Source organism: Lederbergia ruris (assembly GCF_018332955.1).
GTDB lineage: Bacteria > Bacillota > Bacilli > Bacillales > Bacillaceae_C > Lederbergia > Lederbergia ruris.
Map to the genome: position 1 here is coordinate 1 of NZ_BORB01000036.1, position 46,493 is coordinate 46,493.

Here is a 46,493-nt window from a genome sequence, read left to right on the forward strand (position 1 = left end):
ATATATGTTGTGTGCTGTCATTATTTATAAAACACTGTCATAAGAGCAATGATCGGTTGCCTTTATGACAGTGGGCTTTTCAGAAAAAATTTTGCGTGGTAGGTGTAGCGCGGAATATGGGTTATTTTGATGAATTGATTATTTCAGATGAAGTGGGCTATTGGAAGCCGAATAGGGAAATATTTGAAACAGCTCTTAATCAACTAAATATCAATCATGCAGAGGCATTATTCATCGGGGATTCCTTGCTCGATGATTACAATGGTTCTGTCAACGCCGGGATCGACTTTTGTTTTTATAATCGCAAAGGGCTTTCACTTGACAAAGGAATTCGTCCAGCTTTTACGATCGAAAGTTTACAAGAGGTGAAGGAGATATTAGTAGAAGGATCATATAAGGGAGAGTGACTAGGATGAATTATGAACGAGGTGGCGTTGTTTTCATTGGTTGTATTATTCTTGGGGTAGGGTTAGGACTTTTATTTGATAAAACAGGAGCCGGTTCGATGATCGGTCTGGGTGTGGGCTTTATCGCTATGGGATTTTTTTGGAATAAAAAATAGAGGGGGCATAAGGGATGACTTATGAACCACCAAAGCAAACGATTGCGGTGTCGGCGTATGTGACGAATGAGAAGGGGGAGGTTTTACTCGTACGAACACACTGGCGGTCAGATACATGGGAAATGCCGGGCGGCAATGTTGAGGTGGGGGAGCCACTGGATGAGGCGGTTTGCCGAGAATTTTTGGAAGAGACCGGGGTGACGATTCGTCCGCTTGGCGTTACAGGACTTTATTTTAATCAAACGAAGGCCACGTTGGGTGTAGTTTTTAGAGGGGAGTATGTGAGTGGGGAAATCTGTCCGCAACCAGAAGAGATCCTGGAAGCGCGTTATATTTCGATTCACGAAGAGAATATTGGACAATATATTACACGCCCACAGCAAAGGTCTCGGACACTGGATGCGATGAAGGCGAAAGGCTTTGTACCGTATGAGACATGGGAAATGAAGCCGAACTATCAGTTGAAGACAAGGCTTCATGAAAAAGGAGAAAAAATACAATGACCAATGATTTCTATTGCGATGAAGTTTTAAGTGGGAAAACACAAGTAGAGAAAGTCTATGAAACAGAAAATGTCTTAGCCTATTATCATACAAGACCCTTTTATCAAGTCCATATTGTGGCCATTCCTAAAAAGCATATCCCATCTTTTATAACAATAGATGATGATGATGTATTGTTAGAGTTATTAGGTGTTGTAAAAAAAGTTGCAAGAAAAATGGAAACGGAGTATGGGGCTTGTCGCGTAATCACCAATCTTGGCGCTTATCAAGAGTCTAAGCATTTGCATTGGCATATTGTTTTTGGAGATCGGGTGAAATAACTATAAGGGGGAGGAGAATGGCGGGGTATGATGCATTCGCAGAGACTTATCATCACTTAATTCGTAAGCGCTTGCCTATTAATGAGCTGAGTTTTCAATTTATATTGAAGCAAATCGGGGAAATCACCGGATTGAAAATTTGTGATGTAGGATGTGGGCAAGGAGAGTTGAGCCGCCGCTTAATGGAAAAAGGTGGACTTATCACTGGTGTAGATATTAGTCAAAAATTATTGGAAATCGCTCGGTCTTCTCCTCATGCTGATGCCATTCACTGGATTCAGGATGATGCGCGGGAATTAAATAGTATTTCTGAAAATGAATATGATTTTGTTGTTTCAAATTTGATGCTTATGGATTTGCCTGACTTTCAAAAAGTGTTCCGATCGGCTCATCGCATTTTAAAAATGAAAGGAAAGATGATTTGGGTGATTACACACCCATGTTTTCAGGCTCCCTATAGTGAAACGCTTGAAAATGGAACAAGGATTATAAAAAAATATTCGGAACAATGGTGGAAATCAGATGGGAAAGGAACGATACGTGGGACATTAGGTGCGTACCATCGACCTTTGGAAAACTATATCAATTCCTTTATTTCCACAGGATTTCACTTACTTTCCATCAAGGAATTAACGATTCCAAAAGAGGTTCCACTTGAAGGACAACAAAGAACGCATCATGAAATTCCTCCTTTAATCGGTGTAGTAGGTGAGAAGTTTAGGCATCATGACTGACTATAATATAAGGGTTTAGGGAATTCCGATGAAACATTTATTTTTATTTTGGAATAGAGCAGGCATAAACCTATTTTTTGTGATTACGCTTGAGATTACACAAATGATCGACAATCCCTTTATTAAAAAACGTATCAAGAATTTCATATGTACGAGACACCTGAAAAATCGCAAAAATGTAGACTTAAAGCGGGGTTTGGATCTATGAAAACTCGAAGGAACAGCAAAAACGTAGATCCAAAGTGTGTTTGGATGTACGAAAATGCGAAGGAACAGCAAAAACGTAGATCCAAATTGGGTTTGGATGTACGAAAATGCGAAGGAGTAAGAAAAACGTAGATCCAAAGTGTGCTTGGGTGTACGAAAATGCGAAGGAGTAAGAAAAACGTAGATCCAAATTGGGTTTGGATGTACGAAAACGCGAAGGAATAGGAAAAACGTAGATCCAAGAAGCGTTTGGATGTACGAAAACACAAAGGAATAGCAAAAATGTAGATCCAAGGGATATTTGGATCGTGTAGTTTGTATTTCTTTGGCAAATCCCGGTAAATGTTCATACTCATTGTCCCTATCCGTAAAGTTTTGTTACAATATACATATAGAATCCGGATAAAGACAGGAGTGTCAGTTTGCCGAAATTACGAAATATTCTTTTATTACTAATCATTGGATTTGGATTTTGGCATTTTTATGGAGAAACTTTAAAAGCATCTGGTGTGCCAGGTGTTTTTGGAAAAATACAAGCAGATTTTAATTCGATTAAAGAAAATCCGAAAATAAACGAAACGATTGAGTCACTTCACTACAAGGTTCAAGACTTATTCAAAACCTCCTCTCAAGAAGAACCACAAGAATCAAAATCAGAGCCTGCAGAAAAGCCGAAATTAAAAACTCCAGCTGATCAAACGTTTTCTATTCATAATATTGAAATCGGTCATGCGCGATCAGAAGTGGAAAAGAAACTCGGCGCCCCTCAGCGCTCAACTCGAAATGAATATGGTGTAGATTGGGTGGCTTATCATGAGCAGTATCAGAACTTTTTGATGGTTGCTTATGATGAAAATGATCGAGTAGCCGGGTTATATACAAACCAAGATTTAATTTCCTCCTCTATAGGAGTTCGCTATGGAACAGCTAGGGAGACTGTTCTTGCTAGTCAGTATGAGCCATTGGAGTATATTCGAAAAGGCTGGGTTTCCTATCAACTCAATTCAAATGATGAATATGATCTCTTCTTGATTGGTGATCAGTATGTCACGATCTTTTATGATCAACAAGAAAAAAATACTGTAACGGCAATTTTGATTATTAATGAAGAACTTGAACAAAAAAAAGAACAAATTTATGGAGAGCCTAGTGATGAGTTGAAAGAGGGATTTGAATATCAGTTGTTTGACTTAACGAATGCTGCAAGAGTCAAAAACGGTCTTCCTATCCTTGACTGGGATGAAGACGTGAGGAAAACAGCACGTGGGCACAGCGCAGATATGGCCGAAAATGGTTATTTTAATCATACGAATCTTGACGGGAAATCACCATTTGACCGCATGGAAGAAGATGCTATTTTCTATCAAATGGCTGGTGAAAATATTGCGATGGGACAATTTAGTAGTATTTTCGCCCATGAAGGATTAATGAATTCACCTGGTCACCGAAAAAATATCCTGCAAAAGGATTTTGAAGCATTGGGAGTTGGCGTTGATTTTAATCAAGAGAGACAACCTTATTTTACTGAGAACTTTTTAACTCCATAGAATGGATAAGACCGCTTTGACTACATTTGTCTTGCGGTCTTATTTAAGTGGTTATAAGTATATGGATTGTTCACTGGTATGATTGTTGTTATAATTTTTCCAAAAGAATTAATCTTGGGTGAGTTTATGAAAAAAAGATATGAGAACTTAAATAATGTGACAAACACGAAGTCGTTTCGAGAAATGATGAAGTGGACGAAAGAACGACGTAGCAAGGTAAAGGATTTATCCGTCAATATTGAGCAATGTCCAAATAAACAAATTGAAAAGATCAAGGAAAACAGAAGTAGTACGTCTTATACATGGGTTGGGCATTCTACGTTTCTCATCCAGTTAAATGGACTGAATATTTTAACTGACCCTGTCTGGGCGAAACGGATGGGTTTCCAAAAAAGATTGACAGAGCCGGGAATCCCGCTTGCAGATATGCCTGAAATAGATATAGTCGTTATCTCCCATGGACACTATGATCACTTGGATTTTCCCACGTTGAAAAAATTGAAAGGGGATCCACATTATATAGTGCCAGAAGGGTTGAAATCAATATTTTTACGAAAAGGATACCGCCAAGTAACAGAGATGAGCTGGTGGGAAAGTGTAGATCATAAAGGACTTACGATCCACTTTGTCCCAGCACAACATTGGACACGGAGAACACTCACAGATACGAATACTTCCCATTGGGGTGGATTTATTTTTCAAAGTGATGAGGAAACGATGTATTTTGTAGGGGATACTGGGTATTTCCCCGGCTTTAAAGAGATTGGTGAACGCTTTAAGATTGATACGGTGTTTATGCCAATTGGCGCTTATGAGCCTGAGTGGTTTATGAAAGATTCCCATATTAATCCGGAAGATAGTGTGAAAGCGTTTCTTGAGCTACAAGCTAAAACGTTTGTGCCGATGCATTATGGCGCTTATCGCTTAGCGGATGACACAGGTCCTGAGGCATTGGAGCGCTTATATCGTGAATGGGAAAAGCGGCAGCTCCCCGAGGAACAATTACGGGTCTTAATGTTAGGTGAAACAGTTATGTAAACGAGACCCAATTCTTAATAGTCTTATAGATTAACGTTATCAGCTTACTGAGAATTGCTTGTAGCAATTGCTACATGATGATACCCAGAAATCATTCCTGACAGTAAGCCAAGTTTCACTTGCTGAGCAATAAAAGAAGGGAGAATAAGAGTGGCTGAAATTTATTTGTATCATGTAGTGACCGAAAAGCCTATGAAGCTTGGACAAATCATAATTTTTGATAATAACCATTTTAATGGCGTTTATAATCGAGTAATGGCTTGCAAAAATATATTAGATGGAGATAAGCCTATTGATAGTGATTCGAAATTTATACTTTCAAATTTGGAATACTGGACTGTTAGGACCTATAGAGAATTAGCGTTGGAAAAGGTTAGACAGGAAAAATATCCAAACTATCCTTCCAGAATGTCATGTTTATACACCTCAAAAACTTTATCAGGTGCAGAAATGTGGGCTAATTCATTTATCAATAGTGGTAGGAAAGTTTATCAAATCGTTAAGTTACAAACAGACGGTAAAGTGTTTGATGGTGATGCGTATAATGTATTTGATGGAACTGATAATGCCGAAGAAAATGAAAGAAATGCAGATTACTACTGGAGTAATAAACCTAATAAACTTGGTAAAAAGCAATTGGTTGAAACGTTGATAGATGGCAAGATTGAGGTTGTAGAAATAGTAAAGGAATTTCCCTTATCCTGAGCATTCATGGAAGATTTAGAACATCTTTTCCCTAATCAACTGGCAGGTTAATTTAGTCACCTTCTAGAATAATAAAGAGTAAGTCCAAAGAAGGGTGGAGAGACAATGGAAATGCCAACACATATTGTTGCCGCAGGTGGGATCGTGGAAGATGATCAAGGGAATATTCTCCTTGTTAAAACACATCACGGTGGCTGGGTGTATCCAGGGGGACAAGTGGAAGTCGGAGAAAATGTGATTAACGCAGTGACGAGAGAGATCAAGGAAGAAAGTGGAATTGATACGATTGTGTCGCATTTAATTGGTGTACATTCTAATACTGGAATGCATAAATGGTATGACGGTGTTACAGATGTCCCGACAAAGGTGATGTTTGATTTTGTCTGCAAGCCCGTAGGGGGAGAACTAGCCACTTCGGAGGAAACAACGGATAATCGCTGGGTTGCGAAGGAACAAGTTTTGGATATGATCGAAGCCCCAGCCATTCGTACCCGTTTCCAAGCCTATTTGGATTTTGATGGATCAGTTCAGTATATGGACTATGTTACGAAACCAGCATTTGAATTGAAAATGAAAAGGGATATTTAGGGGCAAGGATGATATCGAGGTGAGAATATGCAGAGCGACCCCAAAAAATTAGAGCGAATCATCACGGGCTATACGTGGCAACAGGTTACCATTGGTCATTCGGAAGCCAGTACATTTTTATTGAAAAAGGAGAGTCACTCACTTTACTTGAAAACACAGGCAATCAATGCTATTGAACCATTACAAATTGAGCAAGAGAAGATGGAATGGCTTCAAGGAAAATTAGCCGTGCCAGAGGTACTCTATTATGGCGAAGATGATAAAAAGGAATATTTATTAATGACGGAAATTAAAGGCATTGATGCATCTGACTCTTCACATAATACCAATCTTCCGCATGTAATTAAACTATTGGCAAAAGGATTAAGGGAGATACATAGTATTTCCGTAGAACACTGTCCTTTTCAACGTACTTTAGCCGTAACAATACAAGAAGCAAGGGAAAGAGTAAATAAAAACCTTGTCGATCTAGAAGATTTGGATGAAGAACGGAAAGGGAAGAATGCAGAGGAGCTTTTTCAAGAACTGCTTGAAAAACGACCTAAGGATGAGGACCTTGTTTTTACCCATGGGGATTATTGCCTGCCAAATATTATCCTTCACCACAATGAAGTCAGTGGTTTTATTGATCTGGGAAGAGCGGGAGTCGCTGATCGTTATCAGGATATCGCTTTAGCTGTTCGAAGTATTGCCTATAATTTTGGTGACCAACTTATCTCGCTCTTTTTGAAGGAATATGGAATAGAGGAAGTAGATGAAGAAAAAATAGATTTTTATCAACTTTTGGATGAGTTCTTTTAGACAAGTGATGGAGGAAAAACCTTTATCAATCCTTTAATACGGAATGGGGGAGAACAGTTGAATTTTACGAATGAGCCCTCATTTGTTATCTTTTCTACAGCGCATATTGTAGCTGTTATAATCGGTTTTGTCATCATTTATATTCTATTTTTAATGCGAAATAAGTGGGGTGGTATTGAGCCGATAGAGAAATTTTATGCTTTATCACTATTGATCATGGAGTTACTTTACCAAACGTGGATGTGGAAAACGGAGCGTTGGGATGTTAGTTATTCGTTGCCGTTAGAATTATGCAGCATTAGTCTGATCCTCACGATTGTACTCTTATGGACAGGAAGTAGGCATTTATATGATTTTGTTTTTTATGCTGGGATTGGTGGAGCCTTACAGGCGATCATGACACCAGATTTAGAGCTTAGTTTTCCTCATTTTCGTTATTTTCATTTCTTTTATACCCATTTTGGTATTATTCTAACAGCTTGCTATTTTACTTGGTATAAAGGCTATCGTCCAACCTTTATAGGTATTGTTAAAACAATGATACTCTTAAACTTGATTCTACCTATTGTGTTTTTAGTCAATTGGTTATTTCGAGGAAACTACATGTTTCTAAGGGCTAAGCCTACCGGGGGGAGCTTATTGGATTATTTAGGACCCTATCCATGGTATCTTTTATCACTGGAGTTCGTTGCTTTTTTGATCTTTCTATTGCTTTGGTCGATTTTTCGTAATAGTGAAATGGAAAAAGGAGGGACTAAGTAATAGGATAATCAGGTCTAAGGAGTGGTAAAATGATACGTTTCTTGAAGTGTTTCACTGTGTATCTTGTTATCATTGGCTTAAGTGCTTGTGGCCGTATTCCTCCAATTGAGGAAATGACAACATTGGAATTTTCAAAGGGAGGATACAATGATGATTCACACTATGTCTATATTGATGCTAGTGACGAAGACAAATCGATTAAATATGGTTTAAGTAAGCTTGGACATGGATCATTAGATATCAAAGAGGTGACTGTTAACGAACTCGATGAAGGACAAAAACTAAAATTCATTCCATTAAGTGACGAAAAATGGGATGAATTACTGGGAGAATTAGTCCAATTGAAAATGGAGAAATGGAAAGATGATTATGATGACCTTAGTGTCTTAGATGGAATCCAGTGGGGGATTACGATTGATTATCCCGATAATCAAAGCGTAAGAATAAGTGGGAGCAATGATTACCCGAAAAATTGGGATGATTTCATAAACCTCTTAGAGAAATATATAGGTGAAAAGTTGTAGCGTGCATGAAATTTCTAGAGGGAGATGATCAATAGGTGTTCACCATCAAAGACCACTCAACTGGTGTTGGGGAAATATTGGGAAGGATAAAAATGGAAGGGAAGAATGATAAAACGAAAATATGGTGATCGTGCTGGATGGAAGCAAGTTCTAGATAAGGAGTTTTGCCAATTGTTTCTTGATTCGCATGAATTCATACGGAATATCACATTGTTGCGGATTCATAAAGTAAAAGGATCATCCGTTGTTCAGTAGTGAAGATAAACAGGTTTGTATTGTGGATGATGGCTATTGTTGGCTTAGTATTTTCCAAAGGATCAACATTATTCCTTGACGACTATGTTCGATGACAAAGGTGAAGTGATATATCGATATTTGTAAGGAAAATGGAATAGAAAATATTTCTGGATATCGTGGTGGAATTTGTAGCTTTTGGTATTTTTTAAATCCTTTGGGTAATTTTTCGAAAGAGAAATGTAAAGTAGAGTAGTGGATACATGATGAAAAGTGAAGTTGAGGAAAATGGCAAGGTAAATTGGTTATTAAATTTTTATTTTACAAATGTCTTGGAAGAAACAAAAGAAAAAATGAATGGAGAAAAGCAAATGATTAGGGCTTGTGTGATTGGATTAGAAGGTGGGGGAACGAATACTCGTGCCATGGTGGCGGACTTGCAAGGACATGTTCTAGCCTATCAAGAATCAGGCAGTGCACATCCTTATCGGGATCCTACAGCAAAGGAAAATATTCAAATGGCCATCTTAGGAGCATTGTCTACCGCTGAAAGGTCGCTAGAGGATGTCTGTTATGTAGCGGCTGGCCTTCCATGTTATCAACAAAAAGAAGACCTTCCTTTAGCAAAATCTCTTCTTTATATTGATGGGATGTCTTGTCCACATCGGATTATGAATGATTCCGAAGTAGGCCATATTGGTGCTTTTTTATTTGATCCAGGAATTATGGTGGTTTCAGGTACGGGGTCTATTGTGATGGGCTATACAGAAAAAGGGGAAGTGTTATTTAATTCTACTTTTGGACATTATGCCCCAACGGCTGCACGATATTTATCTTATCAAGCTGTTCATTCTATTTTGGCGGACCAAGTACAATTTGAGGACAAGGCATTGATACAAGAAGTACTGCGGTTTTGGCAAGTAGAAGGTATAGATGAATTACGAGAGCTTCATTTACATCATTTTTATATGGACAAAGTTGAGAGAGATCGTCAATTTGGATTAATGGCTCCCATCGTAACGAGGGCTGCTGCTCATAATCGACCATTGGCAAAGCGTGTTTGCGATGAAGCTATCCTTACTTTAGAGACAGGTATCCGATTAATTGGCCAATATTTTAAGGAAGAGAGGGTCAAAGTTTCATTTGTCGGTAGTGTGGTACGAAGTCCTTATTTTCTTGGCCAGTTAACAGATATACTGCAAAAAGGCTCTAATAAGCAATATCAAGTGGTAGAGCCAATATTATCACCTGTAGCAGGTGCTGTCTTAATGGCACTTAAAGAATTTGGAATCCCTATAACAGAAGAAATATTAACGGAAATAGCCAAACACGAAAGGTCGAAAATTGGGCCATAATAAAATTATTAATATAAATGGAACAGTAGAGCTATTAAAGATTTATTACTGAAAGGTTAATAGGAAAGGGGAAGAGTTTATGGAAACCTCTTCACGTCCAGTCCCTGAAATGGCTGCTCAACTTGTCATCGAAAAACACTTTCCGAATTGCCAGGCTGCACTATTGGCAGGAAGTGTAGTGCGTGGGGAAGCAACTTCTACGTCAGATTTAGATATTGTGGTTTTTGATAAGGAGCTCAGATCCTCCTATCGCGAGTCATTTATTGATTTTGGCTGGTATATTGAATGTTTTGTTCATAACTTTACGTCTTATAAAGAATTTTTTGAGAGCGATTGCAAACGAGCGAAACCTAGTATGCCTAAAATGGTGTCAGAAGGGATTATCGTTAGGGATGCCAATATTTTAATAACGATTAAACAAGAAGCAAATGAATTATTAAAGAAGGGGCCAGAAAAATGGTCAAGCGAAACGATCGAAATGAAGCGCTATTTTTTAACCGATGTATTGGATGATCTTAAAGGCTGTGTCAAACGAGAAGAAGCTATTTTTCTCGTCAACACACTTGCTGATTTAACGATAGAATTTATTCTACGAATGAATCGTCAATGGATTGACTCATCGAAATGGACGATTCGAGCATTGAAAAATTTTGATGAAGAGCTTGCAAAAGATTTAATAGCGGCCCTTGAAACTTTTTATCAAAAGAATGAGAAGGATAGTATCATTCAATTTGTCGAAACGATCTTACAGCCATATGGCGGCTTACTCTTTGCCGGATTTTCGATGGGAAAGGATAAAAATGGAGGGGAAGAATGCTAAAACGAAAATATGGTGACCGTGCTGGGTGGAAACGTGTTCTTAATCGAGAGTTTCGTCAAATATTTTTAGATTCAGACGAATTCACAGGGAGCATCACACTGTTACAGATTCGCAAGGTGACAGAACCATCTTTTGTCCAGTATGGTGATACACGAGTTTGTATTGTGGATGATGGGTATTGTTGGCTTCAGCATTTTCCGAAAGATCAGCATTATTCCTTAACCACCATGTTCAATGCTAAAGGTGAAATTGTCCAGTGGTATATTGATATTTGTAAAGAAATTGGCATAGAAAACGATCGGCCTTGGATGGATGATTTATTTCTGGACATTGTCGTTTTGCCATCAGGAGAAATTTTTCTGAAAGACGAGGATGAACTTGAGGAAGCGTTAGAAAACGGTATCCTTGATAAGGATTTATATCAGTTGGCATGGAAAGAAGCAGACCACATGGAAGATCTCATCCGAAGCGAACAATTTCCCTTATTAAAATTATCAAAGGAACATATGAAAATGCTGTACAATGATCGGACCCTGGGGGGAGGAAGTTCAAAATGAGTAAATGGATTCAAGCTGTTTTTCTAGATCGGGATGGAACGATCGGGGGACATGATCAGGTTGTGTTTCCTGGTGAATTTGAATTATATCCAAATGCAGTGAAAGCTATAGAACGTTTAAAAGAAGATGGGATCCCGATTTACTCTTTCACAAACCAACCTGGAATTGCGGCAGGGAAGAGTACGGAAAGAGCGTTTCATAAAGAGCTTAAAGGTTTTGGTTTTGATGCCGTCTACCTTTGCCCACATCGTCCTGATGCAAGTTGTCTTTGCAGAAAACCTGCATCAGGACTGCTTGAAAAAGCAGCAGATGAACATCAATTAGATTTAGAAAAGTGTGTCGTCATCGGAGATCGCTGGACAGACTTAATGGCTGCGCATGAAGTGGGGTGCTTGAAGGTTTTAGTGAAAACTGGTGCAGGTTATGATGCCTATGATCGCTATTGCCGAAAGCAATATTTTGGGAAATGGGCAGAAGTAACACCTGATTATATTGCTCAGGACGTCTTAGATGCTGTTAATTGGTTGAATACTCTTAATTAAAACACTTATTTGAAAGGGGAAATCATGATTTCTGAAACAATGAAATTTACGAATCGGTGTAAGAGGATTTTTCGACATGCCGAATTAGCAGTTTTAGAATCATCTGGGATTGTGGAACCGATTCATTTGCTTGTAGGTGCTTTCCATGAAGGGACGGGAGTATGTGCCGAATTGCTGATAAACTATTATAAAACGTATGAGAGTTTACTAGAGCGAGCCTATCAATCAAATGTAGATGATGAAAAACAAGCAGTCCAATGTTGGCCTTTTCATGCAAAAGTTTCCTTATCCGTAAAAAGGGTTTTGGAGAGGTCCTTTCAATTAATGATGCGGTATAAACAGATTTATATAAATGAAGGCCTAGTGTTAAAATCCCTATTTGATTTAAAAGATCCTAATATCTGTTCCTTGATTAGCAGACAGGATGTTTTAAGTATACTCGATATTGTTTATTCTCCTAGAGATCTAATCGTTTCCTTAAAGGAATATTCTTATCCCGATGTGACTGTAGGCGAGAGGATCATTAGAAGAGCAACACAAGCTGATTTTATAGCTTTAAGAGATTTTGTTGAAAATGAATTTGGGAATGGCTGGATCGAATCGATTGTAAATGGCTTTTGTGAAACGAACATTCCTATTTTCCTTGCTATAGAAAAGGATCGGATTATAGGGTTTGCATGTTATGATGTTGTGCGAAAGAAGAAAGGTTTATTCGGTCCAATGGGGACGGCGATTCATCACCGTGGTCAAGGAATTGGTTATCAATTGCTGCATCAAAGTCTGAGAGCAATGCAAGAACACGGTTATGCCTATGCGATTATAGACGAAGCAGGACCAATCGAATTTTACGAGAGAGCTTGTAATGCAAGGATTATTCCAATAACCTAGAGTCTCTGGCCTAAGAACGGGGAAGCATGACATAGCGAACTTGGCGTTCATCCATAAAGGAACGATCCACTTTTAATCAGAAGGAATGATTTTTTTATTGGGGTATTTTTGGTTATTGTTTTTTAAAATACTTTTCTAAGTAAGAAGATAAATACGATTAAACCCTCGTCCATTTCCTACCTACAGAGATTTAGAAATGGACGATTCAACTAATGGAATAAATATGAATTTAAGGGGTTTTTCGATCTTCGATATCTAATTTGCTCCCATCTTTAAATGTAACCTCTAATTCGAATTTGCTATAATCTGCATCTAGGTCAAAACGATCGAGAATTTCTTGAATGGCTGCTTCTTTGTCCATATTGGCGTTTAGCTCAAGATCTTTTAATTGTGTATGCAAAGCGGTAAAAGCTTCCATCCCTTTATAAATAACATTTTTAACTGTGTCTTTCATTTCTGCTTTATAATCCCCGTCATTGCTTTTCTGTTTATATTCGTAATCGATTTCCTCGTTGGGACCATAGTTTACTTCGAGTTCAAATTCAGTAAAGTTAAGATCTTGCATCATTTCTGCTGCATCTTGATCATTCTGAACTTGCCCCTCATGAGACTTATTTCCGCTGTCTTCCACCTGGATTGTATCTGGTGTTTGTTCCCTATCTTGATTGTCGCTTGGTACAACTTGTTCTTTTGGATGATTATCAACAGAGGGATCATCTGAGCAAGCTGCTAGTCCTAATAATAAGCCAGTTCCTATAATAGATACGAACCATTTTTTCATTTTCTTAAACCTCCAATATATGGCCTTCTAATTTATAAGTTTTACCGACATTAGAGAAATTAAACATTCTAACGGTCTATAGGATATAAAAGTCTAAAAAGGGATTGTGTTGTATCATTTTATTTGCTATAATAAGTTCTTGTGTAAGCAGTAGTGATTGACAAAATTGTGTTCATATGATATATTCTTAAGTGAATTGAATACTCGTTAATGGAAGAAGGAGCTGCCCGCTTCTCGCCTGATCGACGCCATAGGCTGTTGGCAGGTTTTAGATCTGAAATTATCATTCATTAAATATTTTGAATGAAAAGCGGGTGCCTTGTGCCCGCTTTTTTTTAATGCTCATTTTTAAGGCGACAGCTTGATGATGAGTAGAGCGCCTGCGCTTATCTTTTTCCAAACAGATGTATTCCGAAAATATCTTGGAGGTGGCTAACTATTAGCAAAGATATGTTGGTAAATGAAGGCATTCGTGCCCGTGAACTTCGTCTAATTGATCATCAGGGTAATCAGCTTGGAGTCAAATCCCGTAATGAAGCATTGGAAATGGCTACTCGTGCAAATCTTGATCTTGTTCTTGTTGCCCCTAATGCGAAACCGCCAGTAGCCAGAATTATGGACCATGGGAAATATCGTTTTGAGCAACAAAAGAAAGAAAAAGAAGCACGGAAAAACCAAAAAGTGATCAATGTGAAGGAAGTTCGATTAAGTCCGACCATTGAAGATCATGATTTCAATACGAAGCTTCGAAACGGACGTAAGTTCCTAGAAAAAGGGGACAAAGTGAAAGCTTCGATCCGCTTTAGAGGACGTGCCATTACACATAAGGAAATCGGTCAACGCGTACTGAATAAATTTGCTGATGAGTGCAGTGATTTAGCAACTGTTGAATCGAAACCGAAAATGGATGGCCGTAGTATGTTCTTGGTGTTAGCACCAAAAGCCGAAAAGTAAAGTTTTGAGGAGGAAAACCCTATGCCAAAAATGAAAACTCACCGTGGCGCAGCAAAGCGTTTTAAGAAAACAGGTAGCGGTAAACTGAAACGTTCACATGCTTATACAAGCCACATGTTCGCTCATAAATCACAAAAACAAAAACGTAAACTACGTAAATCTGCCATTGTCTCAAAAGGTGATTTTAAAAGAATTCGTCACCTACTTGACAATCTGAAATAAACCGGAACCAATAGGAGGGAATCAATATGCCACGTGTTAAAGGCGGTACAGTTACTCGCAGACGTCGCAAGAAAGTTTTAAAATTAGCTAAAGGTTATTATGGTTCAAAACATAGATTATTTAAAGTAGCCAATCAACAAGTAATGAAATCTTATATGTACGCTTACCGTGATCGTCGTAATAAAAAGCGTGATTTCCGTAAGCTTTGGATCACTCGTATTAATGCAGCTGCTCGTATGAACGGTCTTTCTTATAGCCGTTTAATGCATGGCTTGAAATTGGCTGGCATTGAAGTGAACCGCAAAATGCTTGCTGATCTAGCTGTATCTGACGAAAATGCATTCGCAGAATTAGCCAATAAAGCGAAAGCAGCTCTATAATTAGAAAAGCGAAAGGCGGTTGTCTAGGAGCGACAAGCAAATGTTCTGGAACGGAAGAAGGGCGCTTTTCCCTTCGGCCGTTTCAGGTTATTTGACCTCGAGCTCCTACCGCCTGTAGCTAGACAATATATTACTTTTTTAAAGCCATTCTCTATCATCGTGGAGAATGGCTTTTGCTATAGAAGGTGGAGGAATATGCTTAAATCATTTGTAGTAATGTACATCATTATCATAAATTTATGGGGAATCTATATTATGAAGATGGATAAGAGAAGGGCGCAAAAGAGAGAATGGCGTGTAAGTGAAAAAAACTTATGGCTAATCGCTATTATAGGTGGAGCAGCAGGAACAACGCTTGGTATGTGGTCCTACCGTCATAAAACCAAGCACTTTGCTTTTAAATACGGATTCCCATTATTAGCTATTCTTGACGTTACACTTTTTTATTTGATGCTTGACCGCCTGTCATAACAAATTTCTCTACCCCATAGACTATAGTAAGAAGGCGGGTGATCAAATTGAACGAACAATTATTGATCATGCTTACATTTGTCCAGGGAACAGGTACATTGGCTCCGGTTATCTTCATCTTTTTTCATGTGATTCGTCAATTTATTTTTATTCCTGTAATAATGGTTTGTATGGCTGGTGGGATATTATTTGGTAGCGTATTAGGCACGCTATTTTCTATGATAGGATTACTTATTTTATCGGCTTTATTTTATTTTTGCATTCGAAAAATGCCCAGTACCCATGAAAAACTATTGAAGATTAAAAATAAATGGTTTGGTCGCTATGCCAAAATGACGGTTGGACAAATAGCGATCCTACGACTGATTCCTTTTTTTCATTATCATTTATTAAATCTCTGTTTGTTAGAGAGAAGGCCTGATTTCAAGGGATTTATGAAGGGAGCTTTTGCAACAAATCTTCCATTGGCCTTTTTTTACACTGTATTTGGAGAATTTATCACCCACTTTACTCCTACCATTAGTGTTATAATCTTATTGGCTCTTTTATTACTGGTTTACATTTTGCGAGAAAAAATGTCAACCGTTGCCTGGAATGAATTCTTCTCACAAGAAAATAAAACGAAGAATGCGTGTTAAAACCGGTATGGCAAGGACAAAAAGACATGAAGGGCCTACGGAAAAATCACAAATAGATTTTTCCGTAGGCCCTTCATGAGTTACACAAGTGAAAATGTAAGTTTAGTTGGTAGGATGTTCATTCTTATTTTTCTCCATTAGCTCTTTAATTGGACTTTTCCAATCAATGGTACTGTCTGGATAACGGAGTTCAATTTCATTTTCGATAAAGCGAAAGTCTTCATAAGATAAGCCTTTTAGAAGGTCGGGGTTTCGCGGCCAGACGAAAATAGAAACAACTTCAAAGGAACGATCCGTTGTACCGAGATATTTTTCACCTTCAAACATAACACCATTAAAAGTAATCAGGAAATTTTTTCTGATGTTATTAGGTACGTCATAGAAATAGTACTTTTTTTGTTCATGAGCGGTTTCAAGTTTACGTTTCGGATCTAATATGAATTTAATGATTTTATAAATCAAGTAAATAATAAAGGCGAAAATAGCGATTCTTAACAGAATAAGCATGACGCAACCTCCAATGGTTAATCTAATATGGCTATACGAACGAGAGTTTAAAAAGTTTCACTTTATTTGTTATAATTTTTTTAGGAGGGATTTTATTATGACAATGAAAGAATGGTTTGAAATGCAACGGAAATTAGATCAATACATTGAAGAGGAACATGGCTTGCAAAGTCGGCCTTTATTTGATGACAAGATCTTAGCACTATTAGTGGAAATTGGCGAATTAGCGAATGAAACAAGATGTTTTAAATTTTGGAGTAAAAAGCCAGCTTCAGACAGTAAAGTGATTTTGGAGGAATATGTAGACGGCATCCATTTTATTCTCTCCCTAGGTTTAGAACTAGGCTTTGCAGAAAACTCTTTTTCCGTTGTTTCTCATGAAGCGAATGAAGATTTAGTGACAAGCTTCTTAAAGGTTTATCACCAAGTTGGTGAGTTAAGGCAATCACGGTCACTCCAAGATTACGAAGAATTATTGCGTCAATATTTTATCTTAGGACAATCTCTTGGATTTACGATTGATGATACCCAACAGGCTTATAAAGAGAAGAATGAAGTGAATTATAAACGCCAAGAGGAAGGGTATTAGTAGCATTCCGTCCTTCCTTTTTATTATAATGGAAATAGTTTCAAATTTGTGAAGGAGGGGTCAGGTTGACAAAGTTAGATGAGACATTGACAATGTTAAAAGATTTAACAGATGCTAAAGGAATCCCGGGAAATGAAAAAGAGCCAAGAGAAGTGATGAAACAATACATAACCCCTTTTGCGGATGAAGTGGAGTCCGATGGCTTAGGCAGTTTAATCGCTAAAAAAACGGGGGCGGAAAACGGGCCAAAAATTATGATATCCGGTCATTTAGATGAAGTTGGATTTATGATTACACAAATCGATGACAAAGGCTTTTTGCGTTTTCAAACTGTAGGCGGTTGGTGGTCACAAGTGATGCTTGCACAACGGGTAACAATCGTCACTTCGAAGGGGGACATTACAGGGGTCATTGGTTCTAAACCACCTCATATTTTATCAGCAGAAGCACGTAAGAAACCAATTGATATTAAAGATATGTTTATTGATATTGGTGCTTCTAACCGAGAGGAAGCACTGGAATGGGGCGTCCGACCAGGTGATATGGCGGTGCCATACTTTGAATTTACTGTGATGAATAATGAGAAAATGCTGCTTGCGAAGGCATGGGACAATCGAATTGGTTGTGCGATTGCGATTGATGTTTTAAGGAATCTCCAGGGAGAAGATCACCAAAACATTGTCTATGGTGTTGGGACTGTTCAAGAAGAAGTAGGGCTTCGCGGTGCTAAAACAGCGGCGAATAAAATTCAACCAGATATCGCGATTGCAGTGGATGTCGGCATTGCTGGGGACACACCGGGTATTACGGAAAAAGAAGCGCAATCGAAGATGGGAGAAGGGCCGCAAATTATCCTATATGATGCTTCAATGGTTTCACATAAAGGCCTGCGTGAACTGATTACAGACGTGGCAGATGAATTAAATATCCCCTATCAATTTGATGCGATCCCGGGTGGGGGAACAGATGCTGGTTCGATCCATTTAGCTGCCGAAGGAGCACCTTCGATTGCCATGACCATCGCAACTCGCTATATTCACTCCCATGCAGGTATTCTTCACCGTGATGATTTTGAAAATGCTGTAAAACTTATTACGGAAGTCATCAAGCGCTTGGATCGAGAAACGGTTGATAAAATTACTTATGAATAGGAATGAGGCCCGCAATTTGCGGGTCTTTTGCCTTCATGAAACAAATAGATAAAAAGTTAAGAATTTGTTTTAATGGTAAAACCGCTTTCTTCGGACCATTCGGCATAAAAAATTTCCTGTATATCTCTATAGCCTTCTTTATTTAGTTGGCTTAATAACCATTCTCTGTCTTTATCGATGAATTTAAGGTTTTTTTCTTTTATTCTTCCTTCATCAATAAGTTGGTGAGATAAGGAAGATTTAGCCGGGTGAAGATGTAACATTTCTGCTGTCACAGGAGAATAGGCCTCATTTTTCATTATACTTAATTGACCATTTGGCTCTAGAATAGCAAATTTTAATTCTTTGATCGAAAATATCCCCTGTTGACGGAGCATGGTTCTAAGCTGTTCTGATTCTAATTTATTTCTTTTAAGTTCTTTAATATTTAGCTCTCCATCATTAATAATAATGGCGGGCTCTCCCTTGATGATTGGCTTGATTTTATCAAATTTACGTACGATTGCTTCGATGAAATAAATTAAAATCGCCCATAATATAATCGTGTAAAGGACTTCCCAGACGCTAACTTTTTCATCATAAACGGATTCCTCTAAGAAACCACCAATTACTAGAAGATAAACGAAATCGAATGGAGTGAATTGAGATAGTTCCTTTTTTCCTAAAAGACGAATGATTAACAACAAGATCATTAATCCGGAAATAACTTTAACGGTAATACTTGTATCCATATTAACTCCTCCACATTCAAAACCTGTATAAAATGGCTTACCCGTTTTAGTTGGCTTTCAATCAGGAGTTGTTCTATTTTAGTTAAACGCTTGTTCAATGTTGATCACTTCGATTTTAGAACAATCCATAAAAAAACCTGAATCCATAAACCAGATTCAGGTCAATATTAAGTTCTTAACTTCGGCTTTTTAATGGATGTTTATTTTAATCCTTGCTCCAATGTTTCGAGCATCATACTTTGCTCCCTGGCATCTGCATTTTCCCAAATCACTTCAAATAAGACCCCTAGTCCAGGTAACATTTTTTCCTCTCCACGTTGAATCGCATCGACAATGGTTTCTTTTAATTGGGCTTGGTCATTGCCTGAAACATTATGAATAACTGCTTTACGTAAATTTAAATCCATGATCATGGCTCCTTTATAGTAGATGTGATGTTTAGTTTTTCTCAAATAAGTTGTATATATGTATAATGAAGGAAGAAACTTTGGAAAGGCTTGAAAGATATGGAATATATAAAGTCGACAAAAAATGAAAAAGTCAAATTATGGAAAAAACTACTTTCGAAGAAATTTCGCGATCAAACAGGAACCTACTTAATTGAAGGGGAGCATTTAATACTAGAAGCATTGAAAACAAATGAGGTCGTCGAAATAATGATCCAAGAGGATAAGACGATTTCAAATGCTTGGTCATTAAATCACGAAAAAATATCGGTGTTCACTATTTCCGAAGAAATTAGCCAGCATATCTCTGATACAAAAAGCCCTCAAGGAATCTTTGCCGTATGTAAAAAAAGAAATACGAAAGTTGATTTTACTAAACATGCTCGCTTCCTTTTAATGGATGGTGTGCAAGATCCTGGTAATATTGGTACCATCATTCGGACAGCGGATGCAGCGGGTGTGGATGTTGTGATTTTAGGAGAGGGATCTGGGGATGTTTACAATCCGAAAGTGATCCGATCAGCACAAGGTAGCCATTTTCACCTTACGATTGAATCCGGAAATTTATCGAATTGGGTAAACCAAATAAAACAAAATGAAGTTCCTCTTTATGGTACGGCACTAGAAAAAGCAGTGGATTTCCAATCCATCACGCCAGCGAAATCCTTCGCCCTTGTGGTTGGAAATGAAGGGTCAGGTGTTTCGAGAGAAATTCTTGAAAAAACAGACCAAAATTTATATATTCCCATCTATGGGCAAAGTGAATCTCTCAATGTTTCCATTGCTACCGGCATCTTGCTGTATCATTTGAGAAAATCGATTTGAATTCATGAGCCGAAACGGCTATAATGTGAATATCTAAATAATCGAAAGACGTCGACGGAGAAGAGTAGTTTGGGGGAAGCATTTAGGAAGAAAATGCCTTGACTGAAAGCATTTTTTGCCAAAACCAAATGAAGTTCACCTCCCGAGTTGGTATCAGGACCGTTTTATTGTGTTTAAAAAGTTAAAATTCCTTTTTGAACATCGTTACGTAAAGATACACCGGCACTTGCCGTTATGAGAATGAAGTGAACATGCTTGGCGTGTTTATAAGGGTGGTACCGCGACGACAAACCTCGTCCCTTTTTTAGGGATGAGGTTTTTATTTTAGAAAAAAACATAAGGAGGAATCTGCAAAGTGAGAGAAAGGTTGCAGGAACTTAAATCAGAAGCATTAGAAAAGATTAGAAGTTCATCCAATTTAAAAGAACTAAACGATCTCCGTGTTTCTTATCTAGGAAAAAAAGGTCCTATTACAGAGGTTTTACGAGGAATGGGAAAATTATCCGCTGAGGAACGACCAAAGATTGGGGCTTTAGCGAACACAATTAGAGAAAACATATCAGAAGTGATTACGGAAAAACGGAATGACTTAGAGAAGGCTGCTGTTCAAAAACAGTTAGAATCCGAAACGATCGATGTCACTTTACCGGGTAGACCAGTCAAAACAGGTAGCCGCCATCCATTAACGAAAATCATTGAGGAAATTGAAGATTTGTTTATTGGCATGGGGTATCAAGTGGCAGAGGGTCCAGAAGTGGAAAAAGATTATTATAATTTCGAGGCGCTCAATTTGCCAAAAGGTCATCCAGCAAGAGATATGCAAGATACTTTCTATATCACAGAAGAATTGTTAATGCGGACACAGACATCACCAGTTCAAGCACGCACAATGGAAAAACATGAAGGAAAAGGGCCAATCAAAATTATTTGTCCTGGTAAAGTATATCGTCGTGATCATGACGATGCGACTCATTCCCATCAGTTTACCCAAATCGAAGGACTTGTTGTTGATGAGAATATCACAATGGCAGATTTGAAGGGAACGCTAGATGTCTTTGCGAAGAAAATGTTTGGAGCAGATCGCGAAATCCGTCTACGTCCAAGCTTCTTTCCCTTTACAGAACCATCCGTAGAAATGGATATCTCCTGTAAAATTTGTGCTGGATCCGGATGTCGAATTTGTAAACAAACTGGCTGGATCGAAATATTAGGGGCAGGGATGGTTCATCCGAATGTTCTGCAGATGTCTGGATTTGATCCGGAGAAATATACTGGTTTTGCCTTTGGTATGGGTCCTGAACGGATTGCCATGCTGAAATATGGAATTGATGATATTCGGCATTTCTATACAAATGATATTCGGTTCTTACAACAATTTTCGGTGCAAGAATAGGGATAGGAGGATAAAAAATGCTTGTTTCTTATAAATGGCTGCAAGAATATGTCAATCTTGCAGGAGTATCCGCAACTGAATTAGCAGAAAAAATTACGAGAAGTGGAATTGAAGTCGATGGCGTTGAACAAAAAAGTGCAGGCGTGAAAAATGTTGTCGTGGGCCATGTACTTGAATGTGAAAAACATCCAGAAGCTGATAAATTAAATAAATGTTTAGTGGATGTAGGGGAAGAGGAGCCTGTGCAAATTATCTGTGGCGCACCTAATGTCGCGAAAGATCAGAAGGTAGCTGTTGCGAAGGTTGGTGCAGTTCTTCCAGGAAATTTTAAAATTAAGAAAGCGAAATTACGTGGCGAAGTTTCAAATGGAATGATCTGTTCCCTTCAGGAACTAGGAATAGAAGGGAAACTCGTTTCTAAGGAATTTGCAGAGGGAATCTTTGTCTTTCCTAATGACGTAGAAGTTGGAGCGGATGCCTTAGCATTATTGAACTTAGATGATGAAGTATTAGAGCTTGATCTTACTCCGAACCGTGCCGATGCGCTTAGCATGCTTGGCGTAGCCTATGAAACAGCGGCCATCCTTGATCAAAAAATCAAATTACCGGAAACGGAACTTGAGGCCGGCTCGGAAAAGGCCGAAGACTATATTGCGGTTAAGGTTGAGGAGAGCGAGGAAAATCCTTTATATACAGCCAAAGTGATACGCAATGTGAAAATAGGTCCATCCCCGTTATGGATGCAAACGCGTCTTATGTCTGCCGGAATCCGCCCCCATAATAATGTGGTGGATATTACCAATTATATTTTATTGGAATACGGTCAGCCGCTTCACGCTTTTGATTATGATAAATTGGGTTCGAAAGAAGTCGTTGTGAGGCTTGCCCATGAAGGGGAGAAACTGGTGACGCTTGATGGTGTGGAACGAACACTGACGAGTGAGCAGATGGTGATCACGAATGGTTCTGAACCTATTGCCCTAGCTGGCGTTATGGGTGGGGAGGAATCTGAAGTAACGAGTGAAACCACGACTGTTTTACTTGAATCGGCTTATTTTGCCGGCCCATCTGTTCGCGCGACTTCTAAACACCACGGCCTAAGAAGTGAAGCTAGTGCTAGATATGAAAAAGGAGTGGATCCTACCCGTGTTCGTCCTGCAGCAGAACGAGCAGCTAAGCTAATGGCAGAGCTTGCAGGGGGAGAGGTGTTAGAAGGACGGGTAGAGGATGATCATTTAACGATTGAACCTGTCACTCTCTCCATTACATTGGACAAAATAAACCGCGTATTAGGAACGAAGATTACTGAGTCTGAAGTGCTTTCAATTTTTAGAAGGTTACAATTTGAGGCATCTGTCGAAGGGGGGACTTTTACAGTGACTGCGCCTCCTCGTCGTGGAGATATTACGATTGAAGAAGATTTGATTGAGGAAGTTGCACGTTTATATGGCTATGACCTCTTACCGAAGACGTTGCCGAAGGGGGCCGCTACTTCTGGTGGGTTAACGAAAGATCAGGAAAAACGCCGATCAGCAAGGGATTATCTTGAAGGAGCGGGACTTTATCAAACGCTCACCTATTCTTTGACTTCCGAAGAAAAGTCACCCCAATTTGCGCTCGAAACACGGGAACCCGTGAAACTAGCGATGCCTATGAGTGAGGAGCATAGCTGTTTGCGAATGAGTATTATTCCGCAACTCTTAGAATCTGTCGCGTACAATATCGCCAGGCAACAAGAAACAGTTGGTTTTTATGAAATAGGTTCTGTTTTTCTTAATAACGGGCAAAATCAGCAACCTGATGAACAGGAACATATTGCAGGTGCCTTAACAGGTTTGTGGGTAGAGAATGCCTGGCAAGGTGAAAAGAAACCAGTTGATTTCTATGTAGCCAAAGGGATTTTAGAAGGACTGTTTGAAAGAATGGGTGTAGCGGACAAAGTAGAATGGCGTGCAGCGAAAATAGATGGTATGCATCCAGGGAGAACCGCAGAAATTGTCCTTACCGGTGAAGTGATTGGCTTTGTTGGTGAACTTCATCCAACAATGGAAAAAGAATGGGATCTAAAAAATACGTATGTATTTGAAATAAAGGCTGAACCGATCTTCCACTATAATCTACCTGAATTAAAATATGTGCCAATTCCTAAATTCCCATCGATTTCAAGAGATATTGCCCTTGTTGTCGATACGACAGTGACGGCTGGCACTCTGGAAAATATTATCCAAGAAGCTGGTGGAAAACTTCTAAAATCGATTAAGGTATTTGATCTATATGAAGGGGAACATATGAAAAAAGGGAAAAAATCAATTGCTTTCTCGTTAATTTATGCAGATCCTGAAAGAACATTAACGGATGAAGAAGTAGTGAAAGCACATGAAAAAGTATTAACAGCAGTAAAAGATAAAGCGGGAGCAGAACTCAGGGGATAGGATCTAGCAGGCAACACAAAAAGGTAGAAACGACTCGGGCGATCTGAGTTGTTTCTACCTTTTTATATTTATACTCTTGCGATTTTTCTCGCTTTATTCGTGTTGGCAAAATGCATTTTCGTAAACTTATGAAGAGCATCTAAACCATGAGATTTAATCAGACGAGCGGCATCTTGGTCTACTTTAGGGCCAGCTCCCTTTGTTAACTTAAATCCGGCTTTTTGACTTAGTTGATCCATCGCTTTTAAGAAAGCATAACGAGCTAAGATGGAGGCAGCCGCAACGGAAAGATGTATACTTTCCGCTTTTGTACTAAAATAAACATTCTCTCGGCACACTTCTTTAACTCCTTGTAGATGCCGGTAATAGACAGGTGCCTCTGCAAATTGGTCGATAAGAATCGCATCCGGTTTTTCAGGTTCTATTTTCTTGAGTAGATGATTCAAAGCTTGATTATGTAATCTAGCCGTGATTTTCCCTTGTGTCATCCCAGAAGACTGCAGTTGATTATATTTTTCATTTGGTAATGTTAAGAGACTATATGGTAAAAATGTTAAGAGATCCTTCGCAATCTTGACAATTTCTGTATCTGTTAGATTTTTTGAATCTTGTACACCTAATTCTTTGACAAGAGGAAGCTGTTCTTTTTTTACATAAGCTGCCACAACGGTCATTGGGCCAAAGTAATCCCCTTTTCCGACTTCGTCTGATCCAATCACGGATAAAGACGAAATATTAGCAGGCAAAGGGGTGCCGGACGATTTCTTTTTGGAGGGAACAGTTTTCTTTGTTGGAAGTACCTCTCCCCATTGTTTTGCTTCAGCTTCATTCCCTGCCCCTTGGAACATGACTTTTCCAGACCGATAGGCTGTAATCGTGCAGCCTTGTTTTTTAGCCGAAAATACACTTCCCGGTGGATTGTTTGCTTTTAAATATTGTTCATAATGGCTCTTCATTTTTTCGATTTCAGCTTGATTTACCTGAATAACTGTATTTGCCAACCAATCACTTCCCTTTCTAAAAAATACCCTTAAAGTGCGTGTTCAAAAAGGAGGATAAAAAGGACCCGTCGGCGACTACGCTGACGTCCTGTCAGCTACGCCGACACTAGCACTTCCTGTGCGTCGAAAGTTCGAGGCGGCGCAGTTTCGAGCACAAGGAAAGCTTCCCTGAATCAGCATCGCACGCCGGAAAAGTGGTTTTCTTTTCCAAGGAGCGGAGAAGCAAGCCAACGAAGAAATTCGCAGTGTCATTTTTACCGAGGCCTGCAGGACGCAGGTCACAAAGGCGTTGTGACAGGATGTCGCGAATTTAGCCTTTGATCCTTACTTTTTGAACATCCTCTTAAAGAATCCTTAAGATAAGTTTAACATAAATATAATTAAAACAAGGAACTGCAAAAATTTCACTAAATAAAAAGTAAAAGCAGAATAAGATCATCAACTTTTTCTTATTCCCATCTGTTTTCATTCATGATATGATATGTTGTAGGATTTTATCGAAAAGAGGGGAAAAGAAATGTCTGGTCAAGAGAAGGTAAGAGTTTCTGTTGTGATTTATGGAAAACAGTATACAATCACAGGAACTGAATCCCCTGATCATATGAAGGACGTTGCAGGAATTGTCGATGAAAAAATGCGCGAAATCAACTCGATTAATCCAAATTTGAATACTGAAACATTAGCAGTGTTAACAGCAGTTAATTCAATTCATGAATATATGAAATTACAAGAAGAGTATGAACGAATTCTGCAAGAACTTAATCGTATAAAGGAATGACCAATTATGTTAGATTTGGCTTTAATAGTGTTATTAATAGCGGGCTTTCTCATAGGAGTAAAGAGAGGTTTCATTTTACAATTGATTCATATGATCGGGTTCGTTGTTTCTTTTGTTGTAGCTTATTTGTATTATGATACAGTTGCTCCAAAATTAAGACTTTGGATCCCGTATCCTGATTTAGGTTCGGAAAATGGTTTTAAAATGTTTTTAGATGGTTCCAATTTTGATGAGGCTTTTTATCGGGCAATTGCCTTTGTGATCATTTTTATTGCGACTAGAATTGTGTTAGGAATCATTGGGTCTGCCTTAGACATTGTCGCTAGTTTACCCGTAATTAAATGGCTGAATATTAGCGCTGGTGGAGTTTTGGGGGCAATGGAAATCTATTTATTTATGTTTATTCTCTTGTACATTGCTGCATTAGTTCCAATGGCCTCTATTCAAACAGCTCTGGAAGGTTCCGCCTTATCTGAAATGATTTTAAAGCATACACCTTATTTTTCGGCCGAAATCAAAAAATGGTGGATTGACTTTGTTCAGAGTTAGGATAGCTAAGGTGTAGGGGATGTGCTAGATTGATACTTTAAGAAGTTGTGTCTACAGCGGTTCATCTATCATGCGCTTCTATTAAGTGATAAGCAAAACTTCTCTTTTTGAAAGGGAAGTTTTTCTTTTTACAATTGGTTTTGATAGAATATGTTAAGGAAGAATGTTGAGTGGTTGGTGATAAATATGAGTATAAACAAAAAAGATGTCATTCGTCTGCTTGAACAGATTGCTATATATATGGAATTAAAGGGAGAAAATCCATTTAAAATTTCAGCTTTTCGTAAGGCTGCCTTTGCTTTAGAAGCAGATGATCGCAGTCTGTCCGAAATTTCCCACTTTGCTGAGTTACCCGGGATTGGAAAAGGAACGGAAGCTGTGATTGAAGAATATATATCCCAGGGACATTCTAGCGTTTTATCTTCTTTGCAAGAAGAAGTTCCAAAGGGGTTAATCCCTCTATTACAGCTACCTGGACTTGGTGGAAAGAAAATTTCCCGATTGTATCAAGAATTAGGAGTTGTGGACATTGAAACTTTAAAAGCAGCCTGTGAAAGTAATCAGGTAGCCGGCTTAAAAGGTTTCGGAAAAAAATCTCAAGAGAAGATTTTAGAAGCGATTGCAGGGGCGGGAAGTCAACCAGACCGTCTTCCAATTGCCTACATGTTACCTATTGCAGAAAGTATTGAGCAATACCTACGGAAAATCAAGGAAGTGAGCGAGTTTTCTCGTGCTGGAAGCTTAAGACGAATGAAGGAAACTATGAAAGATTTAGACTATGTTATTGCGACTGAACATGGTCAAACTGTGAAAAATGCTTTATTAACAATGCCCGGTGTGCAAGATGCTACGGCTAGTGGCGATACAAAGATTACATTGATTCTATCAGGACAATTCCAAGTTTCAGTTGATTTTCGCCTTGTACAACCAGAAGAGTTTGCCTCGGCTTTGCATCATTTTACAGGTTCAAAGGAACATAATATCCGGATGCGGCAGCGTGCAAAAGAACAAAATGAAAAAATTAGTGAATATGGAGTAGAGAAGACGGAGACGGGGCAGATGCAGACTTTTTCGTCGGAAGCTGAACTGTATCATCATTTTCAATTGCCTTTGATTCCACCTGAAATAAGAGAGGATGGCAAGGAAATAGATGATTATCATGCGGATCTTTCGTTTATTGAAATCGACGATATAAAAGGTGATCTACACATGCATACAACTTGGTCAGATGGTGCCTACTCGATCGAAGAAATGGTTGAGGCATGTCGAAGAAAAGGGTACCAATATATGGCGATCACAGACCACTCCGAATTTCTTAAAGTGGCGAATGGGCTTTCACCTGATCGATTAAGGAGTCAAATAGAGGAAATTCGGAAAATAAATGAGAAGTACCACGATATTACGATTTTAGCTGGGGTTGAAATGGATATACTGCCAGATGGAAGTCTCAATTATGCGGATGATTTATTAGCGGAGTTAGACCTTGTCATTGCTTCCATCCATTCAAGCTTTTCCCAGCCACAAGCTAAAATCATGGAGCGCCTCAAAAATGCGCTGGAAAATCCATATGTTGATATTATTGCTCATCCAACAGGGCGCTTGATTGGCAGACGGGATGGATATGATGTCGATATGCCGCTATTAATTGAGCTTGCCAGACAAACGGGTACAGCTTTAGAATTAAATGCGAATCCTGCACGCCTTGACCTTTCTGCGACTAATATTCGAATGGCGCACAAGGCAGGGGTCAAAATAGCGATTAATACAGACGCCCATAATAAAGAAAACCTTGAATACATGAAAGTGGGGATATCATCCGCTAGGAAAGGTTGGCTTCCAGCTTCTTCTGTTCTTAATGCGTTGCCACTAGAGGAATTACTGCAATTTTTAAGAAGAAATAAGTAGAGTGAAAACTAGGGGGGAGTCCAACTCCATGAATGATAAGATATTAAAGACATTAGAGTTTGATAAAATTTTAACACAATTAGAAGGCCATACATCCTCTGTGTTGGGGAGAGAAAAGGTTCGAGATTTACGCCCAATAAGCTCCTTTGATGAAGTTGTTCAAAGGCAAGCAGAAACAGATGAGGCATCGCATGCTCTTCGTTTAAAAGGTCATGCTCCATTGGATGGGATTTTTAATATCAGACCACATGTGAAAAGATCGGTGATCGGCGGTGTGCTCAATCCATTAGAATTGATGCACATTGCTAGTACGGTTCACGCTTCACGATCTATAAAACGTTTTATTGAAGAATTGCTTGAAAATGAAGTTGACATTCCTATCTTAGCAGGGAAATCGGAACAAATCATTCCTTTAAGTGAACTGGAAAAAATGATTAAAAATGCGGTTGATGAAACGGGGGAAATCCTTGATTCGGCAAGTCAAACATTGCGGAGTTTACGCCAACAGGTAAGAAGAACTGAAGGAAGTATACGGGGGAAATTGGAAGGTTTTACCCGAGGGCAGAATGCGCAAAAAATGTTATCTGACGCGATTATTACAATCAGAAATGATCGTTATGTCATTCCGGTTAAGCAGGAATATCGCACGCATTATGGGGGGATTGTGCACGATCAATCTGCTTCAGGGCAAACCTTATTTATTGAGCCACAAGCTGTCGTAGACCTTAATAATTCGCTAAAGGAATTGCAGTTAAAGGAAAGGCAAGAAATTGAGAAGATCCTTGCTCAGTTATCAGGGAATGTCGCGGAAGTGGCGGAAGAATTGCAGCAAATTGTTCAAGTATTGGGTGATTTAGATTTTATTTTCGCAAAAGCACGCTTTGGTAAAGAAATAAAAGCAACAAAACCAGTGATGAACGAAAAAGGGATCATTCGGTTATTTCAAGCTCGCCATCCTTTATTAAAAATGGAAGAGGCTGTTGCGAATGATATCGAATTTGGTGGCGAGTATACGACAATGGTGATTACCGGGCCTAATACGGGTGGGAAAACGATCACACTTAAAACAGTGGGGTTACTAACACTTATGGCGCAAGCGGGTTTATCTATCCCTGCCGCAGAAGGTTCAGAAGTCGCCGTATTTGCAGAGGTATTTGCCGATATAGGGGATGAACAATCGATTGAGCAAAGCTTAAGTACATTTTCATCCCATATGGTCAATATTGTTGATATTTTAAAAAAGGTTGATCATGATTGTCTTGTTTTATTTGATGAATTAGGGGCTGGAACAGACCCACAAGAAGGAGCCGCCCTCGCCATTTCTATTCTTGACGAGGTCTACCAACGTGGTGCTCACGTGATTGCTACCACGCATTATCCGGAGCTAAAAGCATATGGATTTAATCGACCAGGTGCGATCAATGCCAGTGTGGAGTTTGATGTTGAAACATTGCGGCCGACTTACAGATTATTAATCGGTGTTCCCGGACGAAGTAATGCTTTTGAAATATCTAAGCGATTGGGTCTGTCTGAATGGACGATTGAAAATGCGAAAAAATTGATTGATGCAGAAAGTAATGAAGTGGAAAGTATGATCGCTTCATTAGAGAAAAGTCGTCACGATGCGGAAGAAGAATATAAAGAAGCACATGAATATTTAAAGGCCGCAGAAAAGCTTCACCAAGATATGCAAAAGCAAATGATCGAGTTTTATGAAAGAAAACAAGAGATGTATGAGCGCGCTGAAAATAAAGCGACTGATGTAATTGAGAAGGCGAAAAGGGAAGCAGAAGAGGTCATGAAAGACTTACGACAACTGCGCTTTCAGAGTGGGGCCCAAGTAAAGGAACATGAATTGATTGAAGCAAGACATCGATTAGAGAATGCTATACCCTCACTAGATAAACAAGCAGGAAAGGGAAAAAAGGAAAAGAAAAACTTCGAATTCCAGCCTGGGGACGAAGTAAAAGTAACGAGTTTTGGCCAAAAAGGGCATCTGATTGAAAAAGTAGCGGAAAAAGAATGGAATGTGCAAATTGGCATTATGAAGATGAAAGTAAAAGAGAGTGATTTGGAGTTTATTCAATCAGAGCAAAAGAAAGAAACGAAGCCAATGGCGACAATAAAAGGCCGAGACCATCATGTTGGTCTAGAATTGGATTTGCGCGGGGAAAGATTGGAAGATGCCTTGCTCAAAGTGGAGAAATATATCGATGACGCCTTATTGGCTGGTTATCCGCGTGTATCCATCATCCATGGAAAAGGAACAGGCGTGTTACGGAAAGGAATTACGGATTATTTGAAACAACTTCGTTCTGTGAAACGTATAAGATTAGGGGAAGCAGGAGAAGGCGGGAGTGGCGTGACAGTAGTCGAATTTAAATAAGGCCAACAAATGTTGGTCAAGACGGGGGCCCACAGGATGTGGGACAGAACAGCGTTGCGCCAGGACGGCGCGCCTTTAGCCGTTCACCCTTATGGACTAAGTTTGTACGTCGCGAAACGGGCGCTTGCGCTTTACTTAGGAGGGAGATGAATAATGGCGACTTCATTTTGGGAGAACTCAGTTGTGCAGACAGCAGGGTATTATACAGTCTCTGTGCTTTGTATGGTTTTATTCTTGTTTATATTTGAAATCGTAACGAAGTATAAAAATTGGGAAGAAATTAAAAATGGAAATATTTCCGTTGCCATGGCAACCGGAGGAAAAATTTTTGGGATCGCGAATGTTTTTAGGCATTCGATTCTTCATCATGATTCATTATTTATTATGATTGGTTGGGGAGTGTTTGGCTTCTTTCTGTTGTTAACAGGCTATTTCATTTTTGAATTTTTAACACCAAAATTTAACATTGATACAGAGATTGAAAATGACAATCGTGCGGTCGGGTTTATTTCGATGGTAATTTCGATCGGGCTTTCATACATCATTGGTGCAAACATTCAATAAGGGTGGGGTAATGTAGGTGGAGAAACTGGCTAAAGTGCTGTTAGTAGTAGGCGCGATCTTCTTCATACTTGGTGTAATTTATCTAGTTCGTATATAAAGACAGTGTCGCAAAGGGCTGCTGGTTCTTTGCGACACTGTTTTCATTTTAAGCAGTTGCTTTTTTAGATTGATATTTTGCTAAACTGAATACTGTTATAATCAAAAGAAGAATCGTGATAATGATGGTATAGGCACTTTCCGTTACCCCGGCTATAATAAAACCAATCAATGCGATGACGGCATTAACAGAGGCATAGTAAATCTGGGTTTTGACATGATCGATATGGTCTGCTCCCGCCCCTGTTGAGGAAAGAATGGTTGTATCTGAAATCGGGGAACAATGATCACCGAATATTCCACCTGATAAAACAGCGCCAATACAAACCATCATCGGAGCGTCGAGGCCAACAGCCATCGGGATCGCAATCGGTAACATAATGGCAAACGTTCCCCAAGAACTACCAGAAGCAAGTGACATTCCCACCCCAACTAAAAATAAAAGAGCTGGAATAATAAAGCCAGGTATTTTACCTTGCAATAGTTCAACTACGTATTCCGCCGTCCCCATCTCACTAATGACTTTACCAAGAGCCCAAGCTAAAACTAATGTGACAGTTACATAAACCATCTTTTGCATTCCACTTGTATAAATATCAACAACTTCACCAAACTTTTTCACTTTAAAACCGATCATAAGTAAAGCTAATGTAACAGCGGCAAATAAGTAGGCTGTACTTAAGGCAATTCTAAAATCTTCACCTGGAACAGGTTCAAACGGGAAGCCTTTCGAAATGAGTAGACCGAATAAAGTTGTAAACAAGACTAAAAGCGGTAACCACACCATAATGGCTCGACTATTTTGTTGGTTTACTAGTTTCTCTTTTTCAGGTTTTCTAAGTGGTGTTGAAGTGGGCCAATAAAGTTGTCCAGTTGTTTGGATTCGATGCTCAGCTTTCGCCATTGGACCGAAGTCAAGCTTCGTGAACGCAATTAAAGGTATCATTAAAACCGTAAGAATCGCATAAAATTGAAATGGAATGACTTGAAGAAAGGCATCAAATTCCGAAATAGATAGTTCCATATTGTCGAATTCCTTCTTCATTAAACCCATAATATAAACACCCCAGCCAATAAACGGAATTAACACGGCAACTGGTGATGATGTCGAGTCAAGGATCCAGGCTAACTTCTCCCTTGAAACTTTTAATTTATCAAAAATCTTTTCAAAAACGGGCCCAACAATTAAAGGTGTACCTAAATCTGAAAAGAAAATAATAATTCCGCCCAACCATGCGGAAACCTGAGCTTTAGCACGGGTATTGATTAGTTTTGTCGACTTTTCAGCTAATGCCGCACCGCCACCTGATTTCTCCATTAGCGCAACAAAACCGCCAATGAAAAAGAGAAGAACTAAAACTGCAGCATTGTAACTATCGGTTAATTGAGGAAATAAAAAATCTCCAATTGTCGTCATGGTAGCTTCCAGTGGGCGTCCACCTACGATGAAGAGCACTCCGATATATACACCAGAAAATAAAGAAATAATCACATTCCTTGTAATAATGGCTAGGATAATAGCTAATATTGGTGGTACTAATGATAAAAACCCCATATGTTCCATTCGTTTTCCCCCTGAAAATATTGCAAATATGTATATTTATTTATCAGTAATTATATTTATTCATGATCTGGTTGTCAACATCGATTTTAAATTCTAACTATTTGAATATTTATTTACTATTTTTTAATAGTGTTAGTAAATATAAAACATTATCATTTGTACGTTTGAATGCAATATAATATACTGAAGAAGGAATTGTAACATTCTTAACTGTTTTACCCAGAGAACCTTTGTAAGGGGATTCGCTTTAAACGATGAATGAATGGAAGAATATTTAAAGGTCTAGGACACCGTTTGCTTGAAGTTTCACTGAAAATTAGGAGGGGTTGTATGGAAAGTAGGCCTTGGTTGAAAATGTATCCTAAATCTATCCCGACAAAACTGGATTATGAACCAAGAACAGTGCAATCTTATTTAATCGATACAGCCAGAAATTTCCCCGAGAAAGTAGCGATTCATTTTATGGGAAAGGAAATGACCTTTCAGGAGTTATATGAAAGTGTTCTTAAAATGGCCAATTATTTACAAGGATTAGGTGTAAAGAAAGGCGATCGAATTGCAATTATGTTACCGAACTGTCCGCAATACGTGATTAGCTATTATGCAAGTCTATTTACAGGTGCCGTTGTTGTCCAAACGAATCCGCTCTACACAGAGCGAGAACTTGAATACCAAATGAAAGACTCCCAAGCAAAGATCATCATTGCCCTTGACATTTTATATCCGCGCATCTCCAAGGTGATCAAACAAACAAAACTTGAACACATCGTTGTAACCGCTATCAAAGACTATCTACCATTCCCAAAGAATCTTATTTATCCTTTTATCCAGAAAAAAGATACAGGGATTGTCATTCAATTGAATCATGAAGGAAATACGCATCTTTTCAAAAAAGTGATAGAAGGTGGATCACTATCGCCGATTGAACTGGATTTTGATTATGAAAACGATTTAGCCCTTCTCCAATATACTGGTGGAACAACAGGGTATCCAAAGGGGGTTATGCTTACACATAAAAATTTAATCGCGAATGCGACGGCTTGTCAGGCTTGGATTTATAAAGCAAAACCAGCAGAAGAAACGATTCTCGGTGTTCTGCCCTTTTTTCATGTGTATGGGATGACAACCGTTTTAATTCTATCGATTATGCAAGCCTATAAAATGGTTTTGCTGCCGAAATTTGATGCAAAAACAACGCTTAAAACCATTCATAAGGAGAGGCCGACCATTTTTCCGGGAGCACCCACCATTTATATCGGGTTATTAAATCATCCAGATCGCAATAAATATGATCTTTCCTCGATAGAAGCTTGTATAAGTGGCTCTGCGCCGCTTCCAGTTGAAGTTCAACAAAATTTTGAAAAAATTACCGGTGGAAAGCTTGTAGAGGGATATGGCTTAACAGAATCTTCGCCTGTTACTCATGCCAATTTCATATGGGGGCAGGAATATGTGAAGGGGAGTATCGGAGTTCCTTGGCCAGATACTGACGCCATGATTGTCTCGGCAGAAACAGGAAAAGAAGTTCCACATGGGCAAATTGGCGAAATTGTCGTCAAAGGACCGCAAGTCATGAAAGGTTATTGGAACCGTCCGGAAGATACAGCTGAAACTTTGAAAGATGGTTGGCTATTTACTGGAGACATGGGATATATGAATAAGGATGGATATTTTTTCGTCGTCGATCGAAAAAAAGATATGATCATTGCGAGTGGATATAATATTTATCCTAGAGAAATTGAGGAGGTTTTATATGAACATCCAGCAATTCAGGAATTAGTTGTAGCTGGTATACCTGATCCTTATAGAGGGGAGACAGTGAAAGCATATGTGGTTCTAAAGGAAGGCGCAGTTGTAACTGAGAAAGAATTAGATGAATATGCAAGAAAGTTTATCGCTGCTTATAAAGTACCGAAAGAATATGAATTCCGTAAAGAATTACCTAAAACGGCAGTTGGAAAAATATTGCGTAGGACATTAATAGAGGAAGAGAAGAAAAAGAGACAACATTAAAATTTATTTTAGGTAAAAGCCAAATGAAGTGAGGAACCATTTGGCTTTTAACTGTATCGAGAAAGAACATCACTCACTGCATCATAAAAGCGTACGAAAGCGCATAAATCCGTTTCCTTTGCTCTTATGAATTATGATTTGACAGATTGTATTCTAGTTATTATGATAGAGGTGTGAATGAATAATCATTCATTTATTATGTAGAAAAGGTGAAGTCGTTGAAAAGGAACAAACCGAAGTACAAACAAATCGTCGATGCGGCTGTAACAGTCATAGCAGAAAATGGCTATCATCAATCGCAAGTTTCTAAGATTGCGAAACAAGCTGGTGTCGCGGATGGGACTATTTATCTTTATTTTGAAAATAAGGAGGATATATTGATTTCTGTTTTTCGTGAAAAAATGGGACTATTCATTGAAAAGATGAGAGCAGCTATTCAAACGAAAGAAACTGCTTCTGAAAAATTATTTGTCCTGATCGAAAATCATTTCAATATATTATCGAATGATCGTCATCTCGCCATCGTCACTCAATTGGAATTAAGACAGTCCAATAAAGAATTAAGAAAGAGAATAAATGAGGTATTGAAAGACTATTTACACTTAATTGATCATATTATTTGCCATGGGCAAGAAAAGAATGAGTTTTCTGCTCACCTAAACGTAAGACTAGTGCGGCAAATGATTTTTGGAACAATGGATGAAACCGTGATGACTTGGGTGATGAATGATCAAAAGTATGATTTGGTTTCGCTTGCACCCCAAGTCCATGAATTATTATTACAGGGTTGTAAGCAGCGCTAAGCAAGTGAAGGAAGGATCACAATATGAAAAATATTAGGGGAAAGTAATTTCAAAGTTTATGAATCTCACTTCTTGCACGATGGTAAACGTGGTTACTTGAAAGCGATGGGTTGTTTTAGTGAGATAACCTCCTCACTATCACTCTCGTTTTCTGTTAATTTTTAAAGCGGATTCATACTGCCAATACGATAAAAAAGGGAGGCTAAAACAAACATGAATGTCTTTGTCTTATTAAAAAGAACTTTTGATACGGAAGAAAAGATTACGATTTCGAATGGTCAAATTATGGAAGATGATGCTGAATTCATTATTAACCCTTATGACGAATATGCCATCGAAGAAGCTATTCGTGTACGGGATGAGCATGGCGGAGAAGTACATGTCATGACAGTCGGAGATGAAGAAGCTGAAAAGCAATTAAGAACAGCCCTCGCAATGGGAGCGGATCGAGCTACCTTGATTAATATTGAGGATGATTTAGATGAGACTGACGCGTTTTCAATCAGTAAAATCATTGGCGAATTTTTAAAAGACAAAGAGGTAGATCTGATATTAGCTGGGAATGTAGCGATTGATGGCGGTTCGGGACAGATTGGCCCTCGTGTAGCTGATATTTTAAATATCCCATATGTCACTACTATTACGAAGTTAGTCATAGAAGGAGAAAAGGTGACGGTTACAAAAGATGTAGAAGGGGATTCAGAAATGATTGAGACAAAGTTGCCCTTGCTTGTAACGGCTCAACAAGGTTTAAATGATCCGCGTTACCCTTCACTACCAGGAATTATGAAAGCGAAAAAGAAACCATTGGATGAGCTTGAATTAGACGATTTAGACCTGGAAGAAGAAGATGTGGAAGTGAAAACAGAAACGATTGAAAGATTTCTACCTCCTAAAAAGGAGGCAGGGCGAATTTTACAAGGGGAGTTGCAAGACCAAGTTAAGGAACTTGGGGCATTATTGAATAAAGTACTCTAAAATCAAAAAAGGCTAGGAGGGAGTAAAGTTGGGAAAAAAAGTTTTCGTATTAGCTGAATTGCGAGAAGGGGTATTACGAAATGTGTCCTTTGAGGCGATTGCCGCAGGAAAACAGTTAGCAGACGGGGGAGAAATTATTGCGTTGCTGATGGGAGAATCTGTGCAATCCTATACGCAAGAACTTATTGCTTACGGTGCTGACCGAGTCATTACAATAGAAAGTGATCAATTAAAACACTATACCTCTGACGGATATTCCCAATGTTTGCTTACAGCGATAGAAAAAGAGCAACCAGATGTCTTGATTATGGGGCATACGGCATTAGGGAAGGATTTATCCCCTAAAATTGCAAACCGATTGAATGTCGGTCTCATTTCAGATATTACAGCCATTGAGAATATTGATAACCAATGGACCTTCATACGACCTATTTATTCCGGAAAAGCTTTTGAAAGGAAAAAGATGGTGGGGGATTTTATCTTTGTCACGATTCGCCCAAATAACATCGAGGCAATCGAGAAGGATGATACCCGTACAGGTGCTGTGGCGGCTATCGATGTAGAGGTGAAAGATCTTGCTATGACAATTAAAGAAGTGATTAGAAAAGCGAGTGAAGGCGTTGACCTGGCAGAAGCCAAAGTCGTTGTGGCTGGAGGTCGTGGTGTGAAAAGTGCGGATGGCTTCAAACCATTACAAGAACTGGCTGATGTTCTTGGGGGAGCCGTAGGCGCTTCTCGAGGAGCTTGTGATGCCGATTATTGTGATTATTCCTTGCAAATTGGTCAGACAGGGAAGGTTGTCACCCCTGATTTATATATAGCATGTGGAATCTCGGGTGCAATTCAGCATTTAGCTGGGATGTCCAACTCAAAGGTCATCGTGGCCATCAATAAAGACCCTGAAGCGAATATATTCCAAGTGGCGGATTATGGGATTGTCGGGGATCTATTTGAGGTTGTTCCTCTTCTCACGGAAGAATTTCGCAAAATAAAGGCGAACAATGTAAGTTAGACCAAATCCCAATTAAGCACTCCGAATATGAAAAGTATGAAGCAAAAAATTCGCAAGTACATCTTTCTAATGATATACTGACTTTAAGTTTTGAATGTATATAAGGAGGGTGTATAAATGGCTATTTCGCATGTAACAGATCAAAACTTTGCCTCCGAAATTAGCGAAGGCGTGGTATTGGTTGATTTTTGGGCACCATGGTGTGGCCCATGTAAAATGATTGCTCCTGTATTGGAAGAATTGGATGCAGAACTTGATGGAAAAGCAAAGATTGTGAAACTAAACGTAGATGACAATCAAGAAACTGCTGGTAAATACGGTGTCATGAGCATTCCAACTTTGCTTGTTTTTAAAGATGGAGAAGAAGTTGATAAAACAGTAGGCTTCCAACCGAAAGAAGCATTGGAAGAATTTTTAAATAAACATATCTAATGTGACAAAAATCCGGGCCTAGCGTCCGGATTTTTTAATCGGAAAAGAGAGGAGGGATAGGGTATGAATGATCATATTAAAAATAAATTAGAAATTCTCCCAGACCAACCTGGTTGTTATTTAATGAAAGATCGGCAAGGGACCATAATCTATGTCGGAAAGGCAAAAGTTTTAAAAAATCGAGTGCGATCTTATTTCACTGGTTCGCATGATACAAAAACGCAGCGTCTTGTGAATGAGATTGAGGATTTTGAGTATATCATGACATCTTCTAATATCGAAGCTTTAATTTTAGAAATGAATTTGATTAAAAAACATGATCCTAAATATAACATCATGTTGAAGGATGATAAGAGCTATCCTTACATTAAAATAACAAATGAACGGCACCCCCGCCTTATTATTACGCGTAAAGTAAAAAAAGATAAAGGCAAATATTTTGGCCCCTACCCGAATGCACAAGCTGCAAATGAAACCAAAAAGTTGCTTGATCGTCTTTATCCTCTTCGAAAATGTCAAAGCTTGCCTGATCGTGTGTGTTTATATTATCATCTTGGGCAATGCTTGGCGCCCTGTGTGAATGAAATCCCACAGGAAACGTATAAAAATATAACAAGTGAGATTACAAAATTTTTAAATGGCGGTTATAAAGAAATAAAAGCCGATTTACAACAGAAAATGCAAGTGGCGGCGGAAAAATTAGAATTTGAGCGCGCAAAAGAGTATCGTGATCAAATTTCTAGTATCGAGACCACAATCGAGAAACAAACGATGATGTCGGCTGATTTTATCAATCGCGATGTATTTGGGTATGCGATTGATAAAGGGTGGATGTGTATTCAAGTGTTCTTTGTGAGACAAGGGAAACTAATTGAAAGAGATGTCTCCATTTTCCCTATATATGGTGAGCAAGAAGAAGAATTTCTTACGTTTATGGGGCAATTTTATTCTCAGCCGAATCATTTTAAACCAAGGGAAATTTTGATTCCAGAAAATGCGGATCAAGAATTAGCTGAACAACTCCTAAATGTCAAAGTTCTCCAGCCGAAAAAGGGACAAAAAAAGGATCTTGTCAATCTGGCAACAAAAAATGCCCATATGGCATTAAACGAGAAATTCTCCCTTATCGAAAAAGATGAGGAACGAACCGTCCTTGCGATTGATAAGCTTGGTGAAGCAATGGGGATTTATACGCCATACCGGATTGAAGCTTTTGATAACTCCAATTTACAGGGTGCTGATCCCGTATCTGCCATGGTTGTCTTTATTAATGGAAAACCGGCGAAAAAAGAATATCGCAAATATAAAATTAAAACCGTTCAAGGCCCAGATGATTATGAATCCATGCGAGAAGTTGTAAGGAGAAGATATACGAGAGTCCTTCGAGAGGGATTACCTTTACCAGACCTCATTTTAATTGACGGGGGCAAGGGACAGATTGAGGCGGCAAGAGATATATTAGAAAATGAGTTAAATGTTGAGATCCCCATTGCCGGACTTGCTAAAGACGATAAGCATCGAACTTCCCAGTTACTATTCGGAGACCCTCTAGAGGTTATTCCACTAGGGAGAACCTCACAAGAATTTTATTTATTACAAAGAATTCAAGATGAGGTGCATCGTTTTGCCATCACCTTTCATCGACAGTTACATGGCAAATCTGCTTTCCAATCAATATTGGATGAGGTTGAAGGGATTGGCCCAGCAAGGAAAAAACTATTGCATCGTCATTTTGGTTCCCTTAAAAAGATGAAAGAAGCGAGTGTAGAGGAGTTTATTCAAATCGGCTTACCAACTAAAACGGCAGAATTATTAAAAGAAAATTTACAAAAGCAAGTTGAAAAGAAAGAATAGGAGTGCTATAATGTAGAAAATTTCAAAAAGATAGAGGCGCAAATCTTTAAGAGTAAGAACTTGGAGAAGTACGGGCTTCCTTGAAGGGTTCTGAAAGGGGAGATTTGCCGAAGTGGAGAAATAACCGTTATTTTCTCTGCTGGTCCTACGTTTAAGAAATGTAGGATTGTCAAAATGGCGAAAACCATTTTGGAGAGCTATCCCATGTTGTGATCTGAAGTATTGATAAGTCAAATTCACAAGCAATGAGGATAAACGCTCATTGCTTTTTTATTGCTTAGGAAACTATAAAATTCTAGCTTGTGGATAAGTTCTAAAAGTGGGTATTGACGTCTGGCTCCAGCGCCCAGCGCCTAGCAAACTTTCGGTGCCTTCCTACGATAAGTCAACATCGATTCACCCTTCGGGTTCATCGTGTTTCCTTTATCTCGTCAGGCCCCTAAAAAGTTTGTACGTCGCTAAACGGGCGCTTGCGCTTTTGTTCTGTGGAATAAAGCAGTTGCTTCGATCAAGGTTGAAAAAGGGAAAGGGAAGGTTGGAACATGGACACAATCGTAATTAAATTTGGTGGATCTTCATTAAGTACGACAGACAAAATTAAAAATGCCGCGGATCGAATCATCCAGATTCGTAAACAAGGTAAAAATGTGGTAGCCGTTGTTTCCGCAATGGGAAAAACAACGGATCAATTACTTTCACTAGCAGAGCAGATTACGGATAAACCAGCTCAACGAGAAATGGACATGCTGCTTACGACGGGAGAACAAGTATCGATTTCACTCCTAACGATGGCATTGACGAGTAAAGGATTCGAAGCAATCTCCTTAACAGGCTGGCAGGCTGGGATTGTGACCGAAAATATCCACTCAAATGCTAGAATTTTGGATGTTAAAACGGCAATGCTTCAGAAACGATTGAATGAAGGCAAGGTAGTGGTAGCAGCTGGATTTCAGGGGGTAACCGAAGAAGGCGAAATCACGACTTTAGGTCGGGGTGGATCGGACACAACAGCAGTTGCGATTGCGGCGGCATTAGGAGCTGAACGGTGTTTGATTTGTACAGATGTAACAGGAGTGTATACATCAGATCCGCGCTTTGTCCCTAATGCTCGAAAACTATCTTCTATTTCTTATGATGAAATGCTAGAATTGGCAAACCTTGGAGCTGGTGTTTTACACCCACGTGCTGTTGAGTTTGCGAAAAATTATGGGGTAGCGCTAGAGGTTCGCTCAAGTGTGGAAAACGTGGAAGGTACAGTAATTGAGGAGGAAGTATCAATGGAACAAAATCTGATTGTACGTGGTGTGGCATTTGAAAAAGGTATGACAAGATTGACGATTTTAGGTTTAAGTAACGAATTAAACGGACTATCATCCATTTTTACTGTTTTGGCTAATCATCAAATCGATGTGGATATTATTATCCAAAGTCAAACAGATACAAATAAAACCAACCTATCTTTTTCGATTAAAACGAAAGATTTAGATAATGCGATCGAAGTATTGGAACAGAATAGACAGGTAATTGGCTATGAAGGAATCGAGCATGAGGCTGAGTTGGCGAAAGTATCCATTGTTGGCTCAGGTATGGTATCGAACCCAGGTGTTGCAGCTCGGATGTTCCAAATCCTTGCTAAAAACCAAATTCAAGTGAAAATGGTGAGCACTTCGGAAATTAAGATTTCTGTAGTCGTAAATGAAGACCAAATGGAAAAGGCGGCTCAAACATTGCATGAAGAATATGAGTTAGGGGCTGTTCCAGCAGAAGCTACAAATTAAAAGTCAGACTTTCGAACCCAATGCCATAATCTACAACACATATAGCCCAAAACCAGGAAAGGCTTGCTCTTCTTTGGTTTTGGGACATTTGCATGTGATGAGCTTAGTGACACGGTGATATCGTAAGGAGCGGGCTGTTCGTATGTAACGAGACAAATATTTACGGCTGAAAAATCATGTTTAGCCCCTTCATGTTTAGCTTTGTACAGGATCTTTTAAATCCCATCGTACAATAAAAAACACTTTCTTTTTTTTCTTTACAATTTCTTCATGTGCTTCAGTGACAAGATTTTTTTGTGATTGAATTTGCTCTGCGATAAATCCAGCTTCTAGACGGAAGGAGGGTTCATTATGCATAAGCAATCGTCTTTCAACAATATCACCGGTAAGTTCTAGCTTCATTTCTTTTTTATTCTGTTCGACTAATTCTAAATCTCCCCATGCGGCTTCCTTAAAAAAAGAAGAAATTTCTTCATTTGAAAGCAATGGGAAGGTCCGCGCTATATGTTTGCCAACCCAATAGGATATTTCATCGGTATCATTTCCGAGCATTTCAGGAATTAAAATATCCCGAAGCAATTCATAAGCAAACAAGGGGACCAATTGGTCAGTTTTAGCTTCTTTTTGAAAAGTTTGTGTTGATGCAGGTTTCACGGTCCTATCTCCCTCTTTTTCTTTCATTCTTATTATATACAAAAAGAGATCGATTTTGAAAAAAATTGCTAAAAAAATAGAAAAATATTTAATAAAAATATCTAGCTTATGTTGCGGTTGATGTCTAGCTCCAGCGCCCAGCAACTAGCAAACTTTCGGTGCTGTTGGTCAGAATGGCGTTACGCCAGGAAGGCGAGTATTTAGCCTTTGAACCTTTTTATCTTTATTATAAAAGTTTGTATGTCGTTAACCGGATGCTTGCGCTTTTCTTAAAAGATAAGAAAGTATAAATTTTGGCTAATGCTTGATCCAGCTCCAGGCGCCATCGGCTCGAGGTCAAATAACCTGAACCAATGAAAGGCAAAAAAGCGCCTTTCTTTGGTTCAGAACATTTGCTTGTCGCCGATAGGCGGGCGCCTTGCGCTTTTCTTATTAGGAAACCGTTGTCTTGACGCTTTATGTAGGGAAGAGTAAAATGAATATGTCCACAAAATTGTACTAAATTAATTTTGTGCTATAGAAATCTACTCCTGATGGATTTCTGGTACAAATGTAAATGATTAAGGGGGGTAAATTGTGGCGGGAAAAAATGAATTTTATTGGCGCAGGCTGCATTCTTTACTGGGGGTTATTCCGGTAGGAGTTTTTTTAGTGCAGCATCTTGTTGTCAATCACTTTGCTACACAAGGAGAAGCGGCATTTAATACAGCTGCAGGTTTTATGGGGAAATTGCCATTCGTTATTTTCCTTGAATTCTTAGTTATATACATACCAATCCTTTTTCACGGAATTCTCGGGATTTATATCGCGTTTGTGGCAAAGAACAATCCAATTAAGCTGGGTTGGTTTCGGAATTGGATGTTTACGATTCAAAGGATAACAGGAATTATCTTATTAGCCTTTATTGCTTGGCATGTTTATCAAACACGTATTCAAGCTGCTTTCGGGGCTGAAGTAAATTTTCAAATGATGGAAGATATTTTATCCGATCCGATTGTTTTGATCTTGTATCTACTAGGAATCCTTTCGGCGACATTCCATTTATCAAATGGTTTATGGTCTTTCCTAGTCAGATGGGGAATTACTCAATCTCCTAGATCTCAAAAAATTTCTTCATGGGTAATGGGTGTAGTTTTTGTAGTGCTTTCCATCATCGGTGTACGTGCAGCATTAGCCTTTGTTTTTCCTGACTTTTTTGTAGGTTAGTGGACAGCAAAGCAATTGAACTATGGGTAAAAAAAGGAGTGAATCGCAACGATGAATAACGGTAAAGTCATCGTGGTCGGTGGAGGCTTAGCCGGCTTAATGGCAACAATAAAAATAGCTGAAGCAGGGAAGCAAGTGGATCTATTTTCACTTGTTCCGGTAAAACGTTCACATTCCGTCTGTGCTCAAGGGGGAATCAATGGAGCGGTGAATACGAAGGGTGAAGGGGATTCACCTTGGATTCACTTTGATGATACAGTATACGGTGGGGACTTTTTGGCTAACCAGCCACCGGTAAAAGCAATGTGTGATGCAGCACCTGGGATTATAAATCTATTAGATCGAATGGGTGTAATGTTTAACAGAACACCAGAAGGATTATTAGATTTCCGTAGATTTGGAGGAACCCAGCATCATCGGACGGCCTATGCAGGAGCAACAACAGGTCAACAGCTTTTATATGCATTGGACGAGCAGGTTCGTCGCCATGAAGTAGCTGGACTTGTAAACAAATATGAGGGTTGGGATTTTCTGGGGATTATTCAAGACGATGCAGGCGCTTGCCGCGGAATCGTTGCCCAAAATATGACAACAATGGAGATTCAATCTTTCCCAGCTGATGCCGTTCTTTTAGCAACTGGAGGTCCTGGAATTATTTTTGGTAAATCGACAAACTCTGTTATCAATACGGGGTCTGCTGCTTCAGTTGTATATCAACAAGGTGCGACCTATGCGAATGGAGAATTTATTCAAATCCATCCAACTGCGATCCCAGGAGATGACAAATTGCGCTTAATGAGTGAATCTGCGCGTGGTGAAGGTGGAAGGATTTGGACATATAAAGATGGGAAACCATGGTATTTCTTGGAGGAAAAATATCCTGCATACGGAAATCTTGTCCCTCGTGATATTGCGACACGGGAAATTTTCCATGTATGCGTAGATATGAAATTAGGACTTAACGGTGAAAATATGGTATATCTCGACCTTTCTCATAAGGATGCCCATGAGCTTGATGTGAAGCTTGGTGGAATCATTGAAATTTATGAGAAGTTTACTGGGGAAGACCCACGCAAAGTACCAATGAAGATATTCCCAGCCGTTCATTACTCTATGGGAGGCCTATGGGTCGATTACAATCAACATACAAATATTGAAGGATTGTTTGCTGCTGGAGAATGTGATTATTCACAACACGGTGCAAACCGACTAGGAGCAAACTCTTTATTATCCGCTATCTACGGTGGAATGGTCGCAGGTCCTGAGGCTGTAAAATATATCGATGGACTTGAAAAAAGTTATGATTCTTTGTCTTCCTCTTTGTTTGATTCAGCTACAAAGAAAGAACAAGAAAAATGGGCTGATATTATGGCCATGGATGGCGATGAAAATGCTTATGTCCTCCATAAAGAATTAGGAGAATGGATGACAGATAATGTCACAGTCGTTCGTTACAATGACAAATTGAAGAAAACGGATGATAAAATTCTTGAACTCATGGAGAGATGGGAAAACATTAATATTAATGATACATCTGGTTGGAGCAACCAAGGTGCTATGTTTACAAGACAATTAAAAAATATGCTCCACCTAGCACGTGTAATTACCATCGGGGCATTAAATCGGAATGAAAGTAGAGGGGCTCATTACAAACCAGATTTCCCTGATCGTAATGATGAAGAATGGTTGAAGACAACGAAAGCTAATTACAATGCTAGTACGAACTCTCCTGAATTTAGTTATGAAGATGTAGATGTTTCACTTATTAAACCTCGTGAACGGAATTATGCTAAAAAGAAAGAGGTGAAATAAGGATGGCCGAACAAAAAAAGGTAACTTTCATTATTACCCGTCAAAAAGATAAGGAATCAGAGCCTTATGAAGAAAAATTTGTTTTGGATTACCGTCCTAATATGAACGTGATTTCCGCATTAATGGAGATTCGTAGAAATCCTGTTAATGCGGAAGGGAAGAAAACAAGCCCAGTTGCTTGGGATATGAACTGTCTAGAAGAAGTTTGTGGCGCTTGCTCCATGGTGATCAATGGCAAACCCCGCCAATCTTGTACAGCTTTGGTGGATAAACTGACTCAACCGATTCGTCTTGCTCCAATGGCTACCTTCCCAGTCGTTCGGGACTTAATTGTCGATAGAAGTAGAATGTTCGATTCTCTTAAGAGAATTAAAGCGTGGATTCCAATTGATGGTACTTATGATTTAGGACCAGGACCACGTATGCCGGAGAGAAAGCGTCAATGGGCTTACGAACTGTCAAAATGTATGACATGTGGTGTCTGCCTTGAAGCTTGTCCAAACGTTAACAAAAAGTCCAACTTTATTGGACCGGCCTTCTTATCACTTGTTCGTCTTTATAACGCTCACCCAACCGGTGCAATGAATAAAGATGAACGTTTGGAAGCTTTGATGGATGATGGTGGGATTGCCGATTGTGGAAACTCACAAAACTGTGTGCAAGTTTGTCCGAAAGGCATTCCGCTCACGACATCAATCGCAGCGATGAACCGTGCAACTAATGTTCAAATGTTTAAAAACTTCTTTGGAAGCGACCATATGGTTGATTAAAGTAAAAAGAGGCTGGGACATAACTAGCCAAAAATAGTAAATAAAAAGGTTCCAAGCAATAAAAAATTTGCTTGGAACCTTTTTTTGTAGAGTTTCTCCCTCTCCCGGCACTATTTTGCCGTTCATGGCGG

General features: G+C 39.0%; 50 protein-coding genes, 1 riboswitch and 2 other annotated features. Of the genes, 43 read left to right on the forward strand and 7 right to left on the reverse strand.

Annotated elements, in window-relative coordinates; genetic code table 11:
• Positions 1-116: 116 nt before the first annotated feature.
• The 18 genes from KI363_RS16845 (at position 117) to KI363_RS16930 (ending at position 12,687) form a co-directional block, all read left to right on the forward strand.
• Positions 117-407 carry an HAD family hydrolase gene (locus KI363_RS16845; protein WP_212967044.1) on the forward strand — a complete coding sequence of 97 codons (291 nt, stop codon included), beginning with the start codon at positions 117-119 and terminating at the stop codon, positions 405-407.
• Positions 408-412: 5 nt separating this feature from the next.
• Positions 413-562: a hypothetical protein gene (locus KI363_RS16850; RefSeq protein WP_212967045.1), complete on the forward strand. Its 150-nt coding sequence runs from the start codon at positions 413-415 to the stop codon at positions 560-562.
• Between the two features lie 14 nt (positions 563-576).
• Positions 577-1,065 carry an NUDIX hydrolase gene (locus KI363_RS16855; RefSeq protein ID WP_212967046.1) on the forward strand — a complete coding sequence of 163 codons (489 nt, stop codon included), beginning with the start codon at positions 577-579 and terminating at the stop codon, positions 1,063-1,065.
• Positions 1,062-1,385 carry an HIT family protein gene (locus KI363_RS16860; protein WP_212967047.1) on the forward strand — a complete coding sequence of 108 codons (324 nt, stop codon included), beginning with the start codon at positions 1,062-1,064 and terminating at the stop codon, positions 1,383-1,385. Before KI363_RS16855 ends, KI363_RS16860 begins: the two co-directional genes overlap by 4 nt.
• 17 nt (positions 1,386-1,402) lie before the next feature.
• Entirely contained in the window at positions 1,403-2,119 is a 717-nt protein-coding gene (locus KI363_RS16865; protein ID WP_212967048.1) for a class I SAM-dependent methyltransferase, read from the forward strand.
• A 629-nt stretch (positions 2,120-2,748) separates the two neighbouring features.
• Entirely contained in the window at positions 2,749-3,873 is a 1,125-nt protein-coding gene (locus KI363_RS16870) for a CAP domain-containing protein (protein WP_212967049.1), read from the forward strand.
• A 126-nt stretch (positions 3,874-3,999) separates the two neighbouring features.
• Positions 4,000-4,911, forward strand: coding sequence for an MBL fold metallo-hydrolase (locus KI363_RS16875; protein ID WP_212967078.1), 912 nt, complete (start codon positions 4,000-4,002; stop codon positions 4,909-4,911).
• A 150-nt stretch (positions 4,912-5,061) separates the two neighbouring features.
• A complete protein-coding gene (locus KI363_RS16880) occupies positions 5,062-5,616 on the forward strand; it encodes a DUF2441 domain-containing protein (protein ID WP_212967050.1) in 555 nt (184 codons plus the stop codon).
• A gap of 105 nt (positions 5,617-5,721) precedes the next feature.
• The gene (locus KI363_RS16885) at positions 5,722-6,204 is read left to right on the forward strand and encodes an NUDIX hydrolase (RefSeq protein ID WP_212967051.1); all 483 of its coding nucleotides are present in this window, start codon (positions 5,722-5,724) and stop codon (positions 6,202-6,204) included.
• Positions 6,205-6,231: 27 nt separating this feature from the next.
• Positions 6,232-7,005: an APH(3') family aminoglycoside O-phosphotransferase gene (locus KI363_RS16890; protein WP_212967052.1), complete on the forward strand. Its 774-nt coding sequence runs from the start codon at positions 6,232-6,234 to the stop codon at positions 7,003-7,005.
• A 57-nt stretch (positions 7,006-7,062) separates the two neighbouring features.
• A complete protein-coding gene (locus tag KI363_RS16895) occupies positions 7,063-7,767 on the forward strand; it encodes a YwaF family protein (RefSeq protein WP_212967053.1) in 705 nt (234 codons plus the stop codon).
• A 29-nt stretch (positions 7,768-7,796) separates the two neighbouring features.
• Positions 7,797-8,291, forward strand: coding sequence for a hypothetical protein (locus tag KI363_RS16900; protein WP_212967054.1), 495 nt, complete (start codon positions 7,797-7,799; stop codon positions 8,289-8,291).
• Between the two features lie 105 nt (positions 8,292-8,396).
• Positions 8,397-8,546, forward strand: a complete 150-nt coding sequence (locus KI363_RS16905) for a hypothetical protein (RefSeq protein ID WP_212967055.1) — start codon at positions 8,397-8,399, stop codon at positions 8,544-8,546.
• Positions 8,547-8,791: 245 nt separating this feature from the next.
• Positions 8,792-9,880: a BadF/BadG/BcrA/BcrD ATPase family protein gene (locus KI363_RS16910; protein ID WP_212967056.1), complete on the forward strand. Its 1,089-nt coding sequence runs from the start codon at positions 8,792-8,794 to the stop codon at positions 9,878-9,880.
• A gap of 79 nt (positions 9,881-9,959) precedes the next feature.
• The gene (locus tag KI363_RS16915; protein WP_212967057.1) at positions 9,960-10,700 is read left to right on the forward strand and encodes a nucleotidyltransferase domain-containing protein; all 741 of its coding nucleotides are present in this window, start codon (positions 9,960-9,962) and stop codon (positions 10,698-10,700) included.
• Entirely contained in the window at positions 10,694-11,257 is a 564-nt protein-coding gene (locus KI363_RS16920; protein ID WP_212967058.1) for a ribonuclease FAU-1 family protein, read from the forward strand. The genes KI363_RS16915 and KI363_RS16920 overlap by 7 nt, the downstream gene beginning before the upstream one ends.
• Complete coding sequence (locus KI363_RS16925; RefSeq protein WP_158322523.1) at positions 11,254-11,799, forward strand: HAD-IIIA family hydrolase; 546 nt, start codon at positions 11,254-11,256, stop codon at positions 11,797-11,799. The genes KI363_RS16920 and KI363_RS16925 overlap by 4 nt, the downstream gene beginning before the upstream one ends.
• A 24-nt stretch (positions 11,800-11,823) precedes the next feature.
• Positions 11,824-12,687, forward strand: coding sequence for a GNAT family N-acetyltransferase (locus tag KI363_RS16930; RefSeq protein ID WP_212967059.1), 864 nt, complete (start codon positions 11,824-11,826; stop codon positions 12,685-12,687).
• 229 nt (positions 12,688-12,916) lie between these two features.
• On the opposite strand, the gene KI363_RS16935 is transcribed toward KI363_RS16930, so the two are convergent.
• A complete protein-coding gene (locus KI363_RS16935) occupies positions 12,917-13,468 on the reverse strand; it encodes a YusW family protein (RefSeq protein ID WP_212967060.1) in 552 nt (183 codons plus the stop codon).
• Between the two features lie 208 nt (positions 13,469-13,676).
• Positions 13,677-13,811 (forward strand) — a sequence feature (ribosomal protein L20 leader region).
• 107 nt (positions 13,812-13,918) lie between these two features.
• Here KI363_RS16935 and infC point away from each other — a divergent pair.
• The 5 genes from infC to KI363_RS16960 all read left to right on the forward strand — a co-directional run bounded on the left by infC (position 13,919) and on the right by KI363_RS16960 (position 16,133).
• Positions 13,919-14,422: a translation initiation factor IF-3 gene (infC, locus tag KI363_RS16940; RefSeq protein WP_158322526.1), complete on the forward strand. Its 504-nt coding sequence runs from the start codon at positions 13,919-13,921 to the stop codon at positions 14,420-14,422.
• A gap of 21 nt (positions 14,423-14,443) precedes the next feature.
• Positions 14,444-14,644, forward strand: coding sequence for a 50S ribosomal protein L35 (gene rpmI / locus KI363_RS16945; RefSeq protein ID WP_057985118.1), 201 nt, complete (start codon positions 14,444-14,446; stop codon positions 14,642-14,644).
• Positions 14,645-14,670: 26 nt separating this feature from the next.
• On the forward strand, positions 14,671-15,024 hold the full coding sequence (gene rplT / locus KI363_RS16950) for a 50S ribosomal protein L20 (RefSeq protein WP_057985116.1): 354 nt from the start codon (positions 14,671-14,673) through the stop codon (positions 15,022-15,024).
• 195 nt (positions 15,025-15,219) lie between these two features.
• On the forward strand, positions 15,220-15,495 hold the full coding sequence (locus KI363_RS16955) for a DUF1294 domain-containing protein (protein WP_212967061.1): 276 nt from the start codon (positions 15,220-15,222) through the stop codon (positions 15,493-15,495).
• A gap of 47 nt (positions 15,496-15,542) precedes the next feature.
• Positions 15,543-16,133 (forward strand): TVP38/TMEM64 family protein, encoded by a 591-nt coding sequence (locus KI363_RS16960; RefSeq protein WP_212967062.1) that lies wholly within the window; start codon positions 15,543-15,545, stop codon positions 16,131-16,133.
• A 102-nt stretch (positions 16,134-16,235) separates the two neighbouring features.
• On the opposite strand, the gene KI363_RS16965 is transcribed toward KI363_RS16960, so the two are convergent.
• Positions 16,236-16,640, reverse strand: a complete 405-nt coding sequence (locus tag KI363_RS16965) for a sigma-w pathway protein ysdB (protein WP_158322529.1) — start codon at positions 16,638-16,640, stop codon at positions 16,236-16,238.
• Between the two features lie 97 nt (positions 16,641-16,737).
• Here KI363_RS16965 and KI363_RS16970 point away from each other — a divergent pair, with 97 nt between their 5' ends.
• Positions 16,738-17,229, forward strand: a complete 492-nt coding sequence (locus KI363_RS16970; protein WP_158322530.1) for a dUTP diphosphatase — start codon at positions 16,738-16,740, stop codon at positions 17,227-17,229.
• Between the two features lie 65 nt (positions 17,230-17,294).
• The gene (locus KI363_RS16975) at positions 17,295-18,380 is read left to right on the forward strand and encodes a M42 family metallopeptidase (RefSeq protein ID WP_158322531.1); all 1,086 of its coding nucleotides are present in this window, start codon (positions 17,295-17,297) and stop codon (positions 18,378-18,380) included.
• 56 nt (positions 18,381-18,436) lie between these two features.
• On the opposite strand, the gene KI363_RS16980 is transcribed toward KI363_RS16975, so the two are convergent.
• Positions 18,437-19,111: a DUF421 domain-containing protein gene (locus KI363_RS16980; RefSeq protein ID WP_212967063.1), complete on the reverse strand. Its 675-nt coding sequence runs from the start codon at positions 19,109-19,111 to the stop codon at positions 18,437-18,439.
• Between the two features lie 200 nt (positions 19,112-19,311).
• Positions 19,312-19,518, reverse strand: coding sequence for a small acid-soluble spore protein SspI (sspI, locus tag KI363_RS16985; protein WP_158322533.1), 207 nt, complete (start codon positions 19,516-19,518; stop codon positions 19,312-19,314).
• Between the two features lie 99 nt (positions 19,519-19,617).
• On the opposite strand from sspI, the gene KI363_RS16990 reads away from it, so the two are divergent.
• From KI363_RS16990 to pheT, 3 genes are all read left to right on the forward strand, one after another.
• Entirely contained in the window at positions 19,618-20,382 is a 765-nt protein-coding gene (locus tag KI363_RS16990) for a TrmH family RNA methyltransferase (RefSeq protein WP_212967064.1), read from the forward strand.
• Positions 20,383-20,424: 42 nt separating this feature from the next.
• Positions 20,425-20,686 (forward strand) — a binding site (T-box leader).
• A 51-nt stretch (positions 20,687-20,737) separates the two neighbouring features.
• Complete coding sequence (gene pheS, locus KI363_RS16995) at positions 20,738-21,775, forward strand: phenylalanine--tRNA ligase subunit alpha (RefSeq protein WP_158322535.1); 1,038 nt, start codon at positions 20,738-20,740, stop codon at positions 21,773-21,775.
• Positions 21,776-21,792: 17 nt separating this feature from the next.
• Positions 21,793-24,207, forward strand: a complete 2,415-nt coding sequence (pheT, locus tag KI363_RS17000) for a phenylalanine--tRNA ligase subunit beta (protein ID WP_212967065.1) — start codon at positions 21,793-21,795, stop codon at positions 24,205-24,207.
• Between the two features lie 68 nt (positions 24,208-24,275).
• Here pheT and rnhC read toward each other — a convergent pair whose 3' ends face one another.
• Complete coding sequence (rnhC, locus tag KI363_RS17005; RefSeq protein WP_212967066.1) at positions 24,276-25,208, reverse strand: ribonuclease HIII; 933 nt, start codon at positions 25,206-25,208, stop codon at positions 24,276-24,278.
• A gap of 517 nt (positions 25,209-25,725) precedes the next feature.
• On the opposite strand from rnhC, the gene zapA reads away from it, so the two are divergent.
• The 5 genes from zapA to KI363_RS17030 all read left to right on the forward strand — a co-directional run bounded on the left by zapA (position 25,726) and on the right by KI363_RS17030 (position 31,390).
• Positions 25,726-25,986: a cell division protein ZapA gene (gene zapA / locus KI363_RS17010; protein ID WP_158322538.1), complete on the forward strand. Its 261-nt coding sequence runs from the start codon at positions 25,726-25,728 to the stop codon at positions 25,984-25,986.
• A 6-nt stretch (positions 25,987-25,992) separates the two neighbouring features.
• Complete coding sequence (locus KI363_RS17015; RefSeq protein WP_158322539.1) at positions 25,993-26,535, forward strand: CvpA family protein; 543 nt, start codon at positions 25,993-25,995, stop codon at positions 26,533-26,535.
• A gap of 186 nt (positions 26,536-26,721) precedes the next feature.
• Complete coding sequence (gene polX, locus KI363_RS17020; protein WP_212967067.1) at positions 26,722-28,440, forward strand: DNA polymerase/3'-5' exonuclease PolX; 1,719 nt, start codon at positions 26,722-26,724, stop codon at positions 28,438-28,440.
• 28 nt (positions 28,441-28,468) lie between these two features.
• A complete protein-coding gene (locus tag KI363_RS17025) occupies positions 28,469-30,826 on the forward strand; it encodes an endonuclease MutS2 (RefSeq protein ID WP_212967068.1) in 2,358 nt (785 codons plus the stop codon).
• Positions 30,827-30,979: 153 nt separating this feature from the next.
• On the forward strand, positions 30,980-31,390 hold the full coding sequence (locus tag KI363_RS17030) for a DUF350 domain-containing protein (protein WP_212967069.1): 411 nt from the start codon (positions 30,980-30,982) through the stop codon (positions 31,388-31,390).
• A gap of 145 nt (positions 31,391-31,535) precedes the next feature.
• Here KI363_RS17030 and KI363_RS17035 read toward each other — a convergent pair whose 3' ends face one another.
• Positions 31,536-33,050 (reverse strand): Na+/H+ antiporter NhaC family protein, encoded by a 1,515-nt coding sequence (locus tag KI363_RS17035; RefSeq protein ID WP_212967070.1) that lies wholly within the window; start codon positions 33,048-33,050, stop codon positions 31,536-31,538.
• Positions 33,051-33,380: 330 nt separating this feature from the next.
• Here KI363_RS17035 and KI363_RS17040 point away from each other — a divergent pair, with 330 nt between their 5' ends.
• The 7 genes from KI363_RS17040 (at position 33,381) to KI363_RS17070 (ending at position 41,920) form a co-directional block, all read left to right on the forward strand.
• Positions 33,381-35,063 carry a long-chain-fatty-acid--CoA ligase gene (locus tag KI363_RS17040; protein WP_212967071.1) on the forward strand — a complete coding sequence of 561 codons (1,683 nt, stop codon included), beginning with the start codon at positions 33,381-33,383 and terminating at the stop codon, positions 35,061-35,063.
• Positions 35,064-35,281: 218 nt separating this feature from the next.
• A complete protein-coding gene (gene fadR, locus KI363_RS17045; RefSeq protein WP_158322545.1) occupies positions 35,282-35,866 on the forward strand; it encodes a fatty acid metabolism transcriptional regulator FadR in 585 nt (194 codons plus the stop codon).
• 213 nt (positions 35,867-36,079) lie between these two features.
• Entirely contained in the window at positions 36,080-36,844 is a 765-nt protein-coding gene (locus KI363_RS17050; protein WP_212967072.1) for an electron transfer flavoprotein subunit beta/FixA family protein, read from the forward strand.
• A gap of 28 nt (positions 36,845-36,872) precedes the next feature.
• Complete coding sequence (locus tag KI363_RS17055; RefSeq protein WP_212967073.1) at positions 36,873-37,856, forward strand: electron transfer flavoprotein subunit alpha/FixB family protein; 984 nt, start codon at positions 36,873-36,875, stop codon at positions 37,854-37,856.
• A gap of 117 nt (positions 37,857-37,973) precedes the next feature.
• Positions 37,974-38,288, forward strand: coding sequence for a thioredoxin (gene trxA / locus KI363_RS17060; protein ID WP_158322548.1), 315 nt, complete (start codon positions 37,974-37,976; stop codon positions 38,286-38,288).
• Positions 38,289-38,351: 63 nt separating this feature from the next.
• Positions 38,352-40,142: an excinuclease ABC subunit UvrC gene (gene uvrC, locus KI363_RS17065; RefSeq protein WP_212967074.1), complete on the forward strand. Its 1,791-nt coding sequence runs from the start codon at positions 38,352-38,354 to the stop codon at positions 40,140-40,142.
• Between the two features lie 23 nt (positions 40,143-40,165).
• Positions 40,166-40,350: riboswitch (Lysine riboswitch) on the forward strand.
• 334 nt (positions 40,351-40,684) lie between these two features.
• Positions 40,685-41,920, forward strand: a complete 1,236-nt coding sequence (locus KI363_RS17070; RefSeq protein ID WP_212967075.1) for an aspartate kinase — start codon at positions 40,685-40,687, stop codon at positions 41,918-41,920.
• 195 nt (positions 41,921-42,115) lie between these two features.
• Here KI363_RS17070 and KI363_RS17075 read toward each other — a convergent pair whose 3' ends face one another.
• A complete protein-coding gene (locus tag KI363_RS17075) occupies positions 42,116-42,574 on the reverse strand; it encodes a YslB family protein (protein WP_246516921.1) in 459 nt (152 codons plus the stop codon).
• Positions 42,575-43,150: 576 nt separating this feature from the next.
• Here KI363_RS17075 and KI363_RS17080 point away from each other — a divergent pair.
• The 3 genes from KI363_RS17080 to sdhB are packed head-to-tail and all read left to right on the forward strand — an operon-like array spanning position 43,151 to position 46,362.
• Positions 43,151-43,780: a succinate dehydrogenase cytochrome b558 subunit gene (locus tag KI363_RS17080; protein WP_212967077.1), complete on the forward strand. Its 630-nt coding sequence runs from the start codon at positions 43,151-43,153 to the stop codon at positions 43,778-43,780.
• A 51-nt stretch (positions 43,781-43,831) separates the two neighbouring features.
• Positions 43,832-45,592: a succinate dehydrogenase flavoprotein subunit gene (gene sdhA / locus KI363_RS17085; protein WP_158322552.1), complete on the forward strand. Its 1,761-nt coding sequence runs from the start codon at positions 43,832-43,834 to the stop codon at positions 45,590-45,592.
• Positions 45,593-45,594: 2 nt separating this feature from the next.
• The gene (gene sdhB / locus KI363_RS17090) at positions 45,595-46,362 is read left to right on the forward strand and encodes a succinate dehydrogenase iron-sulfur subunit (RefSeq protein ID WP_158322553.1); all 768 of its coding nucleotides are present in this window, start codon (positions 45,595-45,597) and stop codon (positions 46,360-46,362) included.
• Positions 46,363-46,493 lie beyond the last annotated feature (131 nt).

Bases quoted from the DNA above. Each gene is read 5' to 3' on its own strand.
- KI363_RS16845 (WP_212967044.1), top strand. From the start codon at position 117: ATGGGTTATTTTGATGAATTGATTATTTCAGATGAAGTGGGCTATTGG.
- KI363_RS16850 (WP_212967045.1), top strand. From the start codon at position 413: ATGAATTATGAACGAGGTGGCGTTGTTTTCATTGGTTGTATTATTCTT.
- KI363_RS16855 (WP_212967046.1), top strand. From the start codon at position 577: ATGACTTATGAACCACCAAAGCAAACGATTGCGGTGTCGGCGTATGTG.
- KI363_RS16860 (WP_212967047.1), top strand. From the start codon at position 1,062: ATGACCAATGATTTCTATTGCGATGAAGTTTTAAGTGGGAAAACACAA.
- KI363_RS16865 (WP_212967048.1), top strand. From the start codon at position 1,403: ATGGCGGGGTATGATGCATTCGCAGAGACTTATCATCACTTAATTCGT.
- KI363_RS16875 (WP_212967078.1), top strand. From the start codon at position 4,000: ATGAAAAAAAGATATGAGAACTTAAATAATGTGACAAACACGAAGTCG.
- KI363_RS16885 (WP_212967051.1), top strand. From the start codon at position 5,722: ATGGAAATGCCAACACATATTGTTGCCGCAGGTGGGATCGTGGAAGAT.
- KI363_RS16890 (WP_212967052.1), top strand. From the start codon at position 6,232: ATGCAGAGCGACCCCAAAAAATTAGAGCGAATCATCACGGGCTATACG.
- KI363_RS16900 (WP_212967054.1), top strand. From the start codon at position 7,797: ATGATACGTTTCTTGAAGTGTTTCACTGTGTATCTTGTTATCATTGGC.
- KI363_RS16905 (WP_212967055.1), top strand. From the start codon at position 8,397: ATGATAAAACGAAAATATGGTGATCGTGCTGGATGGAAGCAAGTTCTA.
- KI363_RS16910 (WP_212967056.1), top strand. From the start codon at position 8,792: ATGAAAAGTGAAGTTGAGGAAAATGGCAAGGTAAATTGGTTATTAAAT.
- KI363_RS16915 (WP_212967057.1), top strand. From the start codon at position 9,960: ATGGAAACCTCTTCACGTCCAGTCCCTGAAATGGCTGCTCAACTTGTC.
- KI363_RS16920 (WP_212967058.1), top strand. From the start codon at position 10,694: ATGCTAAAACGAAAATATGGTGACCGTGCTGGGTGGAAACGTGTTCTT.
- KI363_RS16925 (WP_158322523.1), top strand. From the start codon at position 11,254: ATGAGTAAATGGATTCAAGCTGTTTTTCTAGATCGGGATGGAACGATC.
- KI363_RS16930 (WP_212967059.1), top strand. From the start codon at position 11,824: ATGATTTCTGAAACAATGAAATTTACGAATCGGTGTAAGAGGATTTTT.
- KI363_RS16935 (WP_212967060.1), bottom strand. From the start codon at position 13,468: ATGAAAAAATGGTTCGTATCTATTATAGGAACTGGCTTATTATTAGGA.
- infC (WP_158322526.1), top strand. From the start codon at position 13,919: ATGTTGGTAAATGAAGGCATTCGTGCCCGTGAACTTCGTCTAATTGAT.
- rpmI (WP_057985118.1), top strand. From the start codon at position 14,444: ATGCCAAAAATGAAAACTCACCGTGGCGCAGCAAAGCGTTTTAAGAAA.
- rplT (WP_057985116.1), top strand. From the start codon at position 14,671: ATGCCACGTGTTAAAGGCGGTACAGTTACTCGCAGACGTCGCAAGAAA.
- KI363_RS16955 (WP_212967061.1), top strand. From the start codon at position 15,220: ATGCTTAAATCATTTGTAGTAATGTACATCATTATCATAAATTTATGG.
- KI363_RS16965 (WP_158322529.1), bottom strand. From the start codon at position 16,640: ATGCTTATTCTGTTAAGAATCGCTATTTTCGCCTTTATTATTTACTTG.
- KI363_RS16970 (WP_158322530.1), top strand. From the start codon at position 16,738: ATGACAATGAAAGAATGGTTTGAAATGCAACGGAAATTAGATCAATAC.
- KI363_RS16980 (WP_212967063.1), bottom strand. From the start codon at position 19,111: ATGGATACAAGTATTACCGTTAAAGTTATTTCCGGATTAATGATCTTG.
- sspI (WP_158322533.1), bottom strand. From the start codon at position 19,518: ATGGATTTAAATTTACGTAAAGCAGTTATTCATAATGTTTCAGGCAAT.
- KI363_RS16990 (WP_212967064.1), top strand. From the start codon at position 19,618: ATGGAATATATAAAGTCGACAAAAAATGAAAAAGTCAAATTATGGAAA.
- pheT (WP_212967065.1), top strand. From the start codon at position 21,793: ATGCTTGTTTCTTATAAATGGCTGCAAGAATATGTCAATCTTGCAGGA.
- zapA (WP_158322538.1), top strand. From the start codon at position 25,726: ATGTCTGGTCAAGAGAAGGTAAGAGTTTCTGTTGTGATTTATGGAAAA.
- KI363_RS17015 (WP_158322539.1), top strand. From the start codon at position 25,993: ATGTTAGATTTGGCTTTAATAGTGTTATTAATAGCGGGCTTTCTCATA.
- polX (WP_212967067.1), top strand. From the start codon at position 26,722: ATGAGTATAAACAAAAAAGATGTCATTCGTCTGCTTGAACAGATTGCT.
- KI363_RS17025 (WP_212967068.1), top strand. From the start codon at position 28,469: ATGAATGATAAGATATTAAAGACATTAGAGTTTGATAAAATTTTAACA.
- KI363_RS17030 (WP_212967069.1), top strand. From the start codon at position 30,980: ATGGCGACTTCATTTTGGGAGAACTCAGTTGTGCAGACAGCAGGGTAT.
- KI363_RS17035 (WP_212967070.1), bottom strand. From the start codon at position 33,050: ATGGAACATATGGGGTTTTTATCATTAGTACCACCAATATTAGCTATT.
- KI363_RS17040 (WP_212967071.1), top strand. From the start codon at position 33,381: ATGGAAAGTAGGCCTTGGTTGAAAATGTATCCTAAATCTATCCCGACA.
- KI363_RS17050 (WP_212967072.1), top strand. From the start codon at position 36,080: ATGAATGTCTTTGTCTTATTAAAAAGAACTTTTGATACGGAAGAAAAG.
- trxA (WP_158322548.1), top strand. From the start codon at position 37,974: ATGGCTATTTCGCATGTAACAGATCAAAACTTTGCCTCCGAAATTAGC.
- uvrC (WP_212967074.1), top strand. From the start codon at position 38,352: ATGAATGATCATATTAAAAATAAATTAGAAATTCTCCCAGACCAACCT.
- KI363_RS17070 (WP_212967075.1), top strand. From the start codon at position 40,685: ATGGACACAATCGTAATTAAATTTGGTGGATCTTCATTAAGTACGACA.
- sdhA (WP_158322552.1), top strand. From the start codon at position 43,832: ATGAATAACGGTAAAGTCATCGTGGTCGGTGGAGGCTTAGCCGGCTTA.
- sdhB (WP_158322553.1), top strand. From the start codon at position 45,595: ATGGCCGAACAAAAAAAGGTAACTTTCATTATTACCCGTCAAAAAGAT.